This window comes from Candidatus Omnitrophota bacterium (assembly GCA_030688425.1).
Taxonomy (GTDB): domain Bacteria; phylum Omnitrophota; class Gorgyraeia; order Zapsychrales; family JANLHA01; genus JAUYIB01.
Genome location: JAUYIB010000016.1, coordinates 172,807 through 215,704 on the forward strand (window position 1 = coordinate 172,807; position 42,898 = coordinate 215,704).

At 56.9% G+C, this 42,898-nt stretch carries 40 protein-coding genes and 2 tRNA genes (1 of these 42 cut by a window edge); 35 read left to right on the forward strand and 7 right to left on the reverse strand.

Annotation, left to right across the window (positions count from 1 at the left end; genetic code table 11):
* From Q8Q08_06595 to thiS, 4 genes are all read right to left on the reverse strand, one after another.
* Window positions 1-7, reverse strand: partial view of a hypothetical protein gene (locus Q8Q08_06595; GenBank protein ID MDP2653684.1) — the 5' portion only. Its footprint begins 788 nt before the window's first position; only the first 7 of its 795 coding nucleotides appear in the window; the start codon lies at window positions 5-7; the stop codon falls past the left edge of the window.
* A 178-nt stretch (window positions 8-185) separates the two neighbouring features.
* Window positions 186-1,202 carry a 2-iminoacetate synthase ThiH gene (thiH, locus tag Q8Q08_06600; protein MDP2653685.1) on the reverse strand — a complete coding sequence of 339 codons (1,017 nt, stop codon included), beginning with the start codon at window positions 1,200-1,202 and terminating at the stop codon, window positions 186-188.
* Window positions 1,203-1,264: 62 nt separating this feature from the next.
* Window positions 1,265-2,068, reverse strand: coding sequence for a thiazole synthase (locus Q8Q08_06605; protein ID MDP2653686.1), 804 nt, complete (start codon window positions 2,066-2,068; stop codon window positions 1,265-1,267).
* 264 nt (window positions 2,069-2,332) lie between these two features.
* Complete coding sequence (gene thiS / locus Q8Q08_06610) at window positions 2,333-2,533, reverse strand: sulfur carrier protein ThiS (protein MDP2653687.1); 201 nt, start codon at window positions 2,531-2,533, stop codon at window positions 2,333-2,335.
* A 620-nt stretch (window positions 2,534-3,153) separates the two neighbouring features.
* On the opposite strand from thiS, the gene Q8Q08_06615 reads away from it, so the two are divergent.
* The 8 genes from Q8Q08_06615 (at window position 3,154) to Q8Q08_06650 (ending at window position 11,609) form a co-directional block, all read left to right on the forward strand.
* Entirely contained in the window at window positions 3,154-3,636 is a 483-nt protein-coding gene (locus tag Q8Q08_06615; GenBank protein MDP2653688.1) for an S-adenosylmethionine decarboxylase, read from the forward strand.
* Between the two features lie 247 nt (window positions 3,637-3,883).
* Entirely contained in the window at window positions 3,884-6,364 is a 2,481-nt protein-coding gene (leuS, locus tag Q8Q08_06620) for a leucine--tRNA ligase (GenBank protein MDP2653689.1), read from the forward strand.
* A 180-nt stretch (window positions 6,365-6,544) separates the two neighbouring features.
* The gene (locus Q8Q08_06625) at window positions 6,545-7,213 is read left to right on the forward strand and encodes a transposase (GenBank protein MDP2653690.1); all 669 of its coding nucleotides are present in this window, start codon (window positions 6,545-6,547) and stop codon (window positions 7,211-7,213) included.
* 68 nt (window positions 7,214-7,281) lie between these two features.
* Window positions 7,282-7,635 (forward strand): helix-hairpin-helix domain-containing protein, encoded by a 354-nt coding sequence (locus Q8Q08_06630; protein ID MDP2653691.1) that lies wholly within the window; start codon window positions 7,282-7,284, stop codon window positions 7,633-7,635.
* Window positions 7,636-7,769: 134 nt separating this feature from the next.
* Window positions 7,770-9,341, forward strand: a complete 1,572-nt coding sequence (locus Q8Q08_06635; protein MDP2653692.1) for a ComEC/Rec2 family competence protein — start codon at window positions 7,770-7,772, stop codon at window positions 9,339-9,341.
* A gap of 65 nt (window positions 9,342-9,406) precedes the next feature.
* Window positions 9,407-10,375, forward strand: a complete 969-nt coding sequence (bamD, locus tag Q8Q08_06640) for an outer membrane protein assembly factor BamD (protein ID MDP2653693.1) — start codon at window positions 9,407-9,409, stop codon at window positions 10,373-10,375.
* Window positions 10,372-10,899 (forward strand): LptE family protein, encoded by a 528-nt coding sequence (locus Q8Q08_06645; GenBank protein ID MDP2653694.1) that lies wholly within the window; start codon window positions 10,372-10,374, stop codon window positions 10,897-10,899. Before bamD ends, Q8Q08_06645 begins: the two co-directional genes overlap by 4 nt.
* Before the next feature lie 26 nt (window positions 10,900-10,925).
* A complete protein-coding gene (locus Q8Q08_06650; protein MDP2653695.1) occupies window positions 10,926-11,609 on the forward strand; it encodes a hypothetical protein in 684 nt (227 codons plus the stop codon).
* A gap of 411 nt (window positions 11,610-12,020) precedes the next feature.
* Here the strand turns inward: Q8Q08_06650 and rpsT are convergent, their stop codons facing one another.
* Window positions 12,021-12,284, reverse strand: a complete 264-nt coding sequence (gene rpsT / locus Q8Q08_06655) for a 30S ribosomal protein S20 (protein ID MDP2653696.1) — start codon at window positions 12,282-12,284, stop codon at window positions 12,021-12,023.
* 88 nt (window positions 12,285-12,372) lie between these two features.
* On the opposite strand from rpsT, the gene murJ reads away from it, so the two are divergent.
* The 26 genes from murJ (at window position 12,373) to purN (ending at window position 38,796) form a co-directional block, all read left to right on the forward strand.
* Window positions 12,373-13,944 carry a murein biosynthesis integral membrane protein MurJ gene (murJ, locus tag Q8Q08_06660; protein MDP2653697.1) on the forward strand — a complete coding sequence of 524 codons (1,572 nt, stop codon included), beginning with the start codon at window positions 12,373-12,375 and terminating at the stop codon, window positions 13,942-13,944.
* Between the two features lie 9 nt (window positions 13,945-13,953).
* A complete protein-coding gene (locus tag Q8Q08_06665) occupies window positions 13,954-15,195 on the forward strand; it encodes an excinuclease ABC subunit UvrC (GenBank protein MDP2653698.1) in 1,242 nt (413 codons plus the stop codon).
* Between the two features lie 55 nt (window positions 15,196-15,250).
* Window positions 15,251-15,547 carry an MGMT family protein gene (locus Q8Q08_06670; GenBank protein ID MDP2653699.1) on the forward strand — a complete coding sequence of 99 codons (297 nt, stop codon included), beginning with the start codon at window positions 15,251-15,253 and terminating at the stop codon, window positions 15,545-15,547.
* Between the two features lie 42 nt (window positions 15,548-15,589).
* A complete protein-coding gene (locus Q8Q08_06675; protein ID MDP2653700.1) occupies window positions 15,590-16,669 on the forward strand; it encodes a PilT/PilU family type 4a pilus ATPase in 1,080 nt (359 codons plus the stop codon).
* Between the two features lie 155 nt (window positions 16,670-16,824).
* Window positions 16,825-17,784 (forward strand): CDF family Co(II)/Ni(II) efflux transporter DmeF, encoded by a 960-nt coding sequence (gene dmeF, locus Q8Q08_06680; protein MDP2653701.1) that lies wholly within the window; start codon window positions 16,825-16,827, stop codon window positions 17,782-17,784.
* Between the two features lie 48 nt (window positions 17,785-17,832).
* The gene (locus Q8Q08_06685) at window positions 17,833-18,429 is read left to right on the forward strand and encodes a class I SAM-dependent methyltransferase (GenBank protein ID MDP2653702.1); all 597 of its coding nucleotides are present in this window, start codon (window positions 17,833-17,835) and stop codon (window positions 18,427-18,429) included.
* A 66-nt stretch (window positions 18,430-18,495) separates the two neighbouring features.
* Window positions 18,496-19,314 (forward strand): nucleoside phosphorylase, encoded by an 819-nt coding sequence (locus Q8Q08_06690; protein ID MDP2653703.1) that lies wholly within the window; start codon window positions 18,496-18,498, stop codon window positions 19,312-19,314.
* Window positions 19,315-19,323: 9 nt separating this feature from the next.
* A complete protein-coding gene (locus tag Q8Q08_06695) occupies window positions 19,324-19,947 on the forward strand; it encodes a class I SAM-dependent methyltransferase (protein MDP2653704.1) in 624 nt (207 codons plus the stop codon).
* Between the two features lie 296 nt (window positions 19,948-20,243).
* The gene (locus Q8Q08_06700; GenBank protein MDP2653705.1) at window positions 20,244-20,378 is read left to right on the forward strand and encodes a hypothetical protein; all 135 of its coding nucleotides are present in this window, start codon (window positions 20,244-20,246) and stop codon (window positions 20,376-20,378) included.
* Between the two features lie 110 nt (window positions 20,379-20,488).
* Window positions 20,489-21,175, forward strand: coding sequence for a hypothetical protein (locus tag Q8Q08_06705; protein MDP2653706.1), 687 nt, complete (start codon window positions 20,489-20,491; stop codon window positions 21,173-21,175).
* A 55-nt stretch (window positions 21,176-21,230) separates the two neighbouring features.
* On the forward strand, window positions 21,231-22,067 hold the full coding sequence (locus Q8Q08_06710; GenBank protein MDP2653707.1) for a hypothetical protein: 837 nt from the start codon (window positions 21,231-21,233) through the stop codon (window positions 22,065-22,067).
* Window positions 22,068-22,221: 154 nt separating this feature from the next.
* Window positions 22,222-23,350 (forward strand): peptide chain release factor 2 gene (prfB, locus tag Q8Q08_06715; protein MDP2653708.1). Its coding sequence is split into 2 segments (ribosomal slippage): window positions 22,222-22,290 and window positions 22,292-23,350, totalling 1,128 coding nucleotides; the frame shifts between segments, so codons are not numbered across the junction.
* A 3-nt stretch (window positions 23,351-23,353) separates the two neighbouring features.
* Window positions 23,354-26,335 carry a preprotein translocase subunit SecA gene (gene secA, locus Q8Q08_06720; GenBank protein ID MDP2653709.1) on the forward strand — a complete coding sequence of 994 codons (2,982 nt, stop codon included), beginning with the start codon at window positions 23,354-23,356 and terminating at the stop codon, window positions 26,333-26,335.
* On the forward strand, window positions 26,335-27,894 hold the full coding sequence (gene lnt, locus Q8Q08_06725; GenBank protein ID MDP2653710.1) for an apolipoprotein N-acyltransferase: 1,560 nt from the start codon (window positions 26,335-26,337) through the stop codon (window positions 27,892-27,894). Before secA ends, lnt begins: the two co-directional genes overlap by 1 nt.
* A gap of 83 nt (window positions 27,895-27,977) precedes the next feature.
* Window positions 27,978-28,703, forward strand: coding sequence for a response regulator (locus tag Q8Q08_06730; GenBank protein MDP2653711.1), 726 nt, complete (start codon window positions 27,978-27,980; stop codon window positions 28,701-28,703).
* 188 nt (window positions 28,704-28,891) lie between these two features.
* A complete protein-coding gene (locus tag Q8Q08_06735; protein MDP2653712.1) occupies window positions 28,892-29,632 on the forward strand; it encodes a response regulator in 741 nt (246 codons plus the stop codon).
* Window positions 29,633-29,695: 63 nt separating this feature from the next.
* A complete protein-coding gene (locus Q8Q08_06740; GenBank protein MDP2653713.1) occupies window positions 29,696-30,631 on the forward strand; it encodes a lysophospholipid acyltransferase family protein in 936 nt (311 codons plus the stop codon).
* Between the two features lie 15 nt (window positions 30,632-30,646).
* Window positions 30,647-30,832, forward strand: a complete 186-nt coding sequence (locus Q8Q08_06745; protein ID MDP2653714.1) for a hypothetical protein — start codon at window positions 30,647-30,649, stop codon at window positions 30,830-30,832.
* 32 nt (window positions 30,833-30,864) lie between these two features.
* Window positions 30,865-31,548: an HAD family hydrolase gene (locus Q8Q08_06750; GenBank protein MDP2653715.1), complete on the forward strand. Its 684-nt coding sequence runs from the start codon at window positions 30,865-30,867 to the stop codon at window positions 31,546-31,548.
* A gap of 238 nt (window positions 31,549-31,786) precedes the next feature.
* On the forward strand, window positions 31,787-32,182 hold the full coding sequence (locus tag Q8Q08_06755) for a hypothetical protein (GenBank protein ID MDP2653716.1): 396 nt from the start codon (window positions 31,787-31,789) through the stop codon (window positions 32,180-32,182).
* Window positions 32,183-32,387: 205 nt separating this feature from the next.
* Window positions 32,388-32,460 (forward strand) — tRNA-Phe (locus Q8Q08_06760).
* Window positions 32,461-32,635: 175 nt separating this feature from the next.
* A tRNA-Thr gene (locus Q8Q08_06765) sits at window positions 32,636-32,708 on the forward strand.
* A 227-nt stretch (window positions 32,709-32,935) separates the two neighbouring features.
* Complete coding sequence (locus tag Q8Q08_06770) at window positions 32,936-34,702, forward strand: hypothetical protein (GenBank protein MDP2653717.1); 1,767 nt, start codon at window positions 32,936-32,938, stop codon at window positions 34,700-34,702.
* The gene (locus Q8Q08_06775) at window positions 34,692-36,545 is read left to right on the forward strand and encodes a tetratricopeptide repeat protein (GenBank protein MDP2653718.1); all 1,854 of its coding nucleotides are present in this window, start codon (window positions 34,692-34,694) and stop codon (window positions 36,543-36,545) included. The genes Q8Q08_06770 and Q8Q08_06775 overlap by 11 nt, the downstream gene beginning before the upstream one ends.
* Window positions 36,546-36,557: 12 nt before the next feature.
* Window positions 36,558-37,832: an MFS transporter gene (locus tag Q8Q08_06780; protein MDP2653719.1), complete on the forward strand. Its 1,275-nt coding sequence runs from the start codon at window positions 36,558-36,560 to the stop codon at window positions 37,830-37,832.
* Between the two features lie 289 nt (window positions 37,833-38,121).
* Window positions 38,122-38,796, forward strand: a complete 675-nt coding sequence (gene purN, locus Q8Q08_06785; GenBank protein MDP2653720.1) for a phosphoribosylglycinamide formyltransferase — start codon at window positions 38,122-38,124, stop codon at window positions 38,794-38,796.
* 300 nt (window positions 38,797-39,096) lie between these two features.
* On the opposite strand, the gene Q8Q08_06790 is transcribed toward purN, so the two are convergent.
* Together Q8Q08_06790 and Q8Q08_06795 are read right to left on the reverse strand one after the other, a co-directional pair.
* Window positions 39,097-40,077, reverse strand: a complete 981-nt coding sequence (locus tag Q8Q08_06790) for a hypothetical protein (GenBank protein MDP2653721.1) — start codon at window positions 40,075-40,077, stop codon at window positions 39,097-39,099.
* Window positions 40,077-41,747 carry an AAA family ATPase gene (locus Q8Q08_06795; protein MDP2653722.1) on the reverse strand — a complete coding sequence of 557 codons (1,671 nt, stop codon included), beginning with the start codon at window positions 41,745-41,747 and terminating at the stop codon, window positions 40,077-40,079. The genes Q8Q08_06790 and Q8Q08_06795 overlap by 1 nt, the downstream gene beginning before the upstream one ends.
* Window positions 41,748-42,258: 511 nt before the next feature.
* On the opposite strand from Q8Q08_06795, the gene eno reads away from it, so the two are divergent.
* On the forward strand, window positions 42,259-42,898 hold a 640-nt coding region (gene eno / locus Q8Q08_06800), incomplete at its 3' end, for a phosphopyruvate hydratase (GenBank protein MDP2653723.1).

Sequence of the window (42,898 nt, forward strand, 5' to 3'; positions counted from 1 at the left end):
TTTTCATAATTGCTCCTAACGAGAAGGGGTCAGTCTGAGCTAACCCCGCTTTAACGCGAAGCAGCGAGCTTCCCCAGAACGCTTCTAAATCGCCTCTTTATTTCCAACCCCTTTCACCAGAACCGTCCGCGCCGTCCTGCGTACGTGCGTACTTGTGTCCGTGTGCCCCTTTACAAAAACTCTACTCACCCATTCCCAATCGCCCTCCAATCCGTGAACACGGGGTCGAAGTGGCGGGTTTTTAGCATGTCCACGATTTCGGCCACGCTGCGTTTGTCCTCGATGTCGAACTGGGGGTCCTGGTCTTCGGGTGATTTTAAAGTATAGCCGCCGACGGCGGTATTGGAGCCGGCGGAAATCTTGGTGACGCCGATCTCCAGGGCGTGGTCGCGCATGCGGGCGTCTTCGCGGGTGGAGAGGTTGATGCCGGCGCGCGGGAACAAAAGGCGCGTGAGGCAGATGATCTTGATGAACGTGACGTCGTCAACGTCGCAGACCGCGAATTCCCGGCCTTTGATTTTGCGCAGTCTGGGAAACGACACGCTGTATTCAACGCCCGGATACGCCTTCTCCATATAACGCAGGTGGCGGTAGAGGGCGAGGAGGTCTTCAGCCACGTCCGACAAGCCCAGCAAAATCCCCATAGAGAGGTGCCGGATGCCGCCTTGCGCGGCGCGCTCGGGCGTGGCGTAACGGTATTCGTAATCCGCTTTTTTCCCGGAGAGGTGGACTTCCTGATACCGGTCGCGGTCGTAAGTTTCCTGATACACGGTGATGCCGTCAACGCCGTGCAGGTAAAGGTCTTTGTATTCCTCTGCTTCCATGGGATGGACTTCCAGGGCGATCGATGCGAAATGCTGTTTGGCCGCGGACACGGCTTCCTTTAAATAGGAGGTGGGCGTGACGTTGTAGGATTCGCCGGTCAACAGGAGGATGTTCTCGATGCCGGTCTTGGCCACAGCCGCCATTTCGAGGTGCATCTCATCGGGGTTGAGTTTGACGCGCTTGATGCGGTGGTGGCTGTGGTAGCCGCAGTAGGTGCAGTGGCTGCTGCAATAGTTGGACAGATAGACCGGCGCGTAGAGCGAGACGGCCCGGCCGAAATACTGGCGCGTGAGCTGTGCGGATTTCTGCGCGAGCTTCTCCGTCTGCCGCGGGTCGGGGTTGGAAAGGATGTCTTTGATTTCCTTCAGAGTGATCATAACTTGCGTGGATTAAACCTGTTGCCAACCCCGGGGGTTGGTAACAGGGTGGTTGGGAACTTTTATTCGTATAAAAATCCCGTCAGCGGCGAAGACGCGTCGGCGATCGTTTTCTGCGCGGGAAGTTTGCTCAAATATCCGAGGCGGCCGGCCTTCACGGCCATGGCAAACGCCTGGGCGAGGAGCGCCGGATGTCCGGCGGTGGCCACGGCGGTGTTGGCCAGCACGGCGTCGGCCCCCATCTCCATGGCCTCGGCGGCCTGGGACGGAGCGCCGATCCCGGCGTCCACGACGATCGGGATATCGATCTCGTCAATGAGGATGCGGATGAATTCTTTGGCCTTGAGCCCCTGGTTGCTGCCGATCAGGGAGCCGAGCGGCATCACCGAGGCGGCACCGGCCTTGACGAGCTCGCGCGCGGCGTAAAGGTCCGGGGACATGTAGGGCATGACCACAAAGCCGTCGGCGGCGAGGATCTCGGTGGCCTTGATGGTCTCTTGATTATCAGGCAGAAGGTATTTGCTGTCGTTGATGACCTCGATCTTGACCCAGTGGCCGCAACCGGATTCGCGCGCGAGTTTGGCGATGCGCACGGCTTCCTGGGCGTTGCGGGCGCCGGAGGTGTTGACCAGAAGGGTGACGTTTTTCGGGATGTATTCGAGGATGTTGTCTTCGTGGCGCTCGAGGTCGATGCGGCGGAGGGCCACGGTCACGATCTCGGTCTTTGAAGCGGCGATGGAATCGGCAAGGTCGGTCTTGCTCTTGAACTTGCCGGTGCCGAGGAGGAAACGGCTGGTGAAGGACTTGCCCGCGATGGTGAGCGGGGTGTCCTGGATCTGCGCTGATTTTTGTTCTGTGGTTTGCATGGAGGAAAAATTCATGGGTCCTGTCCCGGCTTGCCTTTCGCCGGGGGTGTCAGAAGGCGCGGGGGCAGCTCCTGCTCAAACAGTCCTCGCGCCTTAGCTTATTCTACATGTTTTGAGGTAAGCTGCGGGCTGCGCCTGCCTGCCGGCAGGGAACTCGCCTGAGACGCCCCCGCGCCTTCCTCAAGATAAGATTGTAATGCCGGGCCACCCATTTCTGGATGGAAGTTTTTTCTATCCGCTAAACGCTATCCGCTAATCGCTGATTCAACCCCCGCCCACGAAACTGACCAGCTCGATGATGTCGCCGTCTTCCACCGTGGTTCTATCCCACTGGGAGGCCTTCACGATCTCTCCGTTGATCTCGGAAATGACGCGGGAGCTGTCCTTGCAGAACATATGGACGATGTCCTTAAGGTTCGTAGGATTGTTGAGCTCTCTGCATTGGCCGTTGACTGTGATTTTCATGCGTTTCCTCACTGTTTGAACGATTCCCAAAAAGTCGGCAATTGGGAGCGGAAAAAGGAAGTCTGAACGAGCAGAAACAGGGGGATTTTTTCCGTAATCCGACAGCCATTTTAGTGCAGATTGGACAAAAATGCAACTGTCTTGAGGGGGCCGGGGGTTATGTTTAACGGAAATACCTTTGTCGCCTCACTCCGCGGGATGACGCGGGCGAAAAGTTATCGCCGGCATCAAAATAATTGAAATTTCATTGACTTGTGTAATTTTAAATAGCATAATTGCAATTGATTGATAAACAGGGATCTTCGGAACGGAGGTCATGCGGTTGTCCACCATGGAAAGGCCTGTATTTACGCGACATGAAACACATTCCCGCCGAGAATGTTCCAGACATTCTTCCTGTCTTTCGATGTTTAATCATCCTTTCAAAAATTCTCTGAATCGCCGGGAACGCGCGTCTTCGGCCCATTTTCCAATTTGAAAAAAATGTAGATTTTGAATATACTTTGGTGTATAACAATCATTTAATATCACATGTGGCAGGCCGGGGGAGACGTTAAGCGCCGCCGGTTTCGGGGACGAAAACAACCAACGTTAAAATATTTACAAGGAACAGGAATAAAATGACGACAGAAGCAACCAATAAGGCGTTCGGATACCAGTTGTTATTGGATCTCTACGGTTGCAAAGAGGGCGCGTGCGACGATCTGACGCTGTGTTACAAGTTCCTGGACGAAAGCGTGGCGGCCTTGGGGATGGAGAAACAGGCCCCGCCGAACATCTTCCGCAGCGATGACAAGCTTTTCCCGGACAAGGCCGGGCTGTCGGGATGGGTCCCTTTGATCGAGAGTTCGATCGTGATCCACACCCTGACGGTGAAGAACTTCATCTCGGTGGACGTGTACTGCTGCAAGAGTTTTGACGTGAAGGTCGCCAAGGAGCTTTGCCGCAAGTTTTTCGCGCCGAAGCGCATCGACGGCCAGTTCATCGAACGGGGATGGGATTATTACAAATCGGACTCCGACCATCACACCGTGACGGTCAAGAAGGCCGAATCCAAGAGCCCGGAGATCATCATCCACAAGAAGGAAGCTATAGCCGTATAGTTTGGCGTTAAGATAGGCAATACAACCAGGGGAATGGACCGGTAGCATCGGAAAATTCCCCTGTTTTATTGAAACTCGAAATACGAACCAACGGGACATCAAATACCAAACCTGAATATCGAAACCCGGAACAAATACAAATGTTCAAAATTTAAATGTTCAAAACACTGCCGTTTTGAATTTAAATCATTCGAATTTTGAGCTTGTTTCGAATTCCGTGTTTCGGATTTAGGATTTCCTGAAAATCATGCCCTATTCCACCCACGACATCCTTCGCGTCGAAGAAAAATGGCAAAAGATCTGGGCGGAGAAGTCCGTCTTCAAGGCCGCCATGGATCCCGCCAAAAAGAAATATTACGTCCTCGAGATGTTCCCTTACCCGTCGGGCAAGATCCACATGGGGCACGTGCGCAATTACACGATCGCGGACGTGATCGCCCGGTTCAAGATGGCGCAGGGATACAGCGTCCTGCACCCGATGGGCTACGACGCCTTCGGCCAGCCGGCCGAGAACGCGGCCATCAAGCACAAGACCGATCCTTCCAAGTGGACGTATTCCTGTATCGACCAGATGCGCGAGGAGCTCAAGCGCATGGGGTTTTCCTATGACTGGGACCGCGAACTTTCCACCTGCGACAAAGAATACTACCGCTGGAACCAGTGGATCTTCCTCAAGATGTTCGAGAAAGGGCTGGCCTACAAGAAGGCCTCGTCCGTGAACTGGTGCCCGTCGTGCGAGACCACGCTGGCCAACGAAGAGGTCATCAACGGCGCGTGCTGGCGCTGCAAGTCCGAGGTCGCGCAAAAAGACCTGGAGCAGTGGTATCTGAAGATCACGCAGTATTCGGAACAGCTCCTGGAGGATTTGAAAAAACTGAAAGAGTGGCCGGAGCGCGTGATCGCCATGCAGGAAAACTGGATCGGCAAGAGCTACGGGGTCGAGATCCATTTCAAGGTCAAAAAAACAGGGGAGACCCTGCCGGTGTTCACCACAAGGCCCGACACGATCTTCGGCGCGACGTATGTGGTCCTGGCGCCGGAGCATCCGCTGGTTGAAAAATTGATCACAGGCGCGGCACAGGAAAAAGCGGTGCGTGCGTTTGTGGAGAAGGTAGGGAATTTGAGCAAGAGTTTGCGCGTGTCGGCGGACAAGCGCAAGGACGGCATCTTCACCGGCGAATACGCGGTCAATCCTGTGAACGGCGAAGAGATCCCGATCTGGGTCGGGGATTATGTTTTGATGGAATACGGGACCGGCGCCATCATGGCGGTGCCGACGCATGACCAGAGAGATTTCCTGTTCGCCAGGGAGCACGGGCTTCCGTTGCGGATCGTCATCCAGGACGCGAAGAATCCCGGCATGACCGAGAAGGACATGACGCAGGCGCACGAGGGGGAAGGCAGGCTCGTCCATTCGAAACAGTTCGACGGGCAGGACAACGAGCCGGCCAAACAGAAGATCGCCGAATGGATGGAGCAAAAACATATGGGCCGGGTCACGGTGCACTGGCGCCTGCGCGACTGGCTGATCTCCCGGCAGAGATACTGGGGAACGCCGATCCCGATGATCTATTGCGAGAAATGCGGCATCGTTCCTGTGCCGGAAAATCAGCTGCCGGTGGTCCTGCCGGAGAACGTGAAGATCACCGGCGAGGGCGGAAGCCCGCTGGCCAAGAGCGCGGAGTTCGTGAACACGACGTGCCCGAAATGCAACGCCACGGCCCGGCGGGAAACGGACACCATGGCGACGTTCTTCGATTCGTCGTGGTATTTTCTCCGCTACGCCTCGGCGCGCAACGATAAAGAAATTTTCGACAAAAAAGAAGCGGCCTACTGGATGCCGGTGGACCAATACATCGGCGGGATCGAGCACGCGATCCTTCACCTTTTGTATTCAAGGTTTTTCACGAAGTTCCTGCGCGACCTGGGGCTGGTCGCGGCGGACGAGCCGTTCACGCGGCTTTTGACCCAGGGCATGGTGCTCAAGGACGGCGAGGTCATGTCCAAGTCCCGCGGCAACACCGTGGACCCGGACGCGGTCATCAGCCGTTACGGCGCGGACACCCTGCGATTGTTCATCCTGTTCGCCGCTCCGCCGGAGGACCAGCTCGAATGGAACGACAACGCCATGGACGGGGCGTGGAGATTTCTGAACCGCATCTGGAACGTGATCGAGGACAAATGCAAGCCGGCACCGGACAGCGTCGCCGAGGACCGGATGGACGACGCGGACCGCGCGCTGGAGCGCGAGCGCAACGCCGCGATCAAGAAGACCACGGAGGACATCGCGGGCTTCAAGTTCAACACGGCCATCAGCCAGCTGATGATCCTGATGAACGCCGTCGAGAAATATCTGCCGGTGATGGCGGACAGCCCTGTGAGGCAGGCCCTGCTCAACCGCACGATGAAGACCGTTGTCCTGCTGCTGTCGCCCATGACCCCGCACATTTGCGAGGAATTGTGGCAGAGGATGGGCGGGACAGAGGAGAGCATCGTGCGCGTGAAATGGCCGGAGTTCGACGAATCGGCGATGAAAAAAGCGTCGGTGCAGGTCGTGGTCCAGATCAACGGCAAGCTGCGCGGCAAGTTCACGGTCCCGCCGGATCTCCCGGAGGCCGCCCTGCGCGAGACCGTCCTGGCCGACGCCAAGATCCAGGAATATCTCCAGGGCAAGGACATCAAGAAATTCATCGTCGTGCCCAACAAGCTCGTCAGCATCGTGATTTGACATCCGTTGTAGTATTTGTTAACATGATTAACAGTATATTTATCCCCCCTCGTAGTTCCTAATTTCCCCTAACAGAAAAGTTTTTCTTCGCATAAGGACGTAGTCTGTGTTTTCCAGGCAATCAACCTCCCGTTCTCAACCTGGGGGGTTGAAATCGGGAGGTTGGGTTAGGAGGAATCTATGACAAGAAAAGAAAACCCTGTGGCCGGCGAAATTTATCATGTGTTCAATAAGAGCATAGCGGGGTTTAGAATATTTCAAGTCGAGGCAGACTTTGTGAGGATGCGGTATTTGATGCGGTACTATCAATATGCAGGGATGCCCTCTTACGCACATTTTGGGAGTCAAGATTGCGTAAAAATAAACGGTTTTGATAAATGCTTTAGGGATGTTCTTCAAGGCAAGCTTCGCATTGTTGATGTTTATGCATTCTGTATTATGCCGACTCATATTCACCTTGTCTTGAAACCATTGACAAACGGGAGCGTTGCCCAGTTTATGGGCAATATTTTGAATAGTTATTCCAAATATTTTAATTTTAAATACGATCGACAAGGACCGCTTTGGACAGGGCCTTTCAAGAATGTCTTGGTTGAAACAGAGGAGCAGCTTCTTCATTTGATTCGGTATATTCATTTGAATCCAGCGGTTGCTAATTTGGTATCGGCGGTCGATGGTTGGCAGTATTCGTCTTACCGTGAATATTTGGGACAAGTCACAATCCAGAAAGGTGTGTGTTCAAAGTTATACCTGGGGGGCATGTTGAAAAATGCATATCAGAAATTTGTAGAGGAACGTTTGCCGTATCAAAAGGAATTGGCTCTGATCAAGCATTTGGTGAAGGAATGAGGGAGTTCAACCTCCCGTTTTCAACCCGGGGGGTTGAAAACGGGAGGTTGAGGTGGGGGAGGTTGAAGATGATTGGGTTGACGAGGCAGGAGAGGGCGGTTTTGCTGGTATTCGGCGCGGTGATTTTTTGCGGCACGGGACTGGATTGGGTTTTTAAGATGTTCCCGAAGGCCGGGGAGGCGGTGCATTTCATCGACGCGCAGTCCATGGACGGGCGGGTGGACATTAACAGCGCTTCGGCGGAACAGCTGGAAAAACTCCCCCGCGTGGGCCGGGTGCTCGCGCAGAGGATCGCGGCGTACCGGAAGGAGCACGGGCCGTTCCGCGAGATCGGCGAGCTGCGAAACGTCGAAGGGATCGGGCCGAAGAGCTTTGAGCGCATCGCGCCGTTTGTGCGCCCGGTGAATTTTTCGCAAGATTAATGAAATGCGAGCGAAAGATTCGGGGAGACCGTCCCCACGTCTCCGAGGTAACAGTCCCTGCGTTTTGCTTCGCGAAAGTGAAGCGCGGGGACGTCAGAGGGGCAGAGCCCCTTGATTAAGAACGGGGTTCAACGATGAGGAAGGCGGAGCCGCTGTATTGGGGGCCTTTATCCGGGGTTTTTCTTCTATTCATCCTGGGGATCGTTCTGCAGGATCTCCTGCGTTTTCCGGCGGGGGCCTGGGCCTTGACGAGCGGGGTGTCCCTCGTTGCCGCGGCCGCGGCGCGGCGCCGCCCGGCCGCCGCGATGGCCCTGTTCGGCCTCTTTCTGATCGCCGCCGGAGGATTTTCTCTCGCCAACCAGAGGGCCTATTCGCGCGAACACATTACGTTTACCGGCCGTTATTATCAGGGGGAGACAGTCACCCTGACCGGTCGGATCGTGTCGGAAGTCCAGAGGCGGTCCTCGCCGTCCGGCATGAAAACAACCTTTACGCTGGACGTCCGGCGCATCGAGACCCCGCAGATGTTTTCCAGGACAACGGGGAGGGTCCTGGTCACGTGGCACGGCGAGCCGGACGCGGCTTACGGCGATGACATCGCGGTCGACGGCCGGCTGAAACGGGCGTTCGACTATCGCGGGCGCGTCCGTTTTTCCTACCGCAAATACCTTTCCCGGCAAGGCATCGAGTGGACGTTTTCCGCCAAGCGGTCCGCCGAGGGCCGGGTGTTGTCCCGGGGGAACGGCCATCCTGTGCGCGAGCTGGCGATCCGGGCTTCGGGCCGTTTGAAAAAGATCATCCAGGACCATTTTCCTCCCGGTGAAGCGGGCCTCCTGACCGCGTTTTTGCTGGGGGACCGGCTGGCCCTGCCGGATTCGATCAATCAAATATTTTTTCGCACCGGCACGCTCCATGTCCTGGCGATCAGCGGCTCGCACGTGGTGGTCGTGGCGGCGTGCGTGTTTTTTCTGCTGAAACTCCTGCCGGTCCCGTTCCGCGCCCAATACCTGCTGGTGATCCTGTTTTTGGTGTTTTACGCCGTCATGACCGGGGCCAGGCCGTCGGTGGTGCGGGCGGTCCTGATGACCTCGGTGTTCCTGGCCAGTTTTATGTTCGAGCGCGAGACCATGAGCCTGAACACCTTGTCGCTGTCGGGGCTGGCCCTGTGCCTCTGGAATCCGGAGAATGTTTTCGATCTGGGCTTTCAGCTTTCGTTTTTGAGCGTTTTTACGATCATTGTTTTTTATCCGCCGGCCGCGGAAACGCTGGCCCGGGCGTCGGTCCGGGGGCGGCATCTGCCGAAAATCCTCACGGACGCGGTCGCGGTCTCGTTCGCGGCCTGGCTGGGTGTCGCCGGGGTGGTGGCGTACAACTTCATGATCGTGACGCCGGTGACCATGCCGGCCAACCTGCTGGTCGTGCCGCTCATGGGCGCGCTCGTTGTCCTGGGGATGGGGATGCTGTTCTGCGGGCTGGCCGCGCCGTTTTTGCTCTACGCCTTTGTCCCCTGCGTGAGCGTTGTCATCAACGCTATGATCATCGCGGCCGATCTGGCGGACCGGGTCCCGGGGGCGTATTTTTATTGGAAGGGAGTTTCCTGGGGACACGCGGTATGTTATTATGGAGTCATCGGTTTTTTGGCCTGCGGGCCGCGCTTGGCCGGAGGACCGGCGGCGAAGGCCATAAAGGGGGGGGTGCCCGATTGACAAGAGATAATAACTGTGCTAAATTGGCCGAGTTACGCAGAAGTATATTAATATTATTTAACGCCATGTCCCGAAAAATCCTCGTTACCGCCATCGTTTTCGCCGTTGTCCTGATGTTCTCTGTCCCGGCCCAGGCCTTCTGGGTCTGGACGCCCGAGACCAACAAGTGGACCAACCCCAAATACTCGGTCAAGGACACCCCCCAGGACCAGCTTGCCTACGCGCTGGAATTTTACAAGGACAAGGAGTATAAAAAAACGATCGAGGAGATGGAAAAGCTCATCAAGCATTATCCCCGCGCCCGCGAGGCCGCAGAGGCCAAATATTATGTCGGGCTTTGCTATGAGGACCAGGGCCAGCTTTACCAGGCCTTCAAGGAATACCAGGTCGTGATCGAGAAATACCCGTTCAGCGAGCGCGCCGGCGCGATCGTCGAGAAGCAGTTCAGCATCGGCGACCAGCTGATGGAAGGAAAGCAGAAAAAGAGCAAGGTCCTGCAGACCATCGCCGGCGGGGGATACGACGTGATCGACGTGTACCGCACCGTGATCAAGAACGCCCCGTACGGCCCCTTCGCCGCCCACGCCCAGTACAAGATCGGGCTTTACCTCCAGGAAAAACAGCTTTACCAGGAGGCCCGCGACGAGTTTGAGAAGACGATCAACGACTATCCCGAGAGCGAATGGGCCAAGGCCGCCCGTTACCAGATCGCGCTGTCCGATTCCAAGCGTTCCTCCGGCCCCGGATACGACCAGAAGGTGACGCGGACGGCGGTCGAGGAATTCAAGAGTTTCGTCAAGGATTACCCCGACGCGGACCTCTCGGAGAAGGCGAAGAAGGAGATCCACAACCTCCGCGAGAAAGAGGCCGAAAACCATTTTCTGATCGCCGCCTTTTACGAGAAGCAGAAGAAATTCGACGCGGCCAAAGTCTATTATTCGGAAGTCGTGCGGGATTACCAGAACACAAGCTGGGCCAAGAAGGCCCTGGAAAAGATCCAGACCCTCAACACCCTTCCCGGCGGAAAGAAATGAAAAGATATTTCATCGCGATCGCTTTTTTGGCCCTGGGCACGGTGTCCCTGAGCTGCGGGTACAGCGCCCGCTCGGGTCTGTCCGGCTTCCGCACGATCTATGTCGACAAATTCAAGAACAGCATCGATTTCACCGCTGAGAGCCGGCGCCGCACCTACTTCCCGCTCCTGGAGGTCAAGGTCCACAAGTCGGTCATCGACCGTTTCATTTTTAACGGCAGCCTGCGCATCGCCGAGAAGGAGAAGGCGGACCTGGTGCTGACAGGGGAAGTGACGGGATACGACCGCAACGCCCTGCGTTACACCGACAACGACGACGTCCAGGAATACCGCGTTTACGTCGTCATGAACCTGACCCTCACCGACCCGAAGACGGACACCGTGATCTGGGAGGAGAACGGGTTCACCGGCGAGGCCACGTATTTCCTCACCGGGTCCCAGTCCAGGTCGGAGAGCGCCGCCGTGGACGACGCCATCACGGACCTGGCCAGGCGCGTGGTGGAGCGGACCATCGAGAACTGGTGACGTTTCTCCCCGGAGGAGGCCGCGCGATGATCTATATTTTTCTCGGGGAGGACGAAGCCGCCAAAAGTTCCCGCATTGACCAGATCAAAAAAGAGACCCTGCCGGACCCCGACGCCCGTTCGTTCGATTACGAGATCCTGTACGCCCCCAAGCTCAACCCCGTCACGCTCAAGCAGTCGCTGATCGCCCTGCCGGCCATCGCCAGGAAGCGCCTCGTGCTCCTCAAGGAGTGCCACCGGCTGACGGAAGATAACCAGGCCATTCTGGCGTCCTTTGCCGCCGCTTCGCACGAGCACCTGGTCCTGATCCTGGAATCGTCCCGGCTGGAACCCGGGAGCCCTTTTGTCCAGCGGCTCAAACCTTACGCGAAAATCATCGCCACGCAAACCGCCCCCGAAATCAACGTTTTCACCGTGACCAAGGCCATGGAAGCCGGCCAGCCGGCGCAGGCGCTCAAACTGCTTTTTGAGATCATGGAGCGGGGGGAAAAGCCGGTCCAGATCCTGGGCGGCCTGGTCTGGTTCTGGAGCAAAAAGCGCGCCTTGGTCCCGGCGGATGTTTATCAGGAAGGCCTGCGGGTCCTGCAGGAAACGGATTTGAACGTCAAGCGCACCCGGCTGAGGCCCGAGTTTGCCCTGGAAGAGGCCGTGGTGAAGCTCGGCGGGCTTTGGTTCCAGAGCGGGACCGGTTTCGCTGGGTATCGAAAGTAATAAAAAAACCAACCGGAAAGGTTGGTTTTTTTAAGAAAATTTGTCTTTAGGAGCGCAGAGCGGAAAAAGGCGTTATTTGGAAGCGGCGGCGAAAAGTGCCATGCGAAGCATGGCACGAAAGGGGTGTGGGGAAACCCTTTCCCCACGCCTGGGGGGGTGCTCAGTCCCGTTGGTCATGCTTTGCGGAGCAAAGCAAACGGGACGCCGAAGGGGGGCTTGCCCCCCTAGTGGAGAGCCGCCGATTTGTTTTAAACGAAAAGAATTGTCGCAGTTTGAAACAGCGGGTTACTTGGAAGCGGCGGCGGGGTGACAGGGCGACAAATCAGGAGCCCTGCCTGTCACGCCCGGCGAGACGTGAACCGGGCCGGGGTTTTTGAGATGAGAATAATTCCCGTGGTTCGGTGAGTGAGATTACTTCGCTGCACTGGCGAGAATACGGGCAAACTTTGATTTCCGCCTGGCGGCCGTGTTCTTGTGAAGGATGTTCTCCTTCGCGGCCTTGTCCAGTTTCTTGAAAACGACGCGGAGATTCGCGGGGGCGTCCTGGCCCTTGTTTCCGACGGAGACCATGAATTTCTTGACGGCCTTCTTCAGGTCGGTCTTGAGGTCAAGATTGTGAAGGTGACGGGTGCGGTTCTTGCGCAGTTCTTTTTTTGCTGAAGATCTTTGCGGCACGGTGAATCACTCCTTGATGGTATTGTTGGGCGGCAGCCGGAATTCGTCCGGTTCAGGAAAGTCAGTAATATAGCAAAGGGCCTGCAGGATGTCAACTGATAAATCGCTCCACCCCGATTCCCACAGCGCCATCATCCGGTCGAGCTCCGTGATCGCCGCGGGCACGCTGGCCTCGCGGATCCTGGGGTTTATCCGCGACGTCATTTTGGCCCGGATCCTGGGGACCGGCGTCCGGGCGGACGCGTTCTTTGTGGCCTTCAAGATCCCGAACCTTTTACGCGACCTGGTGGGAGAGGGCGCCACCAATTCCGCGGTGGTCCCGGTTTTTTCCGAGTATCTGATCAAAAAGGAGCGGCAGGAGTTCTGGAATTTCGTGAGCGTGATTTTCGCCATGGGGCTCATCACCCTGAGCGCCCTGACCATCCTGGGCATGATCTTTGCCCCGCTCATCGTCAAGGTGATCGCCCCCGGGTTCGCGGTGGAGACAGGGAAGATGGAGCTCACGATCCGGCTGACCCGGATCATGTTCCCCTACCTGATCCTGATCGGGGTCACGGCCTACAGCATGGCGGTCCTGTATTCGTTCAAGATGTTCACCGTCCCGGCCTTCAGTCCGTGCCTGCTGAATTTGGCGATGATCGTGAGCGCGCTGGCCAGCCCGTTTCTGGGCGTTGACCCGGTTTACGCCCTGGCCGTCGGGACCCTGGTGGGGGGCGCTTTGCAGTTGTTCGTCCAGCAGAGGGCGCTGGCCAAGACCGGGATGAAGTTCCGCTGGCCGAAAACGTTCCGGCACCCCGGCGCCGAGCAGGTGGGCCGGCTGTTCCTGCCGCGGCTGTTCGGGTCCGGCATTTACCAGATCACGGTGCTGGTGGACACGTTCTGCGCGTCGCTGGCGCACATCGTCGGGCCGGGCGGGGTGTCCGCGCTGTATTACTCGAACCGCATCATCCAGTTCCCGATGGGGATCTTCAGCCTGTCCATGGCCTCGGCCGCCCTGCCGACCATGTCCACCCTGTTCTCGACCAATGACCTCGGCCGGCTCAAGAAAACGATCGTGTTCTCGCTGGAAAACAATTTTTTTATCATGTTCCCGACCGGGATCCTCACCATCATCCTGGCCGAGCCGATCGTGCGCATCCTTTTTCAGCGGGGGGAATTCGACGCCTATTCCACCGTGATCACGTCGGGGACGCTGTTGTTTTACGGCTTCGGGCTGTTCAGTTTCGGCGGGGTCAAGATGCTGGTGGCGGTCTTTTACGCCCTGCAGGACACCAAGACCCCGGTCAAGGTCGCGGCGCTGTGCCTGTTCATCAACGTTGTCCTGGATTTTGTCCTGATCTGGCCGATGAAGGTCATGGGGATCGCCATGGCCGGCGCGGTCGCGGCCACGGTCAATTTCCTCATCCTGTTTTACCTTTTGGACAAGCGGCTCGGCGGGTTCAACGCGGAGTTCCGCAATTTTATCGCCAAGGTCCTTTTCGCCACGACGCTGACCGGCGTCGCGGTCTGGGAGGCGTGGGCGTTCTGGCATTTTCCGAGCGAGCTGGTCAAGTTCGCCGTGGTCGGCAGCGGCGGGATCGTTTTTTACCAGGGGCTCTGCGGCGTTCTGGGGGTCGAGCAGGCGAGGAAGATCCTGAACTGGGTCTTCCGGCGCGGTTGAGGGCGGACCATGGCGGACGTGAAGGATAAAATCAGCGCCCTGCCGCTCACCAGCGGTGTTTATTTGATGAAGGACGGCGAAGGGACCGTCATCTACGTCGGCAAGGCGGTCAGCCTGCGCAAGCGCGTGCAGTCGTATTTCCGCAAGACGAAAATATTTTCCAAGACAGACCTCCTCGCCGCGGCGATCAGGGACATCGCCCACATCCCCACGAACAGCGAGGCCGAGGCCCTGATCCTCGAGGCCAGCCTGATCAAGCAGTATCAGCCGAAATACAACGTCGAGCTGCGCGACGACAAGAGTTACCCGTTCATTGAGATCACCGGCGAGGAATTCCCGAGAATCTCGGTCTGCCGTCCGCGGGTGAAGGCGCGGGGGAGCATTTATTATGGGCCTTACGTCGAGGTGACGCTGGTCCGCGAGGCGCTGGCCATCATCCGCAAGATCTTCCATTTCCGCACCTGCGAGCCGTTTCCCGACAAGGCCTGCCTGGATTATCACATCGGGCTGTGCGACGCGCCGTGCATCCAGAACATCAGCCGGGACGGGTATCTGCGGAACATCCGGCGCGTGCGGCTGATCCTGGAGGGGAAGAAGGACGAGCTTTACCGGAACCTCAAGAAAGACATGGAAGCCCTCGTCCGGGAGAAACGCTTTGAGGAGGCGGCCAAGGTCCGCGACCAGATCCGCGCGATCGGGGCGCTGTACTCCGGCACCGGGGACGTCAACTATTATAAGGAAGCCGAGCAGCTCCAGCGGGCGCTGGGCCTGCCGCGCCTGCCCGAGCGGATCGAGGCGTTCGATATTTCCAATATCATGGGCCGCCAGGCCGTGGGCTCGATGGTGTCGTTCCTGAACGGGAGCCCGGACAAGAACAACTACCGGCGGTTCCGCATCAAAGAAGTCGGCGGGATCGACGATTTTCAGATGATCGCCGAGGTGGTCCGGCGGCGTTACCGCCGGCTGAAGGCCGAGGGGCTGATGTTCCCGGACCTCATCGTGATCGACGGCGGGAAAGGCCAGCTCTCCGCGGCCTGCGGGGAACTGGAAAAGCTGGAAGTCCAAATTCCGGTTGTTTCACTCGCCAAGAGAGAAGAGGAGATTTTTCTCCTGGGGAAGCGGAATCCGGTCATCCTGGCGAAAGATTCTCTGGGGCTGCAGCTCTTGCAGAGGATCCGCGACGAGGCCCACCGCTTCGCGGTGTCGTATCACCGGCTGTTACGGGGCAAACACGCGCTTAAATCGGACTAATGCCCACCACAACCCCGGGGGTTGTGGCGGGGTATGGAATGGAGAGGAAGAGGCGATGAAAGACAAAGGGCTCACGGCATTTGAGTGGCAGGTCTTGAAGGCGGCGCTGGACATCCCGATCGGCGAGACGCGGTCTTACCAGTGGATCGCGCGGAAGATCGGCCGGCCCAAAGCGGTGCGGGCCGTGGGGCAGGCCCTGCGCAAGAACCCGTATCCGCTCATCATCCCCTGCCACCGCGTCATCAAGTCCGACGGCACGGCCGGCGGATACGCGGGACGCTACGGGACGAAGAAGGGGCGGCTTTTATCGAAAGAAAAGGAAATCGCGGAAGGCCTGAAGAGCGTCCGCTGAATTTTCCGAAATTTAACCGGGACAATCCAAGAGGGCAGAGCCATGAATATCCACGAACTGTTCAAGATGATGACCAACCAGGGGGCTTCGGACTTGTTTTTGACCGCCAATTCCGTTCCGCGGGCGAGGATCAACGGCCGCATCCAGGAATTGACCACGGAGGTCCTGACCCGGGAGATGATGGCGTCCGTCGCGGACACGCTTCTGGCCACGCCGGAGCGCAAGGCGAGTTACGCGGAAAATCAGGACATTGATTTCATTCACGAAGAGCCGGACAAGAGCCGGTTCCGCCTCAACGTGTTCATGCAGCGCGAAACGCCGGCGGTGGTCGCGCGGCACGTCCACCAGCAGTTCAAGACGTTCGAGGAATTGAGCCTCCCGGCGGAGCTGCTCCGCCAGCTCTGCGACCGGGCCACGGGGATCGTCCTGGTCTGCGGGCCGGCCGGCAGCGGCAAGTCCACCACGATCGCGAGCATGCTGGAATATATCAATATCAAATACGACAAGCACATCGTCACGATCGAGGACCCGATCGAATTCCTGTTCCAGAACAAAAAATGTATCGTCAACCAGCGCGAGCTGGGGATCGACGTGCCGAATTACCCGTCGGCGCTCAAGCACGTGACCCAGCAGAGCCCGGACATCATTTTCATCGGCAACACCCGCGACGTCGAGACCATGCACGCCGCCATGCACGCGACCGAACTGGGCTGTTTTGTGCTCACGACCTTCCACACGATCAATGCGACCCAGACCATCACGCGCATCGTCAACTTTTTCCCGCCGTACCTGCACGACGAGGTCCGCGCCCAGCTGTCGCTGATCCTCAAGGGGATCTTTTCGATCCGGCTGGTGCCCCGCTTCGACAAGCCCGGCCGCGTCCCGGCCTACGAGTCCATGGTGGTCACACCCACCATCTCCCGGCTTATCCGGGAAGGCAACCTCAAGGAGATCCAGAATTTCATCGACGAAGGCGAGATGTTCGGGATGCAGTCCTTCAAAAAGTCCCTGGTCGGCCTGGTCAAGCGGGGGATCGTGCTGGAGGAAGATGCCCGGAAGTTCGCCGACAGCAAGGACGATTTCGACCTGGAGCTGAAAGGCGTGAAGAGGTTTGAGAAGTAAGCCCCCGAGGCGACCTCGCAGGTCGGATCTGCACGTCAGTTCCCCTGGAGGGGCGAGTGAAAGTTTTTGTGGAAATTTATGGGTGACCGCTGGAGCCGGTTCATGCGATAGCACATTGAAGTTTTGATAATTTATGTAAATCTTTTTATAAAATTATGCACGAAGAGAACCTTCATTTATGGCAGCACGCGCACACTTTTGGCCAAGAGCTTAAACGCTCAGGGGAACGCCGGACGTCTATTGTTATTGCCGTGACCGGCACGATGATGGTCGTTGAAATTGTGGCAGGCCTTATTTTGGGATCCATGGCCTTGCTTGCCGACGGACTGCACATGGCCTCTCATGCGACGGCCCTGATCATTAACCTTTATGCTTATATTTATGCCCGGCGCCACGCCCATGATGCGCGGTTCAGCTTCGGGACGGGAAAAGTCAATGCCCTGGGAGGGTTCACGGGCGCTGTCCTTCTCGCGGTTTTTGCTTTGATGATGGCATGGGGAAGCGTTGAACGGATCATTCATCCTGTTGCTATTGCTTTTAACCAGGCTATTCTGGTTGCCATCATCGGATTAATGATAAACGGGGCTTCCGTATTGATCCTTGGCCACGAAGAAGATCAAGCTCACGGGCATGAGCATCATGACCATGATGGCCATCACCACGACCATAACTTAAGATCCGCTTATTTTCATGTGCTGGCTGATGCCTTGACATCTATTTTGGCCATCATCGCCCTTTTAACGGCAAAATATCTTGGCCTCATCTGGATGGACCCTGCCATGGGCATTGTGGGCGCCATTCTGGTATGCCGATGGTCTTTGGGACTGTTGCAGGCCACGAGCGCCATTCTTCTGGATCAAGAAGGACCGGGAAAAATCAAAACAATCATTAAGAAAAGAATAGAAAATGAAGACGATAACCGGATTGCCGACTTGCACCTCTGGACGATAGGCCCCAATCTTTACGGGGTTATCATTTCGATCGTTACCCATCATCCTGAACCGCCGGAGTATTATAAAAAACTGCTTCCATCTGACCTTGGGCTTGCGCATGTGACGGTTGAGGTTCATCAGTGCCCCGACAGGAAAGATTCCAGAATGCCGAGCCATTATTGAGGTTCAATGATTAACGTGGCCGCCTGTCAGGATATTCGGGAGAGAAAAATGAAGGGCAGAGAAAGCGGCATGCCGGGGAAGAAGGTCTGGGGGCGATTTTTCAACCCCGAGGACGCATTGAAAATCATGCGGGTCGACGGGCGTGTGAAGGATGTCGCGGAATTCGGGTGCGGTTACGGTACTTTCACCGTTCCAGCGGCAAGGATCGTGACGGGCACCGTTTATGCGTTTGACATCGAGGCCGACATGATTCACGAGACGGACCGGGAGGCGGAGAAAGCCGGCCTGCGGAACGTGAAAACAATCCTTCGCGATTTTATGGCGAAGGGGACGGGGTTGGAGGATGAGAGCGTCGACTATGTCATGCTTTTTAATATTCTTCACATTGAACATCCGGAGATATTATTGAGGGAATCCTCGAGAATCCTTCGGGGAACAGGGCGGCTCGGCGTTATCCATTGGAATTATGATCCCGCAACGCCGCGGGGGCCTTCCCTGGAGATCCGGCCGAAACCGGAGCAGTGCGTCGCATGGGCGGCGGCTTCCGGCTTTGTCGACCCGGAACGGCATGATTTGAAGCCATACCATTATGGGATTGTCATGAGGAAAGGGTGGGGCCATGGGGAGATTCAATACAGAGGATGAAATGAGCTATGTTGCGGATGAGATACAGAGAGCCCTTGAGGAAGCAAAGAAAACGGGCGAGTTTTTATGACGGTTCGGAGTCTTCCCCCAATCCTGTGTCATAAAGAGCATGATGAGGCCTCGGTTTTTTCTCCTGAAAATTTACTTCGGGAGGCGCGGCGGCAGCGGGATATTCCTTCGGGGAAAGTTCCGGAGATTTGTGTTCTTGACCCTGACGGGGATATCGTGCGCAACTTGATAGAACAGAACAAATGTTTTTTGAATCCTCATTGGGCCTGTTATCATTCAAAGCTTTATGATTTTGAGATGGATGGCATGACTTTTGGGATTGTCGGGTGTGCGGTTGGCTCTTCGTTTGCCGTATTGGTTGCTGAGGAACTTTTTGCCTCTGGGTGTCAATTTTTAATTAGCGTTACGTCAGCGGGGCAAATTCGTCCCTTGGATAAACTTCCTTATTTTGTTGTTATCGAGAAGGCTTCAAGAGATGAAGGGACGAGTTATCACTACCTCCCGGCATCTGAATACTCTGAGATGGGCGGGTTGTGTTTGAATATGATAAAGGATGCTTTCCGCCAGTCTCCGGTTTCAGTGTGTTTTGGGGTTACCTGGACAACTGATGCCCCTTTTCGGGAGACGGCCAAAGCGATTGAAAGTTATCGAAAAAAAGGAATTTGCGCTGTTGAAATGGAGGCTGCTGCCTTGTACGCTTTTTCAAAAGCCAAGAAAAAAAATGTTATATGTTTTGCCCATGTGACGAATGAAATGGGCAAGGGAAGCGGAGACTTTGAGAAAGGTGCCGCAGGCGGCAGTAAGGATGCTTTAGCGGTCATCTCCATTACTGCCCAAAAATGGTTGTCGACCCGGGACATGAAACCTGAGAAATAGGGGGGAGTCATGAGCTTTGATAGAAAAAGTCATTGGGAAAACGTCTATACGAACAAAACACCTGCGGAAGTCAGCTGGTATCAGCTTGAGCCCGCCGTATCTCTTAGGCTTATTGCTTCGACAGGAGTAAACCGTGCAGGCAAAATAATTGATGTCGGCGGCGGGGCATCCGTGCTTGTTGATAAACTGCTGGACCAGGGGTTTGGGGATTTGACAGTTCTTGATGTCTCGTCAAAGGCGCTGGACTATGCCAAAAAAAGATTGGGAAACAGGGCAGGAGCCGTGAAATGGATTGAGGCCGACATTGCAGAATTTGAATCTTCAGAAAAATATGACCTTTGGCATGACCGGGCGGTCTTCCATTTTCTTACTGATGAAGACGACCGGGAAAAATATGTCCAAAATATGAAAAGGGCATTGAATCCCGGCGGACATGTGATTATCGCCGCATTTTCTATTGATGGCCCGCTCAAATGCAGCGGTCTTGATGTCGAACGCTACAGCCCTGAAAAAATAAATAATGCGCTTGGCAATGCGTTTGAATTTGTTCAATCTGTCAATGAGGGGCATATGACGCCCGGGGGGAAAGAACAAAAATTTACGTATTGTTATTTTAGGAAGGTTGCAGATTGATAAAATTGGCAAAGAGCTGAATGTTATGATAGACATGTATAAATATTTGTAACGTTTTAAGTTTCAAAAAGATAGCCGCTTTTATGTTAAAAGCATTTTTCGATTTTACGCTTTTTGATACCACCTCGATAGAGGGTGAAAATCGGCACAATATTTTGTGGAGTAATAAGTTATAACAAAAAAGGCATACATTAAAAGTTTCGGTTGACAAATGAACGAACGCGAAACGGCGGACCCTCCGGGAGGGGAACTCCAAGGAGATCCAGAATTTCATCGATGAAGGCGAAATGTTCGGGATGCAGTCGTTCAAAAAGTCCCTGGTCGACCTGGTCAAGCGAGGGATCGTGCTTGAGGAAGATGCCCGGAAGTTCGCCGACAGCAAGGACGATTTCGACCTGGAGCTGAAAGGCGTGAAGCGGTTCGAGAAGTAAGTCCCTAGGCCAACTGCGTAGGTTGAACCTGCTTTGTGTTTGTCCACATGCAACTCATGGCACCAGGCGCCACTATAAGTTCTCCTTAAAATAAAATGAGTCCCGCAAAGATGCGTAAATATAAATTTACTGACGTTGAACCATACTTTTTGGAGAAGTTAAAGAGCTTGAGAAAGCTGTTGGATTCTGGCAATAGATTTGAAACAGCAATTCTGGCGCTATGCTATATAGATGCACTGGGTAATCTGTTTATGAAAGGGACTGGAACAAAGCAAAAATTTCTAGCTTTAATCTTTTCATATGGTGAAGTTGATGATTTTAGATGGGATAAGGTAAATTTAGCTGAATTCAAGAAAGTTGAAACGGGGGAGAACCTAAGGCAGAAGATGTGCGCAACATGTTATGAAAAGGTTCAACGATATATTGACCAAAACTTTTGCCAATATGATTATTCGGGTTCTAGCGAATGCATCAAAAAAGATAAATGTTTGCCTGAAGTAATCGTCGACATTTTAAAGTTTGGTAACGATAAGGCTTGCAACTGCAATATTATTTCAGAAGCATTATTAAAATGTCTTTACGATTCTACTTACGGGGGGATTTTGTATAGTAAATACCGATGCGAAGGTGTTCATAAAGGTAAATTTGATGAATTGTGGGACAGTTTATCAAGTCGCTTCGATGGGCCTTTTTATATGGATATTCAGGATTCATTGCCAGATTTTTCTATTCCTCCAGAATTTATACTCAAGGTATTTGAAAAATGTTTAGTTGGTTTAAAAGAGAATAATAAATAAAATCACAAGCAAATGGGCTGGAAGTAAAACTAAAATTTTCTCTAATATTATGTCAATGTTTAAGTTCAAAAGGGGCAGCAATAAATCAGTTTGGGCACAAAGAAGAATTGATTATGAAGAATTTTTGAAAAATGAAAAAATAGCAAATAAGTACACAAATAGGGCATACAAGCGAGACTATTCTTTTTTTAAGAGAGCGATATCTATTCATTTTGATTCCATGGGGTATGTTTATGATCTTATCCATGGTGGGGATGAAGATGAATTTTATGATGCTTTCATGCGGTTGGGTGTGAAGATCCTACATAATAGTGAGTCAATACGACATTTGATCAATCTTGGGCTTTACGGAAGTGGTTGGACCATATACAGGACGCTGTCTTTCGATGTCCTGATGTTATGGTATTTGTACTTCAATCCCAACTTGATCAAGGAATGGAGCAAGGAGAAGTTCAACACGTATAAGGACGTTGATTGGAGAAAGAAATTTTCAGAAAAAACCATAATAGACGAATTGAATAGGAGGGGCAAAAAATACTTATTCAATTTCGATTATGAAACTGATTTCAGGTTGTATAGCAAGGCAGCTCATCCGAGCTATTTTGGGGTGCGTTTTTTTCAGAATGAAAACGGGGAGCTTTCTTATTTGCCGAGTTTTAGCATGAAAGCGGGACATCTTCTTTTGGGTAGATTAATTGGGGTGCTGCCATATTCAACGCAGATTCTTTTAGAAAAAAATAAGTTGGAGATAGAAAAAAATCAAGTACTGGGTGTAATGCTAGAAAAATATAATAAGCTTATGCACGAACTTAACGACTATGGCAAATGTCTTGTAAAATTTAATAAAGAACGTTTGGGTGCAAAAAACGCTCGAGATATCGTTGGCACATAGGAATAACTTATTTAGCCAAGCCCATTTATCCCCTAACCCCAATTGGGACAAGGCCCCGTCGTATGGCTTCGTTCAAAAATACCCGTAGGCCGTCGTTGGGCACCGTGTTATAATATCCCCCAATATTTGCCATTGAGAGGAAGTATAGTCCTTCATGCAAGACGATATTCGACAGATCATTGTGGAGCTGGAAGGGAAGCTTGAGCAGCTCAGGGGGTTTCTTTGACCTTCCTAAAAAGCTGGAACAGATCAAATTTATCCAGGACCAGATGTCTCTCCCGAATTTTTGGGACAACAGCGACCACGCCAACAAGACGTTAAGGGACCTCAAATATCTCAAGGGCTGTGTTGACCCGTTCCAGAAGGGCGTCAGGCGGCTCGCGGATCTGAAGGAGCTGGCAGAGCTTTCCGGCGGGGATGAATCCTATGGTTCTCAGATCCTCACGGAGCTGGCGGACCTCAAGACGGAAGTCGCGCAGATCGAGGTCAAGGCGTTCCTGGCCGGCGAGTTCGACCGCAACAACGCGATCGTGAGCATCAACTCCGGCGCCGGCGGGACCGAGTCCTGCGACTGGGCGAACATGCTGTTGAGGATGTATGCCCGCTTCGCGGACATCAAGGGGTTTAAGGTCAGCACCATCGACATTCTGGCCGGCGAAGAAGCGGGGATCAAGAACGTGACCCTGCGGATGGAGGGCGAGATGGCCTACGGGCTTTTGAAGAGCGAGAAGGGCGTGCACCGGCTGGTGCGGATCTCGCCGTTCGACTCCAACAAGCGGCGCCACACCTCGTTCGCCTCGGTGGACGTGATCCCGGAGATCGAGGACGATATCCAGGTGGACATCCGGCCCGAGGACCTGCGGATCGACATTTTCCGTTCGTCCGGCCCGGGCGGGCAGAGCGTCAACACCACGGACTCGGCGGTGCGCATCACGCACCTTGCTTCGGGGATCGTGGTCCAGTGCCAGAACGAGCGCTCTCAGCTGCAGAACCGGCAGACGGCCATGAAGGTCTTGCGCGCGCGCCTTTACGAGAAGAAAAGCCGGGAGCAGGAAGCGCGCATGGCCAAGGAATACGGGGAGAAGCAGAAGATCGAGTGGGGAAGCCAGATCCGTTCGTACGTGATGCACCCCTACACGATGGTGAAGGACCACCGCACCAAGGCAGAGACAGGCAATGTCCAGAAGGTCATGGACGGGGACATCGAGATGTTCATTGAGGCGTTTCTGACCCAAAAGCCCCAGGCGGGCGGCGGGGACGACGACCTCCCGGAAAAGGATTAAGCCGTGCTGCATTTTTTTATCGGAAAATTTTTTGTGAAAAGCGCCCAGGCCGCCGTCAACCGGCTGGACCCGAAACCGGTCATTTTTTTCCATCCCGAGCTCCCTATCCCGTCGGTCCAGATGATCAAGCGCATGGCCAAGACGGTGGCGCGGATCAACACCATGGAGCCCGAGACGCAGAAATTGACGGACGAGGGCCTGCGCTTGAAGACGGACGAGTTCCGGAAGCGGTACCAGGACGGGATGAAAGAGCCCTTCGAGGAGCTCCGCCGGATCGAGGACGATCTGAAGAACGCCCCGCCGGACGCGGACCGGCAGGACCAGGAGAACCGCCTGTCCCAGGCCCGGAAGGACCTGAAAAAGGCCCGGAGGCGGGTCCTGGACGGCATTCTGCCCGAGGCCTTCGCGGTCGCGCGCGAGGCCGGCCTGAGATTTTTGAACATGAGGCACTTCGACGTCCAGCTCGTCGGCGGGATGTCGCTCCATGAAGGCAACATTTCGGAAATGTCCACCGGCGAAGGGAAGACGCTCGTAGCCACGCTGGCCGCGTATCTGAACGCCCTGGCCGACGAGGGCGTGCACGTGGTCACGGTGAACGATTACCTGGCCAGGCGCGACCGCGACTGGATGGGGCCGCTGTATGAAGCGCTGGGGCTGACCGTGGGCGTGATCCAGCACGACATGGACGCGCAGGAGCGGCGGGCCGCCTACGGCAGTGACATCACTTACGGGACGAACAATGAGTTCGGTTTCGATTATCTGCGCGACAACATGGTCGGATACAAGGAGGAGATGGTCCAGCGCGGGCACCATTTCGCGATCGTGGACGAGGTGGACAGCATCCTGATCGACGAGGCGCGCACGCCCCTGATCATCTCCGGCCCGGCCGAGGAGTCCACGGACAAATATTACCGCGCCAACGAGGCCGCCATCAAGCTCAAGGGCCGCCGCATCACCGAGCGCGAGGAGATCGAGGCCAAATACAAGAACGTGGATCTGACGACGGGGTACGATTACCTGGCGGACGAGAAGAACAAGTCCGTGTCCCTGACCGAGCCGGGCGAGGAGAAGACGGCGAAGCTCTTCGGGGTCGCGAACCTGCACGACATGGACACGATCGAGTACCGCCACCACATCCTGCAGGCGCTGAAGGCCAAGGAGTTTTTCAAGGCCGACGTGGATTACGTGGTGCGCGACGGCGAGGTCATCATCGTGGACGAGTTCACCGGACGGCTGATGCCCGGCCGCAGGTGGTCCGACGGGCTCCACCAGGCCGTCGAGGCCAAAGAGGGCATCAAGATCGAGCGCGAGAACCAGACCCTGGCCACGATCACGTTCCAGAATTATTTCCGCATGTATGAAAAGCTCTCCGGCATGACCGGGACCGCCTACACCGAGGCCAACGAGTTCAAGGAGATCTACAACCTGGACTGCGTGGTCATCCCCACCAACCGCCCCCTGAAGCGCATCAACCACACGGACTGCATTTACAAGACGCGGCGCGAGAAGTTCGAGGCGGTGGTCATGGAGATCGAGGCCTGCCACAAGCACGGCCAGCCGGCGCTGGTCGGCACCATCTCGATCGAAAAGTCCGAGCTGTTGTCGTCCATGCTCAAGAAGAAGGGCATCCCGCACCAGGTCCTGAACGCCAAATATCACGAGCTGGAAGCCCAGATCGTGGCCCAGGCCGGGCGGTTCAAGGGCGTGACGATCGCGACCAACATGGCCGGCCGCGGGACCGACATCCTTCTGGGCGGCAACGCGGAGTTCCTGGCCCGGAGCCTGGCCGAGACCCAGCTCAAGGAGGTGGAGGACGCCGAGCAGAGGCAGGCCACCGTCAAGAAATTTCTCGAGCAGTTCCGCGAGCAGGTCAAGAAGGAGCACGACCAGGTGGTGGAGGCCGGCGGCCTGCACGTCATCGGCACGGAGCGCCATGAGTCCCGGCGCATCGACAACCAGCTGCGCGGCCGTTCCGGGCGCCAGGGCGACCCCGGCTCGTCGAGATTTTACGTCTCTCTGGAGGACGATCTCATGCGGCTCTTCGGGTCCGAGAGGATCATGGGGATGATGGAACGCCTCGGCATGGAAGAAGGCCAGGTCATCGAGCACCCCTGGGTGAGCAAGAGCCTGGAGGTGGCGCAGAAACGCGTCGAGACCCACAACTTCGAGATCCGCAAGCAGCTTTTGGAATACGACAACGTGATGAACAAACAGCGCGAGGCGATCTACGGCCTGCGCCGCGCGGTCCTGGTGAGCGGCGACGTCAAAGACCGGGTCCTCCGCGCCATCGAGGACGAGGCCTTTGCCGCGGTCAGCCAGCACATTTTTTCAGACGACAAGCCCGAGGAGTGGGACATCGAGGGCCTGGAGGCCGCGCTCAAGACGCGGTTCAACCTGGACATCTCCGCCCACCGCGAGGCCATGCGCACCAGCATGACCCGTCCGGAGATCGAGGACCTGGTGATGAAGGGCATGCTCGGACGCTACGAGGCCAAGGAGCAGGAGATCCCGCCGGAGCATCTGCGCCGGCTGGAGCGGATCATCCTGTTGAACAATATCGACGCGAAATGGAAGGAACATCTTTACGCCATGGACCAGCTCAAGGAAGGCGTGGGCCTGCGGGCGTACGGCCAGCGCGATCCGCTGATCGAATACAAGCGCGAGGGGTACAAGATGTTCCAGGAGATGTATGAGTCCGTGAACCAGGAAGTGGTGGAGACCCTGTTCAAGATCCAGGCCGTGGCCCGCGACCAGGAGCGGCCCCGCAATGTGTTCGCGTCCATGCCGTGGAAGTTCGTGCATAAGGATTACACAAGTCTCGGCAGTTCGGCCCCCGCGCCGTCCGCCGGGCCGCAGATGCCGGACATGTCCCCGAAGCCGGTCGCTTCGCCCCAGCCCATCCACAAGAGCGGCCCCAAGGTCGGGCGCAATGACCCCTGTCCCTGCGGGAGCGGCAAAAAGTACAAGAAGTGCTGCGGCGCCTGATGAAAGCAAAATCGTCCGATCCCGTTTCTCTTCCGTTATCCGTCCGTATCAAATCCCTGTTGGCGCATCTGTCCCTGGCCCTGGTTTCCGCGGGGCTGATGGTCCTGGCCTATCCCAAGACCGATGCCTGGCCCCTGGCCTGGTTCGGCCTTGTCCCGCTTTTGCTCGCGCTCGACGGCAAACGGCCGGGAGCGGCTTACGGGCTCGGCTGGGTCTTCGGCTGCGCGTTTTTCGGCGGGACGTTGTATTGGCTGATGCATGTCACCGGCTTCGGGATGGCCCTGCTGGTGATGTTCCTCGCGAATTATATCGGGCTGTTCGCCCTCGGGCACTCCCTGTGGCGGAAACGCCCGTTGATGGAAAAGATTTTTTTGTATCCGGCCCTGTGGACGGCCCTGGAATTCATCCGCGACCGGTTTTTGAGCGGGTTCGGGTGGGCGAGCCTGGGGCATTCGCAATATCTTTTTCTGCCGGTCATCCAGATGGCCGACATCACGGGGATGTTCGGGGTTTCTTTTCTGGTGCTGATGGCGAATGTTGCGATCAAGGAAACACTCCGTCCCTCCGGCGGCCGGCGGGAATCGCGCAAGGCCGGCCTGACGCTGGCGATGATTTTGGCGGCCGTACTGGTTTACGGGGTGTTTCGCCTCAATCCCGCGAAACCGGACCCGACCCTGCGTGTCGCCATTGTCCAGCCGAACATTCCGCAGGAGATGAAGTGGCAGAGCTCGGCCTGGCCGGTCAACATGGAGAAGATGAAGGAGCTCACGCTCAGGGCCGCGGAAACCCGGCCGGATCTGATCATCTGGCCGGAGACGTCGTATCCGGGGTACATCTGGGATTCGCCCGCGCTGTATGAGGACATGAAGCAATTCATGGCCGGGGTTAAGGTGCCGCTGTTGTTCGGGGCGCATACCAAGATCGGGGATTCGTATTTCAATTCCGCGGTCCTTTTTGATTCCGCCGGGCAGGAAACCGCCCAATACGACAAGTTGCACCTGGTCCCGTTCGGGGAGTACCTGCCCCTGCGCAGGGCCTGGCCGTTTCTGGAGGAGATCGTGCCGATCGAGGATTTTACGGCCGGCCGGAAACAGACCGTGTTCACGATTCCCGACGGGAAAGGGCAGACCCTGTCGGTGCTGATCTGTTTTGAGGACACGATGGCGCGGCTGGCGCGGGAGTTTGTGAACTCCGGGGCCCGGCTGCTGGTGAACATCACCAATGACGCCTGGTTTCAGGACACCAAGGCCCCGTTCATGCACCTGCAGGCCGCGGTTTTTCGCACGGTGGAGAACCGCAGGGCCCTGGTGCGGGCCTCGAACACGGGCGTGAGCTGTTTCATCAGCAAAACAGGCAAGATCTATAAATATCTGGAATCCAACGGGAAGAAGACATTTGTGGACGGCGTGACCGTGGCGGACGTCGGATTTTCAGGAGGAAAGACATTTTATACAAAATCCGGAGATGTTTTTACATATTTCTGTTTTGGAGTTATACTATGGGGTATCATCACCGGAGAACTGAGACGGAAGAAACCGGGTCCCGGAATTAACCGCTAATCCCGCTTCGCGGGACGAGCGAGGCATAGAGCCAACGGCCGTCGTCGTGGCGCTTCAGGATATCGCTCACCAGGGAGAGGATCATGTCCAGAAAGTTCACAAGCCTCAAAGTCATCAGTTACTGTTTGAGCTTGCTTTACGCGACCTCGGCGCTGGTCTACGCCGCCGCGGTCACGGTCCCGGATTTTCGCCTGCACGCGATCGTTCTGTCCCTGGTGTACCTCGCCCTTTTTGTGGTGTCCCTGTCCCTCGCCCAGCTCAACAGCCTGGCGCGCAAGCGCATGGTGGCCATCAATATCGTCGCGGCGTTTTATTCCATCCTTTTGCTGGGCCCGCACGAGGACTTTATCCAGTTGAGTTACATTTTTGTGCACCTGATCGTGGCGGTCTTTTTCAGCCAGCCGACGATCGCGGTGCAGTTCATCCAGGGCATGGCCATGACGCGCAAGAGCATCCTGATCGTGGATGACGATGAGGGGCTGTTGAAGACCGTCCAGCGCATCCTGCTGGTGAACGGGTACAGCGTTTTGACGGCCACCTCGGGAGAGAAAGGGCTCCAGATCGCCAGGCTTCAGCAGCCGGACCTGATCATCCTCGACGTCATTCTTCCCGGCGTGAAGGGACGGGAGGTCTGCGCCCGGCTCAAGGAGCGCCCGGAGACCAAAGGGATCCCGGTGATCTTTTTGACGGCGAAGGATTCTCCGGACGATATCCAGGCGGAGCGCGCGGCCGGCGCGTTGTCGCACCTGACCAAGCCGGTGGACCCGAAGATGCTCCTGGCCGAATTGAGGAAAGTTTTTCAATCGTAAGCCCGCGCTTGAGACGCCCTCCCGTGGTATTTTATCCCGCCTTCCCATAAACGCCCCGGGCTTAGCCCGGGTATGGGAAACCGGCGGGATTCCGCCCCGCAGGGGCGAAAAAGAAAGGAACCTCGGGCTGTCCATCGATTCTTGCTTGGGACGGTGAGCGTGAGTTGAACCCAGGCCCGCGGGGCTCCATGAATAAAAATTTGGAAAAATTGAAACAGATCGGCGGCGCGGTGACCATCCTCGGTTATCTGCAGGCCGCGCTGTATGCCTTGATTGCGGTGTCCTCGTGGGGTACCCTGAGGGCCGTCAGCCTTGAATTGTTTCTGTACCTGGCCCTGCTGGCCGGCGCGATCGGGACCGTCCTGCGCAAGGAATGGGCGCGCCTGCTGTTGATCTTTTTCAGCGCGGCGGCGTTTTTGTATCATGTCGGCGGGATGGCGTGGGAGCGGCAGGGGGACGCGCTGACCGTCGCCTTTCTGGTCTTGTGCCTGGTCGTCTTTGGATTTTATCAGCATCCGCTGGTCCGGGCCCAGTTTGTGGTCCCGAAACCGCGGACCGGCCCGGGGTGGACGATCCTGCTGGTGGATGACGACAAGACCTTTGTGAGGATGGTGAGTTCGGATTTCTTCCGGAGGGGGGTCACGGTCCTCGTCGCGTCGTCGGGCGAGCGGGGGATCGAGATGGCCAGGGCCCAGAAGCCGGACCTCATCGTTCTGGATGTGATCCTTCCCGGGATGAAGGGGCGCGAGGTCTGCCTGTCGCTGAAAGAGGACCCCAAGACCAAGGACATCCCCGTGATCTTTCTCACGGTCAAGGACTCGCCCGACGACATCCACGCCGAGTTTGAGGCCGGGGCCGTGAGCCACCTGACCAAACCGGTTGATCTGAAAAAACTGTACCTCGAAATCCAAAAAATCCTCGGAGCGTAAGTTGCCAGGGAAAGCGGCCGTTCTCGGACCCGCCGTCCTGTTTTTATCGTCAAGCGCCGCGACATGACATTCAAAGACCGCATAAAAATTTTCAACAGGGGCCTGGCGCGCAACGCCCTGTACGTCTCGTCCTGGCTGATCAACCGGCTGCCGTATCCGCTGTTCAAGGCCATCATGCATTTTTTTATCACCGTGGGATTCCTGTTCACGGTCCGGCAGAAGAGGATCGCGCGGGAGAGCCTGCGGATCGCCTTCGGGAAGGAGAAGTCCCCGGCGGAGATCAATCGGATCGTCCGGATCTGTTTCGAGAATTTCGGGCGCGGGATGGTGGAACTGATCTATTACATGTCCCACCCGGCGATGATCAGGGCCAACGTCCAGATCGACGGCAAGGAAAACCTCGAGGCGGCCCTGCGCCAGGGGCGAGGGGTGGTCGTGGTGAGCGCCCACTTCGGGAATTTTCCGCTGATGCTGCTGCGGCTGGTGCAGGAGGGGTACAAGACCAGCGCCATCATCCGCCCGGCGCGCGACCAGGAGATCGAGAAATATTTCCTCCAGGAAAGGGACCGGCTGGGGCTGAACACGATCTACAGCCACCCCCGCAAGGAATGCGTGGACAATTCCATCCGGGCCTTGCGTAACAACGAGCTGGTGTTCATCCCTCTGGACCAGAATTTCGGCAGCGGTGCCGGGGTGTTTGTGGATTTCTTCGGGCAGCAGGCCGCTACGGCCACGGGCCCGGTCGTTTTTGCGCGCAGGACCGGGGCGGCCCTGGTGCCGATGTTCATTGTGCGCGAAGGGGAGGACCGCCACCGGATCATCATCGAGCCGGCCATGCCGCTGGAGGAAAAGGCGGACGACGAGGCGATGCTCGTCGCCAATGTCGCGAAGATCACAAAAATCATTGAGACGTATGTTCGAAGATATCCGCACGAGTGGGGCTGGATGCACCGGCGCTGGAAGTGCCAGCCGGCCGTCCAGAACGCCGCCGCCGCGTGAAGGGAGCGAGGACCGATGTCGATTGATAAAACCGTGAAGTCGAGCAAGGCGCTTTTGTTTCTGATCGGCGGCTGTTTTGTCATCCTGGGGATCACTTTGACCCTGGTGTGGTGGAACGACGTGGTACTGATTTTCCGCGGCCTGATCGGCATCCTCATCGCCGTGGGGGGCATGCTGGTGCTTTACATGGTCAAGGAATAGCGCCCGTTTCTCTCCGGAAAAGGATTTGCGTCATGGGTTCTTTGATGAAGGAGAAGCGGATCCGCCTTGTGATCTTTGACCTGGACGGCACGCTGATCGACGCGTACCGCGCCGTGAGCGAGAGCGTCAATTTCACGCTGAGGGCGTGCGGGTTTCCGCCGGTCCCGGACCTGACGATCAAGCGCACCGTGGGCTGGGGCGACCGTCATCTGATCGCGTCTTTTGTCGGCGAGGACAACGCGGACAGGACGCTGAAGATTTACCGCCGGCACCACAAGGACGCCCTGAAGCGCGGGTCGCGGCTTTTGCCGGGGGCGTTGCGGCTTTTGAAGGCCTTGAAAAAGCGCGGGTACAAGCTGGCGGTGGCCAGCAACAGGCCCACGCGGTATTCCCACATTGTGATCCGGCACCTGGGGATCCGGGCGTATTTTGATTATGTGCTGTGCGGGGACAGGATCGCGCGGCCCAAGCCGCATCCGGATATCCTGCGCAGGATCCTCCGGCGGTTCGGGGTGAGGCCCGGGCAGGCCGTTTACGTCGGGGACATGGGGATCGACATGCAGGCCGGACGCCGGGCGGGGGTGAGGACGGTGGCCGTGACCACAGGGTCCAGCACCCGGGAGGAATTGGTCCGCCATAAACCCTGGGCCGTGGTCCGCCGCGCGGACGCGGTGGCGGCGGTGCTGGAGAGGCTCCAAAACAAAAATTTTGGTTAATCAAAAGGGAATCCTTTGTTAAAATACTGGCATTCGCAAGAGGAATAGAACTAAGAAAAAACAGCGAAGTTAAGGAAAGGAACCTGTCATGGGAAAACGTTTGAGAAGAGGGAAGTTGAACTGGCGTTCCAAGAAGGCCAACCACGGCAAAAAACCGGCCCGCGGGTAATCTGTCCCTCCGGCGGGGTTTCGTCCGCGCGGAGCATTTTTGGGTTTTCAAGATGAGAGGTGATCGGCAATGAAAAGAACTCCTCGGATTCTGTGTCTTCTGTTTGCGCTGGCGATGGTCCCGGCGCTGTCCGGTTGCGTTTATATGGTGATCGGCGGCGTGGGGGCGCTGGGGGGGTATTATGTCAGCCCGGATACCGTTGAAGGGATATTGACGGATAAACAGCAGGACGATATCTGGGACGCCTCGGTGGATGTCCTGTCCATCATGGGCATCATCACGGAGCGCAGCGAGCCGGGCGGGGTGATCATGGCCAAGGTCCAGGGGGCCAAGGTCACGATCAACATCACCCAGATCAGCCAGTCCTCGGTCAAGATTTCGGTCAAGGCCCGGAGGGCGTTCTTCCCCAAGATCAGGCTGGCGCAGGACATTTACGTCAAGATTGTCGACAACGTCAACCAGTAAATTCCGTCCCAGAAGGGTGTTGACATTTTTGGGCGCGGTGATTAGAATGTGGCATCTTTAAAAGATGCCGCCCCCCATTGTTCTTGAGATCATTGTGCTTTTGAGTTTGAGGAAATGTGTTGCCGAGCGGGTCGCTTCCGGAGGACGAAGGTTGTCCGCATCGGCTCCATTGATCTGACAAATTGGGTTTTTAGAGGAATGTGTTGCCGAGATAGCTCAGTTGGTAGAGCGAAGGCCTGAAAAGCCTTGCGTCCCCAGTTCGATCCTGGGTCTCGGCACTTTTCCTTGTAAGGCGCCTTTAAGCTGGCGCAGCCCCTCGGCTGCGCTCGGGACATCCCTGGGATGGATGTTTTGATTTCAAGTTGCTGTCAGCCCAGCCTTGCGGGCTCAGGGTAAAATCGGCTCTAAGCCGAACGCTTGAGGCCGCAAACGTTTTTTCTGATCAGCCTTCAAGCTGGCGTAGCTCAGTTGGTAGAGCAGCGCATTCGTAATGCGCGGGTCGGGGGTTCAATTCCTCTCGCCAGCTTATTGATTTTTGAAACGCTGTGCCGGATTAAAGAACATCCGACCCGCCCGAGGGGGTTTGGGGGATTGCGGGCAATCCCCCAAGGGAGCCCCAGAGGGGCTGGCCCCTCTGGGGAGCGAACACCGTGAGCGACCGGGTCGGGGGTTCAATTCCTCTCGCCAGCTTTTTTATTTTTCTTGACCCTGGAGGTCCCGGAATTTTAACGGGACCGCACCCGTCCCCTGTCCATGACCAACCGAAACGCCATCCTTCTGATCGTCGGGCTGACCTTCCTGGCCTACTTCAATTCTCTTTTCAACGGATTCATCGGCGACACGCATTTCCTCTACATCGGCAACAGTTTTTATCACGACTCCCGGAACCTTTTCCGCCTGTTGACGCCGGATTTTGTTATGGGGCTCGACCAGGTTCCGGCGGGGGTCCAGGTGGAAGAGCCGTCGGTGTCGGGCTTTGTGTCTTACCGCCCGGTGACGGCCCTCACGTTTTTCCTCGATTACTTCCTCTGGCGCGATTGGGCCTTCGGGCACCATTTGTCCAACGTTCTCTTGCACATTTTTGTCAGCATCCTCGTTTACCGGATTTTCCTTTTCCTCGCGGTCGCCCCGGCTGTGGCGTGCCTGGGCGCTTTGATCTTCAGCCTGCATCCCGTCCAGGCCGAGCTGGTGAACAACGGCGGGTACAGGTCCGACCTGGTCATGACGCTGTTTTATCTGGCCGCTTTCTGGGCCTACGGCCGTCTGAGGCAGGGAGGGGGAAAGAGACAACTCTTTTACGGCGCGGCCTGCTACGCGTTTTTCTTTCTCGGGCTCTTGTCCAAAGAATCCGCTGTCATCCTGCCTGTTATGATCGCGGTTTACGACGCGTTGATGCCCCCCACGGAAGGACCCTGGCGAACGTTTTGGCCCGGGCGTTTTAAACTGTACGCCGGCTTTCTCCTCGTGGTTTTCCTTTACGCCGCGGTTTATTTCCTCGTCTTTCCGGGCCTTTACATGCAGAAGAGCCTCGCGCTCCAGGGCTCTCACGGCCCGGGCACGGCCGTAGAAATTTTTTTCCAATACGCCGCGGCGCTGGTCCTGCCGTTCAAGACCACGATCCTGCCGCCGCTTTACGCTCCCCTGGCCGGGACGGCGGGCCTGCTCGGGGTCCTCTGCGCCGCCGTCGTGGTCGTGGGCGGCACCGCGTTCGCCGCCGGCCGGTTCCGGCGCGACAAACTGCCCCTGTTCGCCTTGTTGTGGTTTCTGTTCAACTACATCCCGGTCTCCAACGTCGTCACCCTGCTGAATCCGTACGCCTACCGGTTCCTGTATCTTCCGTCGATCGGCTTCGCGCTTCTTTCCTCCCTGGCCCTGGAGCGCCTGCTGTCGTTCCTGGCCAGCAAAAGCTCCAACCTGGCGCTGGACCGGCTGGCCGTGTTTGCCGTCCTGGGGATATGCCTCAGCGTCACGTTCTCGCTCAACGGATTTTTCAAGACGGACCGCACCGCCTGCCTGGAAATGATCCGCAATTACCCTGACGCGTCTCGGCCGTACTGGGTCCTTGGCCTTGACCGGTACGAAAAACAGCAATACGAAGACGCCCTCGCCTTTTTCCAGCGGTATATGGAAACGCCCCCGCGCAATCCCTACGTCCCGGACCCCAAAAACAATTTTGCCGTTTATCATCTCATGGCCAGATGTTATGGTAATGATGTCGACAAGGCGCTCCCTCTCCTGGAAACGGCCGTCAGGCTGAATCCGGGCTTCGCCCTGGTGCACGCGGACCTGGCCAGGGTCTATGTTATTAAAAGCGATTTCCCGAAGGCCCTGTCCTATGCCCGCGAAGTGATCCGTTTGGCGCCCCGGCTGGCCATCGGTTACGTCTACGCCGTTCACAGCCTCGTCATGCTCGGGGAAAAAGAGGAGGCCGCCCGCCTGTTCGAGGCCGTCTCGTCGCTGGCCCCGTCCGACGAGAACCTGCCGTATCTCAAGGCACTGCTGAGGAACCATGGGATTTGAAACGCTGAAAAAACCTCCCGTCGCCCTCCTGGGGATCTTCCTTTTGACCTTCGCGGCCTACGCCTTCGCCGTCCAGGGCACGTTTAAGACCATGGACGACGAGGTCTCCATCGTCCGCAACGAGGACATCCGCAGTTTCGCCAACATCGGCAAACTTTTCACCTCCTCGTTCTTCGGCGACAAATCCTACCACCGCCCCATGATCATGGTCAGTTTCATGGCCGAGTACCACCTCTGGGGCCTGAACGCCATGCTCTATTACGTCACCAATATTCTTTTGCACGCCGCCAACGCCGCGCTGGTTTTCGCAATCCTTCGCCTTGTCCTCGGACGGGCCGAAGCCGCGCTGTTCGGCGCCCTGCTGTTTGCCATTCATCCGGTCCAGTGGGAAGCCGTGTCCAACATCCCCGGCCGCTCCAATCTCCTCTGCGGCTTCTTCTATTTAAGCGCGTTCTGGGCCTATCTTTCCGCCGGGCGTCTTTGGTGGAAATACGGGATCGCCCTGGCCCTGTTCACCCTCGGCCTTTTCAGCAAAGAATCCGCCGGTATGCTGCCCGCCCTGATCATCGCTTACGCGTTTTTCTTCCGGTCCGACCGGCGCCCGTTTTTAAAATCGCTCATCCCGGTCCTGCCGTTCATCGCCGTCGAGGCCGCGTACGTGTTTTTCCGCAGGCACCTCGGCATCACCGAAGTGTTCTACTGGGCCTCCATCCCCGGCCTGTTCCTCGGCTTCATGACGTTCCTGCGCGGCGTCATCACCTATTTCCGTCTGTTCCTTCTGCCCGTCGATCTCCAGTTTGACCGTTCCCGGGAAATTTACACAAGCTTCTCGGACCCCGGCCTGTGGCTGACGCTGGCGTTTTTTGCCGCCGGCGCCGTCCTCGTCATCGCCTCCCGCCGGAAACTCGGCCCGGTCGCGCTGTTTCTCGTCTGCTGGTTTTTTATCGACCTTGTCCCCGTGTCGCAGATCTTCGCCTCCATCGGCGTCCAGCCGGGCTACATCTCGGTCGCCGAGCATTTTCTCTATACCCCGACGGTGCCGGCCATGGCCCTGGCCGTGCTCGGGCTTGGCAAACTGCTCCGCCTCAACCGCGAAAAGAAACGCGTCTCGCCCAGGGTCCTCCGCCTGGGGCTCGCCGGCCTGTTCGCGTTCTATTATCTTCTCACCATCCAGCACAACATCTATTCCAGCAACGAAATCGCCATGTTTGAGCGCACCCTGGCCATCACCCCCCTGAACGTCCGCATCCGCAATTCCCTGGCCACGTCCTACGCCCGTCTGGGAAATTACATCGAATCCGAAAAGCACTTCCGCAAAACCCTGGAAGATTTTCCCCTCAACGCCTGGGCCCGCATCGGCCTCGGCAAGGCCCTGTGCGATCAGGGCAAATATTGGGAATGCGTCCTCGAATACGAAAAGGTCCAGGACCCCGGCAAATTCCAGGAGCTTCTCGACGATAACGTCCACCTCACCTACGGCATCCTCCTGCGCGAACAGCAGAAAAAACTCCAGGCCGACCCCCTGAACTCCCAGCTGCACTACGGGCTCGGCATCGTGTATTCCAAGACTGGCGATTTTCCCGGGGCCATGGCCGAGTTCGAAGAAACGGTCCGGCTCCGGCCCGATTTCCGCGAAGGGCTTTTCAACCTGGGTTCCGTCTATGAAGCCGCCGGCCGCCTGGCCGAAGCCGCCGCGGTGTACGAGCGCATGCTCGCGCTGGGCGCCCCCGACGACGAACTCACCCGCCACGCGTATCTCCACCTGGCGGAGATTTACGGAAAACTCGGTGATAACGATAATGCCGCCCGCTACCAGGGGCTGGCCGGCGGCCTGGTGCCGTAACACATTCTGCCTATGCTCCGTCTATTCACACACGCCAACAACAAAAATTTCGTCCGGCTCTGGTTCGCCCAGCTGATCGCCCAGTTCGGCGACCGCATCCACCAGATGGCCCTGGTGGGGCTGATCGCCCACCGGTCCCCCAACTCCGCCGTCGATCTTGCCAAGATCCTCGCCTTCACCATCCTGCCGGTTTTCGTGATCCAGCCGTTCGCCGGCGTTTTCGTGGACCGCTGGGACCGCCGCAAGACGCTCTTTCTCTGCGACATCCTGCGGGGACTGCTGGTCCTGACCATCCCGTTTGTGTTCCTCAACAAAGATTCCATGGTCCCGATCTACTGCGTCGTGTTCCTGATCTTCAGCCTGAGCCGCCTGTATGTCCCGGCCAAGATGTCCATCCTGCCGGACATCGTGGATGAAGAACACCTGCTCATGGCCAATTCCCTGATGACCACCACCGGCATGATCGCCTTCGCCCTCGGCGCCTCCATCGGCGGCTTCATCGTCGAGGCCTGGGGGGCCAGGAACGGCTTCATCATCAACTCGGCCACGTTTTTCATCTCCGCGATGCTGGTGTTCTCCATCGACATGAAATTCCGCCTCAAGCTCGACAAGGAAAAACTCCTCAAAACCAGCCATGAGATGCTGGACGCCATCCAGAAGTCGTTTTTCCAGGAGATGAAAGAGGGGTTCCTCTACATCGTCAGGCACAAAGAGATCCGCTTCATCATCAACATGCTCTTTATCCTCCTGGCGGCCGCGGGCGCGATCCAGGTCGTGGGCATCGTCTTCATCCAGCAATCCTTCGACTCCATCACCAGGGACCTCGGCGTCATGGCCGTTGTTCTGGGCGGCGGTCTCTTCACCGGGGCATTGATCTACGGAAAATTCGGCAAAAAAATCGCCTGGTACAAGACGATCTTCCTCTGCCTGCTTCTGGGCGGCGCCATGCTCATCGTCTTCGCCTACAACGTCCATGCCAAGGCCGATTTTCTCATGGCCTGCCTGCTGGCCTACGGCTTCGGCATGATCGTCGGCCCGATCTTCCTCGCCGCCAACACCGTGGCCATGCACGTCGCCGAAGAAAAGATGAGAGGGAAGGTATTCAGTTTCCTGGAGATCGTGATCCATCTGGCCTATCTGCTGGCCATGATGGTCAGCTCGTTCCTGGCCGACCGCATCGAACGGTTCTGGATCCTGATGGCCGTGGGCGTGATCTTCGCTGTCGTTGGGGTCGTAGGCATGATCCGCTACCACAAAGGCAGAGGCCTTGCCATCGGGCCGGGGTGATGGCATAATTGATGAGGCCATAACTTGCGGAGCCGTAGGCGAACGCAAGTTAAAGGCCGAATCAACCCCAGCCGCCTGCCCTGCGAAGCGGTAGGGCAGCTGGGGTTAATGAGTGGCCCGTAGCCCTGACTTGCGTCAGCAAATCAGGCGGGTCCTGAGGTTGAGTAGACCCAGCAGCCGTCTGCCCTGCGAAGCGTCAAGGGCAGCTGGGGTCATGAATCAACGAAACAACGCACCAGAAAAACGCTCTCTCATAAAAAGCTTCAGCATCTCAGCCACGGAGAATACCATGAAATTTGCTGTGCTCATTTCCGGGAACGGGTCCAACCTGCAGGCCATCATCGACGCGGTCAAGCGCGGCGAGATCAAAGCCGAGCTCGGGCTCGTGGTGTCCAGCAACCATAACGCTTACGGCCTGAAACGGGCGGAAGCCGCCGGCATCAAGACCAAGGTCTTCAGCGCCAAGGATTACACCAACCGCCAGAGCGTCGACCGCGACATGATCATCTGCCTCAAGGAAGAGGGCATCGACTTCATCGTCCTCGCCGGCTACATGAGGCTCCTCACTCCGTACTTCATCAAACATTACCCGCAAAAGATCCTCAACGTCCATCCGTCGCTTTTACCGTCCTTCAAAGGGATCGTCGGCATCAAAGACGCCTTCACCTACGGGGTCAAGATCACGGGAGTCACCATCCATTACGTCGACGACAAAATGGACCACGGCCCCATCATCGCCCAGGAGACGGTGCGGGTCGCGGAAGACGACACCCTGGAAACCCTCACCGAGAAGGTCCACAGGACCGAGCACCGCGTCTATCCCAAGGCCATCGCCCTGTTCGTCGAGAACCGGCTCAAGATCAAGGGCCGCAAGGTCAAGACCCTCGACAAACCCGCCCCCGTGGAGGAAGCCGCCCCGCCGGCCCCCGCCGCAGACACCGCCCCGCCGGCCGAGAAGACTTAATTGTAAAAGTTTATTCTTTTTAAAGGCCTGGGCAGCAGCCCCGTGCTCAAACAGCGATCCCGCTTTTTTCTTTTATAAACACCATGGAAAAGCGGTCTCGAACTGCGCGCGGGGCTACTGCCCAGGCCTTTCCAAGTTGACTATTTCACAAGAAAGCAAAGGCAAGCAATTCCCGGGCGAGTTCCCTGCCTGCCGGCAGGCGCAGTCACCGACTTTCCGATACCGTTTATTGTGGGAAAAGTCGGGGACGAGGACTGTTTGAGCGAAGAATGCTTGCCTTTGCTCTGGATTGTCTGTTGATTACTCCTTGAACGTCGCGAGCTGGGCTTTTGTGATGATGACATCCCGCCCGGTGTTCATGTCGGTGAGCTTCACAGAATCGAAGTCTTCGAATTGGTAGGGGGCGACGCTGGCGCTGACGGCCTTGAGGATGAGCTCCTCAAAGTCGGCGTCCGCCGAAGGGGGAAAATCGCTCTGCGTGAACTTGAAATTGATCCTCTGCTTGATCTGCCTTGAAAGAAAATCCCGCCAGTCCACCGCCGTCCAGTCCAGGTGCCGCCCCAGCCGGTCGTCCACCACCGCCGCGTTGCCGTAAACCTCTGACAAAAACCGCATCGTGAACTCTTCCTGCGCCAGGGGCACCGTCGGCGAAAAGGCGTTTTTCAGGTCGGTGAAGTTCGTGATGTTTTTCATCTCCATCCCGTTCTTCATGTCGGCAAACACGATCACAAAAAAGTCCGGCGCCTTGTCCGGCTTCACGTAGGCGTTCACCAGGTCGTTGTGCGTCCCGTCCTTGCGCTTGTCCTTGAATTCCAGATCCCCCGGGATCTCCCCCACGTCCCCGTACGCCCGCACCACCGCTGACAATAGGTTCTGCTGTTTCTGCTGCCAGTGCTCGGGGTAAGCGAACTGGTATCCGGGGTCCTGGGCGTACTGCTTGGCGTTGGCGATGTCAAAGCGCACATGGATGGTCCGCATGTCGAATTTCACGTCCAGGAAACGCAGGGAGGGCTTCTCCTTGGCCTGGTCCGACGACTTCGGACCGTCCGGGCTGGGCTTGAGCGTTAACAATTCCTCGTCCATCGGGAAATAGATCCACACCGTGTTGCCCACGGTGCGCGTCAGGGGGGAATACTTGAACTCGTCGCGGCAGATCTTGCTGAACTTGGATTGCGCTTCCGTGATGGTCACCACCGGCGGGGGAGAGGGGATGTCACAGCCGCCCCATGCCAAAACAAGAAAGAGGAGGCCTGCGGCTTGAAGGGGATTGCGGTTCGGCATCAGACCGACAGCGGCGAGCGCCGTGAGATGGGTTTGACGTTGAACTTGTCGAAGATCGCCTGGATCTCGTCGTATTCGAGCTCTTCCTTCTTGAGGAGCTCCTGCGAGAAGAATTCGAACAGGTCGTTGTTCTGCTTGAGGGTTTCCGTAACTTCGGCGAGGCAGGTCTGCAGGATGTCCTGCACGTCCGCGTCCAGGGTTTCGCGAGTTTTGTTCGAAGCCAGGGTCGTGTTGTACCAGTAATCGCCGATGAGTCCTGATTTGCCCATGCCGTAACTCCAGACCATGGCCTGGGCGATCTCCAGCGCGGTGTCGAAGTCCGCTCCCGGCCCGCCGCCCACGCCGCTGGACGTGGACCCGAATTTGATCCGCTCCGCCGCGTAGCTGGCCAATGCGATCTTGATTTGCGCCAGGAAATATTCCTTGTTGTAAGAGTAGGATTCCTCGCCCGGCCGGTGGAACACAAAGCCCAGCGCGCCACGCCGGGGAACGATGGTCGCCTTGATGACGTCGTCCTTGGGATGGATCAGGTAGGCCAGGATCGCGTGCCCGGCCTCATGATACGCCGTCCATTCCTTGTCCTCCTCGGTCATGATGATGTTGGATTTCTCGCCGAAGGTCACGCGGTCATACGCCTCGGACAGGTCCTTGGTGGCGATGGTCTGCCGGTGCTCGCGCAGGGCGATCAGCCCGGCCTCGCGCACCATGCTGTCAATGTCGGAAGGGGAGAACCAGAGGGTCTTTCTTGCCAGGATGTCGGTGTTGATGGAGCCGTCGGTTTTGATGCGGTGCAGGTAAAAATCGAAAAGCTCTTTGCGCTCTTTGAGGTTGGGGCGGTTCACGTAGATCTTGCGGTCGAACCGTCCGGCCCGCATCAGGGCCGCGTCGAGTTGGTATTCCGGGACGTTGGTCGCGGCTAGAACAACAATGTTGTTTTCCTTCTGCCGCAGGCCGTCCATCTCGGTCAGGAACTGGTTGATGGTCGCGTTGTGACCTTCCCCGGCCCCGTCGGACCCGCTGGACACGCGCGTCCGGGCAAACGAATCGATTTCATCGATGAAGATGATGCACCCGCCCTCCATGCTGGCCAGCGCGCGGGCCTGCTTGAACAGGGATTTCATCTGCATCGCGCCCTGCCCGACCAGGATGCCCACGAACTCGCTTCCCACCGCCGAGATCAGCGGCAGTTCGCATTCCGTGGCAATGGCCTTGGCCAGGTAGGTTTTTCCGCAGCCCGGCGGGCCGATCATGATGGTCCCCTTGATGACCTTGCCGCCGATCGCCTTGATGAGGTGCCGGTCCTTGAGAAGCTTCACCAGTTCCCACGCTTCCTTCTTGGCCGACTCCATGCCGATGACTTCGTCCCATTTCACGTTGGCGCTGGCCTTGCTCATCTTTTCCGCGCCGAGCTTGCCGAAAAGCCCACCCTGCATCAGCGCGTACTGCATCCCGAAATAGAAGGGGATGGAGAAAAGGTGGATCAAGAGGAACATGGCCATCATCAGGCCGAATTGCGCCGAGAGCTGCTTGCGGACGAAACCTTCCGAGGCGAAATAGTTGGAGGTGCCGGTCGCGATGAAATACCCGCAGGCCGTGAAAACCGCGGCAAAGAGGATAAAAATGAGGATACGGAGCCAATACAACCGGAAGAAGATGACGAGTTTTTTCATGGGTGGAAGAAGGAAGTTGTTAAATGACGGTTACGATGTATGACCGGCTTCCCTAATAAATATAACAGAACGTTGGGGTCGCCAGTATCACAACGTCCGTTTTCTATCGGGTTTTGTTCTCTTGGTTGTCCGGACGTCTTACTGACTTCCCTTGAATATAACAGAACGCTGAGGTCGTCAGTATCACGACGTCCGTTTTCTGTTGAGTTTTGTTTTGTGAATTGTACGGACGTCTATAAAATTATCACAACCACCGGGATTAGTATATCACAAAATTGAAAATGTCCATCCCCGCCCGGTCCCAACCCCCGGGGTTGGCAAAGGTAACCAAGAGAAGCGGTTACCAACCCCGGGGGGTGGATGTGGCTCCCCCCTTCACGAACCGCTTGACTTTAAAAACAAACTGTGATAATTTGTCCCTATTCTTAGAACCACCTGAGCTTTGCCACCATAGGCCCCGTGGATGACCCGGGGCGTTTTTACTGAATCTCTTAGAGAAAGGCAGTGCATCATGTCCAAAATCAAACAGGTCAAGGCCCGTCAGATCCTCGACTCCCGCGGTAACCCCACCGTAGAGGTGGATGTTGTCCTCGAGTCCGGCGTTCTGGGCCGCGCCGCTGTCCCGTCAGGCGCCTCCACAGGCGAGCACGAAGCCATCGAGCTGCGCGACGGCGACAAGTCCAAGTATATGGGCAAAGGCGTTCTCAAGGCCGTCAATAACGTCAACACCACCATCGCCAAGGCCGTCATTGGCCATGAAGCCGACTTCCGCGCCATTGACAAGATCTCCATCGCCCTGGACGGCACCGAAAATAAGGGCAAACTCGGCGCCAACGCGATCCTGGGCGTGTCCCTGGCCGTGGCCAAAGCCGCCGCCATCGAAGAGAAAAAGCCGCTTTACTTTTATCTGGGCGGCAAAGACGCCAATATCCTCCCGGTCCCGCTCATGAACATCCTGAACGGCGGCGCGCACGCCGACAACAACGTCGACTTCCAGGAGTTCATGGTCGCGCCCGTCGGCGCGGTCGATTTCCCGGAAGCGCTGCGCATGGGCGTCGAGATCTTCCACGCCCTCAAGAAGGTGCTGAGCGAGCAGGGGAAGAGCACGGCCGTCGGCGACGAGGGCGGCTTCGCCCCCGACCTCGCGACCA

Bases quoted from the DNA above. Each gene is read 5' to 3' on its own strand.
- thiH (MDP2653685.1), bottom strand. From the start codon at position 1,202: ATGATCACTCTGAAGGAAATCAAAGACATCCTTTCCAACCCCGACCCG.
- Q8Q08_06605 (MDP2653686.1), bottom strand. From the start codon at position 2,068: ATGCAAACCACAGAACAAAAATCAGCGCAGATCCAGGACACCCCGCTC.
- thiS (MDP2653687.1), bottom strand. From the start codon at position 2,533: ATGAAAATCACAGTCAACGGCCAATGCAGAGAGCTCAACAATCCTACG.
- Q8Q08_06615 (MDP2653688.1), top strand. From the start codon at position 3,154: ATGACGACAGAAGCAACCAATAAGGCGTTCGGATACCAGTTGTTATTG.
- leuS (MDP2653689.1), top strand. From the start codon at position 3,884: ATGCCCTATTCCACCCACGACATCCTTCGCGTCGAAGAAAAATGGCAA.
- Q8Q08_06625 (MDP2653690.1), top strand. From the start codon at position 6,545: ATGACAAGAAAAGAAAACCCTGTGGCCGGCGAAATTTATCATGTGTTC.
- Q8Q08_06630 (MDP2653691.1), top strand. From the start codon at position 7,282: ATGATTGGGTTGACGAGGCAGGAGAGGGCGGTTTTGCTGGTATTCGGC.
- Q8Q08_06635 (MDP2653692.1), top strand. From the start codon at position 7,770: ATGAGGAAGGCGGAGCCGCTGTATTGGGGGCCTTTATCCGGGGTTTTT.
- bamD (MDP2653693.1), top strand. From the start codon at position 9,407: ATGTCCCGAAAAATCCTCGTTACCGCCATCGTTTTCGCCGTTGTCCTG.
- Q8Q08_06645 (MDP2653694.1), top strand. From the start codon at position 10,372: ATGAAAAGATATTTCATCGCGATCGCTTTTTTGGCCCTGGGCACGGTG.
- Q8Q08_06650 (MDP2653695.1), top strand. From the start codon at position 10,926: ATGATCTATATTTTTCTCGGGGAGGACGAAGCCGCCAAAAGTTCCCGC.
- murJ (MDP2653697.1), top strand. From the start codon at position 12,373: ATGTCAACTGATAAATCGCTCCACCCCGATTCCCACAGCGCCATCATC.
- Q8Q08_06665 (MDP2653698.1), top strand. From the start codon at position 13,954: ATGGCGGACGTGAAGGATAAAATCAGCGCCCTGCCGCTCACCAGCGGT.
- Q8Q08_06670 (MDP2653699.1), top strand. From the start codon at position 15,251: ATGAAAGACAAAGGGCTCACGGCATTTGAGTGGCAGGTCTTGAAGGCG.
- Q8Q08_06675 (MDP2653700.1), top strand. From the start codon at position 15,590: ATGAATATCCACGAACTGTTCAAGATGATGACCAACCAGGGGGCTTCG.
- dmeF (MDP2653701.1), top strand. From the start codon at position 16,825: ATGCACGAAGAGAACCTTCATTTATGGCAGCACGCGCACACTTTTGGC.
- Q8Q08_06685 (MDP2653702.1), top strand. From the start codon at position 17,833: ATGAAGGGCAGAGAAAGCGGCATGCCGGGGAAGAAGGTCTGGGGGCGA.
- Q8Q08_06690 (MDP2653703.1), top strand. From the start codon at position 18,496: ATGACGGTTCGGAGTCTTCCCCCAATCCTGTGTCATAAAGAGCATGAT.
- Q8Q08_06695 (MDP2653704.1), top strand. From the start codon at position 19,324: ATGAGCTTTGATAGAAAAAGTCATTGGGAAAACGTCTATACGAACAAA.
- Q8Q08_06700 (MDP2653705.1), top strand. From the start codon at position 20,244: ATGCAGTCGTTCAAAAAGTCCCTGGTCGACCTGGTCAAGCGAGGGATC.
- Q8Q08_06705 (MDP2653706.1), top strand. From the start codon at position 20,489: ATGCGTAAATATAAATTTACTGACGTTGAACCATACTTTTTGGAGAAG.
- Q8Q08_06710 (MDP2653707.1), top strand. From the start codon at position 21,231: ATGTTTAAGTTCAAAAGGGGCAGCAATAAATCAGTTTGGGCACAAAGA.
- lnt (MDP2653710.1), top strand. From the start codon at position 26,335: ATGAAAGCAAAATCGTCCGATCCCGTTTCTCTTCCGTTATCCGTCCGT.
- Q8Q08_06730 (MDP2653711.1), top strand. From the start codon at position 27,978: ATGTCCAGAAAGTTCACAAGCCTCAAAGTCATCAGTTACTGTTTGAGC.
- Q8Q08_06735 (MDP2653712.1), top strand. From the start codon at position 28,892: ATGAATAAAAATTTGGAAAAATTGAAACAGATCGGCGGCGCGGTGACC.
- Q8Q08_06740 (MDP2653713.1), top strand. From the start codon at position 29,696: ATGACATTCAAAGACCGCATAAAAATTTTCAACAGGGGCCTGGCGCGC.
- Q8Q08_06745 (MDP2653714.1), top strand. From the start codon at position 30,647: ATGTCGATTGATAAAACCGTGAAGTCGAGCAAGGCGCTTTTGTTTCTG.
- Q8Q08_06750 (MDP2653715.1), top strand. From the start codon at position 30,865: ATGGGTTCTTTGATGAAGGAGAAGCGGATCCGCCTTGTGATCTTTGAC.
- Q8Q08_06755 (MDP2653716.1), top strand. From the start codon at position 31,787: ATGAAAAGAACTCCTCGGATTCTGTGTCTTCTGTTTGCGCTGGCGATG.
- Q8Q08_06770 (MDP2653717.1), top strand. From the start codon at position 32,936: ATGACCAACCGAAACGCCATCCTTCTGATCGTCGGGCTGACCTTCCTG.
- Q8Q08_06775 (MDP2653718.1), top strand. From the start codon at position 34,692: ATGGGATTTGAAACGCTGAAAAAACCTCCCGTCGCCCTCCTGGGGATC.
- Q8Q08_06780 (MDP2653719.1), top strand. From the start codon at position 36,558: ATGCTCCGTCTATTCACACACGCCAACAACAAAAATTTCGTCCGGCTC.
- purN (MDP2653720.1), top strand. From the start codon at position 38,122: ATGAAATTTGCTGTGCTCATTTCCGGGAACGGGTCCAACCTGCAGGCC.
- Q8Q08_06790 (MDP2653721.1), bottom strand. From the start codon at position 40,077: ATGCCGAACCGCAATCCCCTTCAAGCCGCAGGCCTCCTCTTTCTTGTT.
- Q8Q08_06795 (MDP2653722.1), bottom strand. From the start codon at position 41,747: ATGAAAAAACTCGTCATCTTCTTCCGGTTGTATTGGCTCCGTATCCTC.